The sequence below is a fragment of the Bradyrhizobium sp. USDA 4486 genome, assembly GCF_054057995.1.
The window spans coordinates 6,387,652-6,443,552 of the sequence record NZ_JBSRZV010000001.1 but is presented as its reverse complement, the minus strand read 5'-3'; the positions used below and the strand labels follow the sequence as shown (position 1 = coordinate 6,443,552).

Annotated in this window: 53 protein-coding genes and 1 pseudogene (1 of these 54 running past the window's edge); 27 read left to right on the top strand and 27 right to left on the bottom strand. The window is 64.8% G+C overall.

Annotation, left to right across the window (positions count from 1 at the left end):
• Positions 1-50 precede the first annotated feature (50 nt).
• The 5 genes from ACVWY3_RS30370 (at position 51) to xth (ending at position 6,416) form a co-directional block, all read left to right on the top strand.
• The gene (locus ACVWY3_RS30370) at positions 51-455 is read left to right on the top strand and encodes a GFA family protein (RefSeq protein WP_456841750.1); all 405 of its coding nucleotides are present in this window, start codon (positions 51-53) and stop codon (positions 453-455) included.
• A gap of 305 nt (positions 456-760) precedes the next feature.
• Positions 761-1,975, top strand: coding sequence for an aminotransferase class I/II-fold pyridoxal phosphate-dependent enzyme (locus tag ACVWY3_RS30365; RefSeq protein ID WP_456841749.1), 1,215 nt, complete (start codon positions 761-763; stop codon positions 1,973-1,975).
• Between the two features lie 9 nt (positions 1,976-1,984).
• A complete protein-coding gene (locus ACVWY3_RS30360) occupies positions 1,985-4,474 on the top strand; it encodes a DNA translocase FtsK (RefSeq protein ID WP_456841748.1) in 2,490 nt (829 codons plus the stop codon).
• A 149-nt stretch (positions 4,475-4,623) separates the two neighbouring features.
• Positions 4,624-5,379 carry an outer membrane lipoprotein carrier protein LolA gene (locus ACVWY3_RS30355; RefSeq protein ID WP_456841747.1) on the top strand — a complete coding sequence of 252 codons (756 nt, stop codon included), beginning with the start codon at positions 4,624-4,626 and terminating at the stop codon, positions 5,377-5,379.
• A 221-nt stretch (positions 5,380-5,600) separates the two neighbouring features.
• Positions 5,601-6,416 (top strand): exodeoxyribonuclease III, encoded by an 816-nt coding sequence (gene xth, locus ACVWY3_RS30350; protein ID WP_456841746.1) that lies wholly within the window; start codon positions 5,601-5,603, stop codon positions 6,414-6,416.
• A gap of 63 nt (positions 6,417-6,479) precedes the next feature.
• Here the strand turns inward: xth and ACVWY3_RS30345 are convergent, their stop codons facing one another.
• Both ACVWY3_RS30345 and ACVWY3_RS30340 read right to left on the bottom strand, forming a co-directional pair.
• Complete coding sequence (locus ACVWY3_RS30345) at positions 6,480-6,923, bottom strand: cyclic nucleotide-binding domain-containing protein (protein WP_092211606.1); 444 nt, start codon at positions 6,921-6,923, stop codon at positions 6,480-6,482.
• Positions 6,924-6,981: 58 nt separating this feature from the next.
• Positions 6,982-7,668: a response regulator transcription factor gene (locus ACVWY3_RS30340; protein WP_008142830.1), complete on the bottom strand. Its 687-nt coding sequence runs from the start codon at positions 7,666-7,668 to the stop codon at positions 6,982-6,984.
• Positions 7,669-7,871: 203 nt separating this feature from the next.
• On the opposite strand from ACVWY3_RS30340, the pseudogene ACVWY3_RS30335 reads away from it, so the two are divergent.
• A pseudogene (locus tag ACVWY3_RS30335) lies at positions 7,872-8,442 on the top strand (L,D-transpeptidase family protein).
• Positions 8,443-8,683: 241 nt separating this feature from the next.
• On the opposite strand, the gene ACVWY3_RS30330 reads toward ACVWY3_RS30335, so the two are convergent.
• A complete protein-coding gene (locus ACVWY3_RS30330; RefSeq protein ID WP_456841745.1) occupies positions 8,684-9,373 on the bottom strand; it encodes a YggS family pyridoxal phosphate-dependent enzyme in 690 nt (229 codons plus the stop codon).
• Positions 9,374-9,480: 107 nt separating this feature from the next.
• Between ACVWY3_RS30330 and ACVWY3_RS30325 the strand changes: the two genes are divergently transcribed.
• Complete coding sequence (locus tag ACVWY3_RS30325) at positions 9,481-11,184, top strand: sensor domain-containing diguanylate cyclase (RefSeq protein ID WP_456841744.1); 1,704 nt, start codon at positions 9,481-9,483, stop codon at positions 11,182-11,184.
• Positions 11,185-11,281: 97 nt separating this feature from the next.
• On the opposite strand, the gene ACVWY3_RS30320 is transcribed toward ACVWY3_RS30325, so the two are convergent.
• On the bottom strand, positions 11,282-12,328 hold the full coding sequence (locus ACVWY3_RS30320; protein ID WP_456841743.1) for a GGDEF domain-containing protein: 1,047 nt from the start codon (positions 12,326-12,328) through the stop codon (positions 11,282-11,284).
• A 189-nt stretch (positions 12,329-12,517) separates the two neighbouring features.
• Here ACVWY3_RS30320 and leuS point away from each other — a divergent pair, with 189 nt between their 5' ends.
• The 3 genes from leuS to holA all read left to right on the top strand — a co-directional run bounded on the left by leuS (position 12,518) and on the right by holA (position 16,818).
• Positions 12,518-15,142 carry a leucine--tRNA ligase gene (leuS, locus tag ACVWY3_RS30315; RefSeq protein WP_456841742.1) on the top strand — a complete coding sequence of 875 codons (2,625 nt, stop codon included), beginning with the start codon at positions 12,518-12,520 and terminating at the stop codon, positions 15,140-15,142.
• Entirely contained in the window at positions 15,129-15,680 is a 552-nt protein-coding gene (locus ACVWY3_RS30310) for an LPS assembly lipoprotein LptE (protein ID WP_456841741.1), read from the top strand. The genes leuS and ACVWY3_RS30310 overlap by 14 nt, the downstream gene beginning before the upstream one ends.
• Before the next feature lie 109 nt (positions 15,681-15,789).
• Positions 15,790-16,818: a DNA polymerase III subunit delta gene (holA, locus tag ACVWY3_RS30305; RefSeq protein ID WP_456841740.1), complete on the top strand. Its 1,029-nt coding sequence runs from the start codon at positions 15,790-15,792 to the stop codon at positions 16,816-16,818.
• A 92-nt stretch (positions 16,819-16,910) separates the two neighbouring features.
• On the opposite strand, the gene ACVWY3_RS30300 is transcribed toward holA, so the two are convergent.
• The 7 genes from ACVWY3_RS30300 to hemJ all read right to left on the bottom strand — a co-directional run bounded on the left by ACVWY3_RS30300 (position 16,911) and on the right by hemJ (position 25,565).
• On the bottom strand, positions 16,911-17,798 hold the full coding sequence (locus tag ACVWY3_RS30300; RefSeq protein ID WP_456841739.1) for a ParB/RepB/Spo0J family partition protein: 888 nt from the start codon (positions 17,796-17,798) through the stop codon (positions 16,911-16,913).
• Between the two features lie 164 nt (positions 17,799-17,962).
• Positions 17,963-18,829 carry a ParA family protein gene (locus ACVWY3_RS30295; protein WP_456841738.1) on the bottom strand — a complete coding sequence of 289 codons (867 nt, stop codon included), beginning with the start codon at positions 18,827-18,829 and terminating at the stop codon, positions 17,963-17,965.
• A 28-nt stretch (positions 18,830-18,857) separates the two neighbouring features.
• A complete protein-coding gene (rsmG, locus tag ACVWY3_RS30290) occupies positions 18,858-19,499 on the bottom strand; it encodes a 16S rRNA (guanine(527)-N(7))-methyltransferase RsmG (RefSeq protein WP_456843494.1) in 642 nt (213 codons plus the stop codon).
• Positions 19,500-19,640: 141 nt separating this feature from the next.
• Positions 19,641-21,521 (bottom strand): tRNA uridine-5-carboxymethylaminomethyl(34) synthesis enzyme MnmG, encoded by a 1,881-nt coding sequence (mnmG, locus tag ACVWY3_RS30285; RefSeq protein ID WP_456841737.1) that lies wholly within the window; start codon positions 21,519-21,521, stop codon positions 19,641-19,643.
• Positions 21,522-21,953: 432 nt separating this feature from the next.
• Positions 21,954-23,303, bottom strand: a complete 1,350-nt coding sequence (gene mnmE, locus ACVWY3_RS30280) for a tRNA uridine-5-carboxymethylaminomethyl(34) synthesis GTPase MnmE (protein WP_456841736.1) — start codon at positions 23,301-23,303, stop codon at positions 21,954-21,956.
• 312 nt (positions 23,304-23,615) lie between these two features.
• Entirely contained in the window at positions 23,616-24,881 is a 1,266-nt protein-coding gene (gene rho / locus ACVWY3_RS30275) for a transcription termination factor Rho (protein ID WP_011083462.1), read from the bottom strand.
• 249 nt (positions 24,882-25,130) lie between these two features.
• Positions 25,131-25,565: a protoporphyrinogen oxidase HemJ gene (hemJ, locus tag ACVWY3_RS30270; RefSeq protein ID WP_456841735.1), complete on the bottom strand. Its 435-nt coding sequence runs from the start codon at positions 25,563-25,565 to the stop codon at positions 25,131-25,133.
• 460 nt (positions 25,566-26,025) lie between these two features.
• On the opposite strand from hemJ, the gene ACVWY3_RS30265 reads away from it, so the two are divergent.
• Genes ACVWY3_RS30265 through dnaQ form a run of 4 tightly spaced genes read left to right on the top strand, consistent with a single transcriptional unit; the run spans position 26,026 to position 28,842 of the window.
• Positions 26,026-26,865 carry a pyruvate, water dikinase regulatory protein gene (locus tag ACVWY3_RS30265; protein ID WP_456841734.1) on the top strand — a complete coding sequence of 280 codons (840 nt, stop codon included), beginning with the start codon at positions 26,026-26,028 and terminating at the stop codon, positions 26,863-26,865.
• Positions 26,865-27,473: a Maf family protein gene (locus tag ACVWY3_RS30260; protein ID WP_456841733.1), complete on the top strand. Its 609-nt coding sequence runs from the start codon at positions 26,865-26,867 to the stop codon at positions 27,471-27,473. The genes ACVWY3_RS30265 and ACVWY3_RS30260 overlap by 1 nt, the downstream gene beginning before the upstream one ends.
• 23 nt (positions 27,474-27,496) lie before the next feature.
• On the top strand, positions 27,497-28,096 hold the full coding sequence (coaE, locus tag ACVWY3_RS30255) for a dephospho-CoA kinase (protein ID WP_456841732.1): 600 nt from the start codon (positions 27,497-27,499) through the stop codon (positions 28,094-28,096).
• Positions 28,097-28,122: 26 nt separating this feature from the next.
• Positions 28,123-28,842, top strand: coding sequence for a DNA polymerase III subunit epsilon (gene dnaQ / locus ACVWY3_RS30250; RefSeq protein WP_456843493.1), 720 nt, complete (start codon positions 28,123-28,125; stop codon positions 28,840-28,842).
• 9 nt (positions 28,843-28,851) lie between these two features.
• Here dnaQ and secB read toward each other — a convergent pair whose 3' ends face one another.
• Entirely contained in the window at positions 28,852-29,340 is a 489-nt protein-coding gene (secB, locus tag ACVWY3_RS30245; protein ID WP_456841731.1) for a protein-export chaperone SecB, read from the bottom strand.
• Positions 29,341-29,749: 409 nt separating this feature from the next.
• On the opposite strand from secB, the gene ACVWY3_RS30240 reads away from it, so the two are divergent.
• From ACVWY3_RS30240 to ACVWY3_RS30230, 3 genes are read left to right on the top strand one after another with little or no spacing between them, the layout of a single operon-like run.
• A complete protein-coding gene (locus tag ACVWY3_RS30240) occupies positions 29,750-30,445 on the top strand; it encodes a Tim44/TimA family putative adaptor protein (protein ID WP_456841730.1) in 696 nt (231 codons plus the stop codon).
• Positions 30,423-31,961 carry a murein transglycosylase A gene (gene mltA, locus ACVWY3_RS30235; RefSeq protein WP_456841729.1) on the top strand — a complete coding sequence of 513 codons (1,539 nt, stop codon included), beginning with the start codon at positions 30,423-30,425 and terminating at the stop codon, positions 31,959-31,961. The genes ACVWY3_RS30240 and mltA overlap by 23 nt, the downstream gene beginning before the upstream one ends.
• Positions 31,958-32,545, top strand: a complete 588-nt coding sequence (locus ACVWY3_RS30230; RefSeq protein ID WP_456841728.1) for a Smr/MutS family protein — start codon at positions 31,958-31,960, stop codon at positions 32,543-32,545. Before mltA ends, ACVWY3_RS30230 begins: the two co-directional genes overlap by 4 nt.
• On the opposite strand, the gene ACVWY3_RS30225 is transcribed toward ACVWY3_RS30230, so the two are convergent.
• The 5 genes from ACVWY3_RS30225 to hslV all read right to left on the bottom strand — a co-directional run bounded on the left by ACVWY3_RS30225 (position 32,542) and on the right by hslV (position 36,950).
• On the bottom strand, positions 32,542-33,666 hold the full coding sequence (locus ACVWY3_RS30225) for a hypothetical protein (RefSeq protein ID WP_456841727.1): 1,125 nt from the start codon (positions 33,664-33,666) through the stop codon (positions 32,542-32,544). The two genes, ACVWY3_RS30230 and ACVWY3_RS30225, sit on opposite strands and share 4 nt — an antisense overlap.
• A gap of 188 nt (positions 33,667-33,854) precedes the next feature.
• Entirely contained in the window at positions 33,855-35,159 is a 1,305-nt protein-coding gene (hslU, locus tag ACVWY3_RS30220) for an ATP-dependent protease ATPase subunit HslU (RefSeq protein WP_456841726.1), read from the bottom strand.
• A gap of 49 nt (positions 35,160-35,208) precedes the next feature.
• Entirely contained in the window at positions 35,209-35,826 is a 618-nt protein-coding gene (locus ACVWY3_RS30215; RefSeq protein WP_456841725.1) for a DUF2585 domain-containing protein, read from the bottom strand.
• Positions 35,823-36,308 (bottom strand): GNAT family N-acetyltransferase, encoded by a 486-nt coding sequence (locus ACVWY3_RS30210; RefSeq protein WP_456841724.1) that lies wholly within the window; start codon positions 36,306-36,308, stop codon positions 35,823-35,825. The genes ACVWY3_RS30215 and ACVWY3_RS30210 overlap by 4 nt, the downstream gene beginning before the upstream one ends.
• Positions 36,309-36,389: 81 nt before the next feature.
• A complete protein-coding gene (gene hslV, locus ACVWY3_RS30205) occupies positions 36,390-36,950 on the bottom strand; it encodes an ATP-dependent protease subunit HslV (RefSeq protein WP_456841723.1) in 561 nt (186 codons plus the stop codon).
• A 238-nt stretch (positions 36,951-37,188) separates the two neighbouring features.
• Here hslV and hisB point away from each other — a divergent pair, with 238 nt between their 5' ends.
• The 7 genes from hisB (at position 37,189) to coaA (ending at position 41,915) form a co-directional block, all read left to right on the top strand.
• Positions 37,189-37,782: an imidazoleglycerol-phosphate dehydratase HisB gene (gene hisB, locus ACVWY3_RS30200; RefSeq protein WP_271587898.1), complete on the top strand. Its 594-nt coding sequence runs from the start codon at positions 37,189-37,191 to the stop codon at positions 37,780-37,782.
• Between the two features lie 63 nt (positions 37,783-37,845).
• Positions 37,846-38,376, top strand: coding sequence for a DUF2628 domain-containing protein (locus ACVWY3_RS30195; protein ID WP_456841722.1), 531 nt, complete (start codon positions 37,846-37,848; stop codon positions 38,374-38,376).
• Positions 38,373-39,023 carry an imidazole glycerol phosphate synthase subunit HisH gene (gene hisH / locus ACVWY3_RS30190; protein WP_456841721.1) on the top strand — a complete coding sequence of 217 codons (651 nt, stop codon included), beginning with the start codon at positions 38,373-38,375 and terminating at the stop codon, positions 39,021-39,023. Before ACVWY3_RS30195 ends, hisH begins: the two co-directional genes overlap by 4 nt.
• Positions 39,020-39,757, top strand: coding sequence for a 1-(5-phosphoribosyl)-5-[(5-phosphoribosylamino)methylideneamino]imidazole-4-carboxamide isomerase (hisA, locus tag ACVWY3_RS30185; protein ID WP_456843492.1), 738 nt, complete (start codon positions 39,020-39,022; stop codon positions 39,755-39,757). Before hisH ends, hisA begins: the two co-directional genes overlap by 4 nt.
• A gap of 3 nt (positions 39,758-39,760) precedes the next feature.
• On the top strand, positions 39,761-40,534 hold the full coding sequence (gene hisF / locus ACVWY3_RS30180; protein ID WP_456841720.1) for an imidazole glycerol phosphate synthase subunit HisF: 774 nt from the start codon (positions 39,761-39,763) through the stop codon (positions 40,532-40,534).
• Between the two features lie 76 nt (positions 40,535-40,610).
• Positions 40,611-40,937, top strand: coding sequence for a phosphoribosyl-ATP diphosphatase (locus tag ACVWY3_RS30175; protein WP_456841719.1), 327 nt, complete (start codon positions 40,611-40,613; stop codon positions 40,935-40,937).
• A gap of 21 nt (positions 40,938-40,958) precedes the next feature.
• A complete protein-coding gene (coaA, locus tag ACVWY3_RS30170) occupies positions 40,959-41,915 on the top strand; it encodes a type I pantothenate kinase (RefSeq protein ID WP_456841718.1) in 957 nt (318 codons plus the stop codon).
• 223 nt (positions 41,916-42,138) lie between these two features.
• Here the strand turns inward: coaA and ACVWY3_RS30165 are convergent, their stop codons facing one another.
• From ACVWY3_RS30165 to ACVWY3_RS30155, 3 genes are all read right to left on the bottom strand, one after another.
• Positions 42,139-44,364, bottom strand: a complete 2,226-nt coding sequence (locus ACVWY3_RS30165) for an ATP-binding protein (protein WP_456841717.1) — start codon at positions 44,362-44,364, stop codon at positions 42,139-42,141.
• Positions 44,365-44,482: 118 nt separating this feature from the next.
• Positions 44,483-44,950 carry a hypothetical protein gene (locus ACVWY3_RS30160; protein WP_456841716.1) on the bottom strand — a complete coding sequence of 156 codons (468 nt, stop codon included), beginning with the start codon at positions 44,948-44,950 and terminating at the stop codon, positions 44,483-44,485.
• A gap of 109 nt (positions 44,951-45,059) precedes the next feature.
• Positions 45,060-46,598 carry a YifB family Mg chelatase-like AAA ATPase gene (locus ACVWY3_RS30155; protein WP_456841715.1) on the bottom strand — a complete coding sequence of 513 codons (1,539 nt, stop codon included), beginning with the start codon at positions 46,596-46,598 and terminating at the stop codon, positions 45,060-45,062.
• Between the two features lie 224 nt (positions 46,599-46,822).
• Here ACVWY3_RS30155 and ACVWY3_RS30150 point away from each other — a divergent pair, with 224 nt between their 5' ends.
• Both ACVWY3_RS30150 and ACVWY3_RS30145 read left to right on the top strand, forming a co-directional pair.
• Positions 46,823-47,068, top strand: a complete 246-nt coding sequence (locus ACVWY3_RS30150) for a PilZ domain-containing protein (protein ID WP_130364001.1) — start codon at positions 46,823-46,825, stop codon at positions 47,066-47,068.
• Positions 47,069-47,148: 80 nt separating this feature from the next.
• Complete coding sequence (locus ACVWY3_RS30145) at positions 47,149-47,922, top strand: tetratricopeptide repeat protein (protein ID WP_456841714.1); 774 nt, start codon at positions 47,149-47,151, stop codon at positions 47,920-47,922.
• A gap of 31 nt (positions 47,923-47,953) precedes the next feature.
• On the opposite strand, the gene ACVWY3_RS30140 is transcribed toward ACVWY3_RS30145, so the two are convergent.
• The 7 genes from ACVWY3_RS30140 to rsmI form a co-directional block, all read right to left on the bottom strand.
• Complete coding sequence (locus ACVWY3_RS30140) at positions 47,954-49,243, bottom strand: AAA family ATPase (RefSeq protein WP_456841713.1); 1,290 nt, start codon at positions 49,241-49,243, stop codon at positions 47,954-47,956.
• Positions 49,240-49,974, bottom strand: coding sequence for a CpaD family pilus assembly protein (locus ACVWY3_RS30135; RefSeq protein WP_456841712.1), 735 nt, complete (start codon positions 49,972-49,974; stop codon positions 49,240-49,242). Before ACVWY3_RS30135 ends, ACVWY3_RS30140 begins: the two co-directional genes overlap by 4 nt.
• 50 nt (positions 49,975-50,024) lie before the next feature.
• Positions 50,025-51,548 (bottom strand): type II and III secretion system protein family protein, encoded by a 1,524-nt coding sequence (locus tag ACVWY3_RS30130; RefSeq protein WP_456841711.1) that lies wholly within the window; start codon positions 51,546-51,548, stop codon positions 50,025-50,027.
• A 13-nt stretch (positions 51,549-51,561) separates the two neighbouring features.
• Complete coding sequence (gene cpaB, locus ACVWY3_RS30125) at positions 51,562-52,377, bottom strand: Flp pilus assembly protein CpaB (RefSeq protein ID WP_456841710.1); 816 nt, start codon at positions 52,375-52,377, stop codon at positions 51,562-51,564.
• Positions 52,378-52,859: 482 nt separating this feature from the next.
• Positions 52,860-53,804 carry a glutathione synthase gene (gshB, locus tag ACVWY3_RS30120; protein ID WP_456841709.1) on the bottom strand — a complete coding sequence of 315 codons (945 nt, stop codon included), beginning with the start codon at positions 53,802-53,804 and terminating at the stop codon, positions 52,860-52,862.
• A gap of 10 nt (positions 53,805-53,814) precedes the next feature.
• Positions 53,815-54,216 carry a YraN family protein gene (locus tag ACVWY3_RS30115; RefSeq protein ID WP_456841708.1) on the bottom strand — a complete coding sequence of 134 codons (402 nt, stop codon included), beginning with the start codon at positions 54,214-54,216 and terminating at the stop codon, positions 53,815-53,817.
• Positions 54,203-55,153 (bottom strand): 16S rRNA (cytidine(1402)-2'-O)-methyltransferase, encoded by a 951-nt coding sequence (gene rsmI, locus ACVWY3_RS30110; protein ID WP_456841707.1) that lies wholly within the window; start codon positions 55,151-55,153, stop codon positions 54,203-54,205. The genes ACVWY3_RS30115 and rsmI overlap by 14 nt, the downstream gene beginning before the upstream one ends.
• 344 nt (positions 55,154-55,497) lie before the next feature.
• On the opposite strand from rsmI, the gene ACVWY3_RS30105 reads away from it, so the two are divergent.
• Positions 55,498-55,901 carry the start of a penicillin-binding protein activator gene (locus tag ACVWY3_RS30105; RefSeq protein WP_456841706.1) on the top strand. 832 nt of this gene lie beyond the right edge of the window, so only the first 404 of its 1,236 coding nucleotides appear in the window; the start codon lies at positions 55,498-55,500; its stop codon lies off the right edge, out of view.

Genomic DNA, 55,901 nt, shown 5'->3' with positions numbered 1-55,901 from the left:
TGCCGGCGCAGAAATACCGACCACAACGAACAACAAACCGGGAGGTCGTCATGCGTTTGGAAGGCGGATGCTATTGCGGCGAAGTGCGCTACGTGGCCGAGGGCGACCCCATGATGCAGGCCCAGTGTCATTGCCGCGAGTGCCAGTACATCTCGGGCGGCGCGCCCAACACCTTCATCGCGATGCCGGCGGCCGGCTTCAGCTACATCACCGGACAGCCCAAGCAGTTCACGCGCAAGGACCTCGAGCGCGCCGTGACGCGCGAATTCTGCCCGGAATGCGGCACCCATCTGGTGACCAAGGTGCCGGGCCTGCCTGCGGCTATCCTGAAAGTCGGCACGCTGGACGACCCGTCCCAGTTCCAGCCGCAGCTGGCGATCTACACCTGCGACAAGCAGGAGTTCCACACCATCCCCGCGGGCATGAAGACATTCGAGAAGCTGCCGGGGCACTGAGGCCGCGATGACGGTGCCTCTCTCTCCCGCCTGCGGGAGGGCAGGGGAGAGGGTGTCTTCGCTGGCGAGAACTCCCGAGAGGAGAAGCCTCACCCGACGCTTCGCGTCGACCTCTCCCGCAAGCAAACGGGAGAGGCGACGCGCCATGCATCCCGTTGTTATCGACTTCATTATTCCAGCTCTGGACGGAGGCGGCGACCGATGGTTAATCGCGTCTTAACCTCGCCCTATCTATGGTGAACTGAACCGCTTCCCGCCGGCGCCTCGCTGCGACCGGCCGTTCCAAGAGTACTGGCGCCCAACGAATGGCTCTGACCGCTTCATCCCGTGCGCCGCAGGGCGGTGGTAGCTCCGATTCCGCACGCTCGCCCTTCGTCCGGCTCAACGAGCTGCTGGCCCCGCATCAGCCGGGCAAGCCCTTGATTTCGCTTGCAGTCGGCGAGCCCCAGCACCCGGTGCCCGACTTCGTCGGCCCGGTGCTGGCCAAGCACATCGCCGATTTCGGCCGTTACCCGATGAACCAGGGCACCGAGCCGTTCCGCAACGCTGCAGGCGCCTGGCTGTCCTCGCGTTTCAAGCTGCCGCGCGCACTCGACCCCAAGACCGAAATTCTGGTCCTCAATGGCAGCCGCGAGGGGCTGTTCCTCACTGCGATCGCGGCCGCGCGCTATGTCGGCCCACGTCCCGGCAAGCCCGCCATCCTGATGCCGAACCCGTTCTATCCGGTCTATGGCGCCGGCGCCCTTGCGGCCGCATGCGAGCCGGTCCATCTGCCGACCACCATCGAGAACGGCTTCCTGCCCGATCTCGACGCCATCGACGAGGCGACGCTGGCGCGCACCGTGGCGTTCTATCTGGCCTCGCCCGCCAATCCGCAGGGCTCGGTCGCCAAACCCGACTATTTCAAGCGGTTGAAGCAGCTCGCCGACCGCTACGGTTTCGTCATCCTCAGCGACGAATGCTATTCGGAGATCTACACCCGCGAAGCACCGGGCAGCGCGCTCGAATGTGCGGGTGCCGACTTCACCCGCGTGGTTGCGTTTCAATCGCTGTCGAAACGCTCCAACTTGCCTGGCCTGCGCGTCGGCTTCGCCGCCGGCGACAAGAAGCTGATCGGCATGTTCCTGGAGCTGCGCAACATCGCAGCGCCCCAGGTGCCGGTGCCGCTGCAGCATGTCGCGACCGTCGCCTATGGCGACGAGGCGCATGTCGAGGAGAACCGCAGGCTCTACCGGATCAAGTTCGATCTCGCCGACCAGATCATCGGCAATCGTTACGGCTATCGCCGGCCCGACGGCGGCTTCTGCGTCTGGCTCAACACGTCCGAGATCGGTGACGACGTCTCCGTGACTCTCAAGCTTTTCAAGGAAGCCGGCGTCCGCGTGGTGCCCGGCTCCTATCTGGCGAGGCTTCAGCCTGACGGCTTCAATCCCGGCGCCGGCTACATTCGCCTGGCGCTGGTGCAGGATAGTGAGACCACGGCGCAGGCGCTGCACCGGCTGGTCGAAACTCTGGGTTAGGCGGGGCCCATGAGCATGTCGGCAATCGAACGTGTCATTCCACTGGTCGGCCATCTACCGCCCTCGATTCGCGAGGGTCTGGCGCGGCGGATGCGCGAGCTTACCGGTCTCGGCATGGTCGGGCTGGCGGGCGTGGCCTCGGCCGCGCTGATGACGTGGTCGGTGCAGGATCCCAGCCTCAGCCACGCGACCTCACGGCCGATCCGCAACATTCTCGGCTATGCCGGCGCGATCGGCGCCGACCTTGCAATGCAGATTCTCGGGCTCGGCGCCATCATGCTGGTCCTGACCGTCGCGGTCTGGGGCTGGCGCATGATGACGCATCGCCCATTCGACCGCGAGGCGCTGCGGCTCGGCTCGTGGATTCTCTGCACCGTCATCGCGGCGGGCTTCGTCAGCTGCTGGCCGCATGGCGGCGCCTGGCCGCTGCCGACTGGCCTCGGCGGCGTGGTCGGCGACGCCCTGGTGCGCGCGCCTGCTGTGATTTTCGGACCCGCGGGCACGATCTACCGCATGGTGCTCGGCACGATCCTGTTCGCAGCGATGACCGCGACGTTCCTGATCGCCTGCGGTCTCGGCGCACGCGAGCATGACGACGAACTCGCCGAGATCGAGGATGACGACAAGCCGCTCGACGAGGACGAGGAGAGCGACCGCGGCTCGGTGTCGCTGGGCTGGCTGTTCCACGCGCTGATGAGCACCAAGGCACGCCTGATCTGGCTCTGTGGTGTCGCTTACCGCGCGCTCGTCTCGAGCGGACCGAAGACCAAGGCCGCTGCGTTCAGCCGCCAGGAGCCGAATCTCGGCGGCGGACGCGCTGCGCCCTCGATCTCGCCGCAGTTCCAAGACGAGGACGACGAGGACGAGCATGAGGAGGACGACGAGGAAGGCGAGGCGGAAGAGGACGAAGAGGAGGAGCCCGCCGCGCGCGCTCCGCGCAAGAAGGCTGCGCCGAAGGCGGCGGCCAAGAAGGGCTCCGACAAATTCGAGCTTCCCTCGGTCTCCATGCTGGCCGCCCCGAAGGCGGCCGATCGCCAGCCGCTCAGCAAGGCCGAGCTGGAAGCCAATTCCCGCTCGCTCGAAGGCGTGCTGCAGGATTTCGGCGTGCGCGGCGAGATCGTGAAGGCCAATCCGGGTCCGGTCGTCACGCTATACGAGCTCGAGCCGGCGCCCGGCATCAAGTCCTCGCGCGTGATCGGTCTCTCCGACGACATCGCCCGCTCCATGAGCGCGCTGTCGGCGCGCGTCGCCGTCGTGCCCGGCCGCAATGCGATCGGCATCGAGCTGCCGAACGCGCATCGCGAAAAGGTTTACCTGCGCGAACTGCTGGTCGCGAAGGAAGCGACCGAGACGGTGGCGAAGCTGCCGCTCTGCCTCGGCAAGACCATCGGCGGCGATCCCGTGATCATCGATCTCGCGCGCACCCCGCACATGCTGATCGCCGGCACCACCGGCTCGGGCAAGTCGGTCGCCATCAACACCATGATCCTCAGCCTGGTTTACCGACTGCGCCCCGACCAGTGCCGGCTGATCATGGTCGATCCGAAGATGCTCGAACTGTCCGTCTATGACGGCATTCCCCATCTGCTCACGCCCGTCGTAACCGATCCGAAGAAGGCCGTGGTCGCGCTGAAATGGGCGGTGCGCGAGATGGAGGAGCGCTACAAGAACATGGCCAAGCTCGGTGTGCGCAACATCGACGGCTACAACACGCGCCTTGGCGAGTTGAAAGCCAAGGGCGAGGAGCCGACGCGCACGGTGCATACCGGCTTCGACAAGGAGACCGGCAAGGCGATCTACGAGGAAGAGAAGCTCTCGCTCGACCCGCTGCCCTACATCGTCATCATCGTCGACGAAATGGCCGACCTGATGATGGTCGCCGGCAAGGACATCGAAGGCGCGGTGCAGCGCCTCGCGCAGATGGCGCGCGCCGCCGGCCTGCACGTGATCCTGGCGACGCAGCGTCCGTCCGTCGACGTCATCACCGGCACCATCAAGGCCAACTTCCCGACCCGCATCGCCTTCCAGGTGACGTCGAAGATCGACAGCCGCACCATCCTCGGCGAGATGGGCGCCGAGCAGCTGCTCGGCCAGGGCGACATGCTCTACATGGCGGGCGGCGGCCGCATCAGCCGCGTGCACGGGCCATTCGCCTCCGACGAGGAAGTCGAGAAGGTGGTGCGTCACCTCAAGACGCAGGGCCAGCCCGAATACCTCGAGGCCGTTACCGCCGAAGAGCCGACCGAGGACGAGGACGGCGCGGTGTTCGACGCCACCGGCATGGGCGCGGACGGCGGCGGCGACCTGTTCACGCAGGCTGTTGCGATCGTCAAACGCGACCGCAAGGCCTCGACCAGCTACATCCAGCGCCGCCTGCAAATCGGTTATAACCGTGCCGCGTCGCTGATGGAGCGCATGGAACTGGAAGGCATCGTCGGACCCGCCAACCACGCCGGAAAGCGTGAGATTCTGGTCGAGGAAGAAGACAGCCACATGTGAGGCAGCCGCCCTGAACGAAATTTCACGTAGAATCGATATCTCCTTTTGCCCGAAATCACGCTAAAAGACGCCCAGCCACACAGGACGACGCGTTGATCAGACATCCGGACACTCGATTCGCTGCCACCATCGCCGCGCGAAGCGTGCGCATGGCCGGCGTGCTTCTCGTCACCGCCGCGATGGTGACCACTGCGTCGCTCGCGCAGAACGTTCCCGTGCCAAAGCCCGCGCCGAAGGGCCGCGATGGCGCGGCATCCGCCGGCGGCCCCGCGATCACCGGTGCGACCCAGCAGCCGCCGAATCCGATCATCCCGGATCCGCGCCGCAACGTGCCGAGCAGCATCTTCCAGACCTTCGACGAGAAGCAGAAGGCACAGGCGGCCAAGGTCAGCGCGTATCTGTCCTCGCTCCAGACGCTGGTCGGGAATTTCGTCCAGGTCGGACCCGACGGCAGCAAGACGCAGGGCGATTTCTACATCCAGAAGCCCGGCAAGGTGCGCTTCGAATATGACGCGCCGAGCCCGATCGACATCGTCGCCGACGGCTCCTCGCTGGTGGTGCGCGACCGCAAGCTGGCGACCCAGGACGTCTATCCGCTGTCGCAGACCCCGCTGCGCTTCCTCTTGTCCGACCGTATCGACCTGATGAAGGACACCAATGTCGTCAACGTCACGGCCGATGACGTCTTCGTCAGTGTCACCATCGAGGAGAAGCAGGCGCTGGTCGGCACCAGCCGACTGCTGCTGATGTTCGGCGCGAAGGACGGCCAGCTCAAGCAGTGGACCGTCACCGACCCGCAGGGCTACGACACCACGATCGCGGTCTACAATCTGGACTCGAGCAAGAAGCTCGATCCCAGCATGTTCAAGATCGATTTCACCAATTACGGCCCGGCTCCGGGATAGGTCTGCCTCGTGTCCCGGACGCGACGCAGCGCGTAGGGGTGCGGCGCAGAGCCGCGACTCGGACCCCCTCACAGATGGGCCCCGGCTCTGCAGCGCCACTTCGTGCCGCGCAGCGTCCGGGGCACGAGAGAGTTCGTTCCGCCGTTCACAGCCAAAAGACGGTGGGCACAGCGCTTTGCGCCTTTGCCCACCTTACGGGAGCTTGCTAAGACGCATTTCCCATGCGTCTTTCCCTGACAACGTGGAACATCAACTCGGTGCGACTGCGCATCGACCTGGTCGCGAAATTCCTCAAGAGCGCGCGGCCGGACGTGTTGTGCCTGCAGGAGACCAAGTGCATCGACGACGCCTTTCCGCTGAAGCGCTTCAAGCGGCTCGGCTATGAGCACGTGGCTCTGAACGGGCAGAAGGGCTATCACGGCGTCGCCATCGTCTCGAAGATTCCATTCGACTCGAAAGACATCCGCACTTTTTGCGACAAGGTGGATTCGCGCCATATCTCGGTATCGTTCGGCGAGAACGCCAACATCGCAAAGCCGCTGGTGCTGCATAATTTCTACGTGCCCGCCGGCGGCGATATTCCCGATCCCGCGCTGAACGAGAAGTTCGACCACAAGCTTCGCTTCCTCGACGAGATGACGGCGTGCGAGCCGTTGCATCCGCGCGGCGAGGACCGCCACATCCTGGTCGGCGATCTCAACGTCGCCCCGCACGAGAACGATGTTTGGTCGCACAAGCAGCTCTTGAAAGTGGTCTCGCACACGCCTGTCGAAACCGAGAAGCTCAAGGCTGCGCTTGCAGCCGGCGAATGGATCGACGTCGCGCGCGACCGCATCCCGATGTCGGAAAAAGTCTATACGTGGTGGAGCTATCGCTCCGCCGACTGGACCGTCGGCGATCGCGGCCGCCGGCTCGACCACATCTGGGTGTCGCGCGCGCTGAAGGATGCGGTCAGTGATTTCAGCATCCTGCGCGATGCGCGCAGCTGGGAGCGTCCGTCGGACCATGTGCCTGTGACGGTGACGCTGGAGGTGTAGCCTGCGTCATTCCGGGACGCGACGAAGTCGCGGGCCCCGAAATGACGGGCGGAGAAACCGACATCACGACGTCAGCTTCGCGCCCGCCATCAAGATATCGCTGGCAATCTGGCTCGAGCGCACCGCGAATTCATCGCGCAGGCGGACGGCCGCAGCCGGATCGCTTTCGAGCACGCGCTGGAACAGGCTGCGCGCGACGCGGATGACGGAGGCGTGCTCCAGCGCGATCGCGCTCGACGGTCGCTTCATCGGGACCACCAGCGCAAGCTCGCCGATGAGCGCGCCGGGGCCTGCGATCATCTCGGCGCCGGCACCGTCATCGACCCGGAAGGCCCCGCGCTGGACCACGAAGCCGGCATCGGCCTCGTCGCCGAGATTGAACAGGACGTCACCGCGGACGAAGTTGCGTTGTTCGGAGCCAATCGCCAGCATGCGCAACGAGGCGTCCCCCAACAGGCGCAGGGTCGGGACACGCTCGAGAAGCGCTACGTCGTCGTCGATTGACATTCAGGTCCGAGGCTCAAGGGCACGATATCTAAAACGATTCGGGCGCCCCTGAAGCGTATCACGGCACCAGCTTGTAGCCACCGGCTTCCGTTACCAGGATCTCCGGGTTGGCGGCGTCCTTCTCGATCTTCTGGCGCAGGCGGTAGATATGGGTTTCCAGCGTGTGGGTGGTCACCCCGGAATTATAGCCCCAGACTTCCTGGAGCAGGGTCTCGCGCGAGACCGGCATCTGGCCGGCCCGGTAGAGGAAGCGGAGGATGGCGGTTTCCTTTTCCGTCAGCCGCACCTTGCGGGCATTGGCCGCGGTCAGCATTTTCGAGCCCGGACGGAAGGAGTAGGGGCCGACCGAGAACACCGCATCCTCGCTGGCCTCATGCTGGCGAAGCTGGGCGCGGATGCGGGCCAGCAGCACGGCGAAACGGAAGGGCTTTGCGACATAGTCGTTGGCGCCGGATTCCAGCCCCAAAATCGTGTCGGAATCGGTGTCATGTCCGGTCAGCATGATGATGGGAGCCTTGAAGCCGCCCTTGCGCAAGGAGCGGACCACCTCGCGGCCGTCGGTGTCGGGCAGGCCGACATCCATCAGCACCAGATCGGGGGAATTGGCCTTTGCGGCGCTCGCACCCTTGGCGCCGGTATCGACGGCGGAGGCTTCGAATTCTTCGTGCAGCGATAATTGCTCCACCAACGTATCGCGCAGATCGGTATCGTCATCCACGATCAGGATCTTGCGGGCATTGGCCATAGGGGGTCATCCTTTTGGAGTCCGACTCGGCGCGCATGCATGCTGCACCCAGCCGCGATGGAAAGTTAGGGGGTCGCCGTTATTATTGTTGTTCGTGTTGAAGTAGTGGGCTGTTACCGATTCTCAAGCCAGAACCACTCTAACGCAGAATAGCAGGGCGATTTGATGAATGTCCTGTAATGAATTCGACATTGCAGGTTCACATGAAAAACAAAGCTAGGTCAGCTAGTTACGCCAGAATCCGGCGCGCCGGGCCGTTGTCCGCGATCCGCGTTAAGCGCTGCCGCCGGGAATCCGCGCCGGGGTTGGCTGACCGCCGGCGCGCTGACGATTCCGGTGGCGCTGGGGCGGGGCGGCATTCTCGCCAACAAGCGCGAGGGCGACGGCGGCACCCCCAGGGGCAGTTTTCGTCCCAGGCAATTGTGGTGGCGGGCCGACCGGCACAGCCGTCCCAAGACCTTCCTGCCGGCTCGGACCATCAGCGGCGCGGACGCCTGGTGCGAAGATCCTGCCGATCGCCATTACAACCAGTGGATCCGGCGCGGGCAGGGCGAGGGCGGCGACCGACTCAAGCGGGACGACCATCTCTACGACTTCATCATCGAGATCGACCACAATACAAGGCCGCGCATCGCCGGCCGCGGCAGCGCCGTCTTCCTGCATCTCGCGCGCGACAATTTCGGGCCGACGGCAGGCTGCGTCTCCATGACCAAGGCGGCGATGCTGCAACTGCTGCGAAGGCTCGGACCCAAAACAAGAATCATCATCGGGTGAGGGCACATGCTGTGCTGGGGAAGGTGTCGGTGGGATTCGCGTAAGCAGCCTCACACCCGCTGTCGTCCCTGCGAAAGCAGGGACCCATAACCCCAGGGGGGGTTATGGTGCGAAGTGGTAGCTACGAGTCTTCGTCAGATCACGTCCTGTGGTTATGGATCCCGGATCTGCGCTCCGCTCAAGACAACGCTGCGCGTTGTCGGGAGCTGCGCTTTGTCCGGGACGACGGCAACTACAGCAACTACCTGTGCCCAAAAATCGCGCTGCCCACGCGCACATGGGTGGCGCCCAGCATGATGGCTGTGGCGAAATCGGCGCTCATGCCCATCGAGAGATTCTTCAATCCATTGCGCGCGGCGATCTTGGCAGTCAGCGCGAAATGCGCCGCCGGCGGCTCGTCCACCGGCGGGATGCACATCAAACCGGAGATCGTCAGCCCATAGGTGTCGCGGCAGCTCGCAAGGAAAGCGTCCGCCTCGCCCGGGGCGACGCCGGCCTTCTGCGGCTCCTCGCCGGTGTTGATCTGGACGAACAGCTGCGGGTGCTTCTTCTGAGATTCGATTTCCTTGGCTAACGCTTGGCAAATGCTCGGGCGGTCGACCGAATGGATGGCATCGAACAGCGCAACGGCCTCTTTCGCCTTGTTGGATTGCAGCGGCCCGATCAGGTGCAGCGCGATATCGGGGTAAACAGACGTTAACGCCGGCCACTTGCCTTTGGCCTCCTGCACGCGATTCTCGCCAAATACGCGCTGTCCGGCGGCGATAACCGGCGTAATTGCATCGGCAGTGAACGTCTTCGACACCGCGATCAGCGTCACGGAGGCGCGATCGCGCTGCGCATCCTTGCAGGCGCGTGCAATCTCGGCTTCGACCGCGGCGAGCGCGCTTGGTGAATGGCCGGTTACCGGCGCGTCGTGGTGTTCTGTCATGACGTCGATTGACCGTGAGCGTAACGGAGGTAAGTCCAATTTTACCGAGTTCAAGAAAGAGTTTTTGAACCCTTCGCTTTACCTTGCCCGCGGGGTGGGCAGCGAAGATGGCAAACGTCAGTTTCAACCGCAAACGAGCGAAACTCAAGCAGGTTCTCGGGATCCGGGCGCGGCTCGCCTTGCTCGCGGTGATTTTGGTGACACCCTTGATGTTCGAGCGCATCCGTTCGCTCGAGGACACGCGCGCCAAGCAGATCGCGCAGGCTGCGGCCGAATTCACCACCATCGCAAGGCACAGCGCCGATGCGCAGCGCGAGGTGATCTCGTCGGTCGAGACCATCCTGAAATCGGAAGCCTTCATTCGCGCCTCCGCTGGTGGCATCAGCAAGAGCTGTGACGTGCTGCGCGCGAGCCTGCCGTCGAACCTTCCCTGGATCCGCACGCTGCTGATCGCCGGCCAGGACGGCCGCATCCAGTGCGCGACCAACAACATGTATGTCGGGCTCGACCTCAGTGACCGGCCCTACTTCCAGCAGGCGCAGGAAACCGGCCGCTTCGTGCTGAGCGACTTCATCATGTCACGGCCCGTGCCATCGCCGACCGTGATGGCAGTCTATCCGGTATCCGCCTTCAGCGGCGTCGCCGATGCCGTCGTGCTCGCCACCGTGAACCTCGATTGGATGTCGAAGGTCATGAGCAATCTCGGCGGCCGCGATGGCATCACCGCGGTTCTGGTCGACAGCGCCGGCACCGTGCTGGCCGCGCCCGCCGATCAGCACAGCGCGGTCGGCCGTCCCCTCGACAACATGCCGCTGATGTCGGCGATCGCCGACAAGGCATTGCGGTCGGACCAGGACGAAGGCTCGCTGTCGTTTCTCGCCGCCGACGGCTCGCGCCGCGCCGTCAGCTACATCCGCATCGCCGGCACCAATGCCCGCCTGATTGCCAGCATCGACGAGGACAAGGTGTCGGCGGCCGTCAGCCGCGAAATCCGCACCGCCTATCTCCAGCTCGCTTTCGTCGTCGTGTTCGTCCTGCTCGGCGCACTGATCGCCGCCGAGAAGCTGGTGATCAAGCCGATTGAGATGCTGGCCGACATGGCCAAACGCCTCGGCGAAGGTGACCTCTGGGCGCGCGCCGCGCGCAATCGCCTGCCGGCCGAATTCGTGCCGCTCGCCCGTGCCTTCAACGCGATGGCGGCGCAGCTCAGCCAGCGCGAGCGCGAGCTGATCGCGAGCAACGACCGCCTTACCGTGATGGCGTCGATCGACATGCTGTCGGGCCTTGCCAACCGCCGCGGCTTCCAGAGCCGGCTCGATTTCGAATGGATGCGCGCGCAGCAATATGGCAGCGAGCTCGCGCTGCTGATGATCGACGTCGACCATTTCAAGCTCTTCAACGACACCTACGGCCATCTCGAAGGCGATTCCTGCCTGACCAGGCTCGGCGAATCGCTGTCCGGCATCGCCGCCGACACGATGGGCTTTGCCGCGCGCTATGGCGGCGAGGAATTCTGCCTGCTATTGCCGAACACCGACGTGAACCGCGCCGTCGAGATCGGCGAGCAGGTGCGCGCGGCCGTGCTGAAGCTGTGCCTGCCGCACATCACCTCCAGCCACATGATCGTCACCGTCTCGATCGGCGTCGCGGCGACGAGGCCGAACGAGGCCTTGCGTCCCGGCGATCTCATCGAAGCCGCCGACGCCGCGCTCTACGCCGCAAAGCATCGCGGCCGCAACAACGTCGTCGAGCACGGCGTGCAGACGATCGAGAACGGTGCCGCCGAGATGATGATGGCAGCGAGCGCCTAAAGCGCGATGAGATTGGGATGAATCGTCATCGCGCTTTAGGTCGTTGTTTGTGCATGATCTTTTCGGAAAACCGCTTCGCACTTTTCCGGATCATGCCTTAGCCCGCGGCCCCGGCGCGATCGAGCTCGATCTCCGTCACTACGCGATTGCGGCCGCCGCCTTTGGCGAGATAGAGCGCGCGGTCGCAGCGCTCGATCAAATCGGTGATCGCTTCGCCGGCCCGGTACTGCGCAACGCCGATGGACACGCTGATGCTGGGCAGCGTCTCACCGGTGGAACGGCGCGTGATGCTGCATTCGGCGATCGTGCGCCTGATGCGCTCGGCGATCCCGGCACAGGTGGCGAGGTCGGCATCCGGCAGCACCGCGATCAGCTCCTCGCCGCCATAGCGCGCGGGCAGATCCTGCCGGCGAACCTTTTCGCGCAACACCTTTGCCATCAGCCGCAGCACCTGATCGCCGACGCCGTGACCGAAACTATCGTTGAAGGTCTTGAAGTGGTCGACGTCGAGCAGGAGCACGCTGAGCGGCTCGCCCCATTCCGCCGTCGCCTGCGCCTTGCGCAGGAATTCGTCCAGCGCCCGGCGGTTGGCAAGGCCCGTCAGCGTGTCGGTCCGGGCGCGCTCCTCGGACCGCGAGAGCGAATCGCGGATCACGTCGAGCTCGCGGGTTTTCTCAGCAAAGCCCGCCTCGAGCCGCGTCGCCCTGGTGGCGGCCCGCGCCAGCTCGTTCATGAGCTGGGCGACCAGCACCTTCGGATCGACGCCGGCCTTGCCCCGTTCGGTAACCTCGCTGATCGCCTGCATCTGGGAATGATTGTCGGCGATCGCGCTCGTCAGAAATTCCTTCGCCGTACCCATCAGCGTATGCAGCCGCTCGGAGGTGACGGCGACGACGGCGCTCACCTGGGGCGCGACATAAGTCTCGAACAGATCCAGATTGGTCCTGTTATCGAAGGGCCGGCTGTGGTCGATCAGGAGATCGATGGCATTGCGCAGATCGTCATGGCTACCGGCGAAATATTGGAACCAGACGGAAAAATTGATCGGTGTCGGCGGAATCCGCTGTTCGGCCATAGCTCGCATCGCCCGCCCGGCAAGGGACGCGGCATAGTCATGATCGGGATCGTCGAAGCTGGAATCCATCGCGGCAGCGGGGTCTTAGCGGGCCGCAACCTCGCACCGACCCCTTAATCACCCCCCAACGAGGGCTCAGTACTTATGCGGATACGCCCAGCCCAAGTTCCAAATCGCGGCAACCCATTGACCCCCCGAGGACTTCTATGGCCTAGTCCGCCGTCTTTGACGGCCGAATCCAAGAAAACCAACGATTCCATGACCTCCGAACGCTACAACGCCCGCGACGCCGAACCGCGCTGGCAACGCCAATGGGACGAACAGGCGATCTTCGTCTCGAAGAACGACGATTCGCGGCCGAAATACTACGTCCTCGAGATGTTTCCCTACCCGTCCGGGCGCATTCATATCGGCCATGTCCGCAATTATACGCTTGGCGACGTGCTGGCCCGCTTCATGCGCGCCAAGGGCTACAACGTGCTTCACCCGATGGGCTGGGACGCATTTGGCCTGCCGGCCGAGAACGCCGCCATCGAGCGCAAGGTCGCGCCGAAGGCCTGGACCTACGACAACATCGCCGCGATGAAGAAGCAGCTCCGCTCGATCGGGCTGTCGCTGGACTGGTCGCGGGAGATCGCGACCTGCGATCCCTCCTATTACAAGCACCAGCAAAAGATGTTTCTGGACTTCCTGCGCGCTGGCCTTGCCGAGCGCGAGAAGCGCAAGGTGAACTGGGACCCCGTCGACATGACCGTGCTCGCCAACGAGCAGGTGATCGATGGTCGCGGCTGGCGTTCGGGCGCTGTGGTCGAGCAGCGCGAGATGAACCAGTGGGTCTTCAAGATCACGAAGTACTCGCAGGAACTGCTGACGGCGTTGGATACGCTGGATCGCTGGCCCGACAAGGTGCGGCTGATGCAGCGCAACTGGATCGGCCGCTCGGAAGGCCTGTTGATTCGCTTCGCGCTGGACGCGGCGACGACGCCCGCCGGCGAAAATGAGCTAAAGATCTTCACGACGCGCCCGGACACGCTGTTCGGTGCGAAGTTCATGGCGATCTCGGCGGATCATCCGCTGGCGCAGGCCGCCGCGCCCAAGAATCCGAAGCTCGCGGAGTTCATCGCCGAGATCAAGAAGATCGGCACCGCGCAGGAGATCATCGATACCGCGGAGAAGCAGGGTTTTGACACCGGCATCCGTGCGGTGCATCCGTTCGATCCCTCCTGGAAGCTGCCGGTCTATGTCGCGAATTTCGTGCTGATGGAGTACGGCACCGGCGCGATCTTCGGCTGCCCGGCGCATGACCAGCGCGACCTCGACTTCGTCAACAAGTACAATCTCGGCAATACGCCGGTGGTGTGCCCGGAAGGGCAGGATCCGAAGACGTTCGTCATCACCGACACCGCTTATGACGGTGACGGCCGCATGATCAATTCGCGCTTCCTCGACGGCATGACCATCGATCAGGCCAAGGAAGAGGTCGCCAAGCGTCTCGAGAGCGAGCTGCGCGGCAATGCACCCGTTGGAGAACGCCAGGTCAATTTCCGCCTGCGCGACTGGGGCATTTCGCGCCAGCGCTATTGGGGCTGCCCGATCCCGGTCATCCATTGTCCGAAATGCGACGTTGTGCCGGTGCCGGATGCCGACCTGCCGGTGAAGCTGCCTGACGATGCGACCTTCGACCGCCCGGGCAACGCGCTCGATCATCATCCGACCTGGAAGCACGTCACCTGCCCGCAATGCGGGGCCAAGGCCCAGCGCGAAACCGACACCATGGACACCTTCGTGGATTCGTCCTGGTACTTTGCGCGCTTCACCGATCCTTGGAACGAGAACGCGCCGACGACGCCCGCAGTCGCCAACCGGATGCTGCCGGTCGATCAGTATATCGGCGGCGTCGAGCACGCGATCCTGCATCTGCTCTACAGCCGCTTCTTCACCCGCGCCATGAAGGCGACCGGGCACATCGCGCTGGACGAGCCGTTCGCCGGCATGTTCACCCAAGGCATGGTGGTGCACGAGACCTACCAGAAGGCCGACGGCACCTATGTGCAGCCGGCCGAAGTGAAGATCGAGGTCGGCGGCAATGGCCGGCGCGCGACGTTGCTGACATCAGGCGAAGACGTCACGATCGGCCCGATTGAGAAGATGTCGAAGTCGAAGAAGAACACGGTCGACCCCGACGATATCATCGAGACCTACGGCGCCGACGTCGCCCGCTGGTTCATGTTGTCGGACTCGCCGCCCGACCGCGACGTGATCTGGAGTGACGAGCGCGTCCAGGGCGCCTCGCGCTTCGTGCAGCGGCTGTGGCGGCTGGTGAACGACTCCGTAAACATCGGCAGGGCCGCGCCGGCGGACCGGCCGGCCAGCTTCGGAGCGGATGCGACCGCCTTGCGCAAGGCGGCCCATGGTGCGCTGGACAAGGTCACCACCGGCATCGAGCGATTGCACTTCAATGTCTGCCTCGCCCATATCCGCGAATTCACCAACGTGTTTTCGGAGGTGCTCCAGCGTCCCGGGCAGCCGGCCCCAGATTTGGCTTGGGCGATCCGGGAGGCGAGCCAGATCCTGGTCCAACTGTTCTCCCCGATGATGCCACACCTGGCCGAGGAGTGCTGGCACGTCCTGGGGCACTCCGGGCTGGTTTCGGAGGCCAATTGGCCGCAAATCGAACGCGATTTGCTGGTTGAAGACAGCGTGACCCTGGTGGTCCAGGTCAACGGCAAGAAGCGGGGTGAAGTCACAGTTGCAACAGCGGCCCAGAATCCGGAAATCGAGGCTGCCGTTTTGGCCCTCGATGCGGTAAAACTGGCCCTGGATGGCAAGCCCGTCCGCAAAGTGATCATCGTCCCCAAGAGGATCGTGAATGTTGTCGGCTAGGATCCGTATCGCAGCCCGCTTGCTGGCGGTCGCCGCTCTGGCGGCGCTGACAGCCGGCTGCTTCCAGCCGATGTACGCCGAGCGCACCGACGGCACCCCCGGCCTGCGCGAGAAGCTGATGGGGGTCGACCTCCCGCCGATCAGCAAACCGAACGCCTCCCGCGAGGCTCGCGTCGGCGTCGAGGTCCGCAATGCCCTGGCCTTCAAGCTCTACGGCAGCGCCACGGGCATGCCGCCGACCCACCGGCTCGACATCCGCTTCAACAGCAGTAAGTCGTCGCTGCTGGTCGATGCCAATACCGGCCTGCCGACCAGCGAAAACTACGGCATCGACTGCCAGTACAACCTGATCGAAGTCGCCACCGGTAAGTCGGTGATGACCGGCACCACGTTCTCGCGCGTGTCCTATGACATGCCCGGCTCCTATCAGCGCTTCGCCCGCAACCGTGCCGTGCGCGACGCCGAGGATCGTGCCGCCAACGAGATCGCCGAGAACATCACGACCCGGTTGGCCGCGTTCTTCACCGCGGGTACGTAGTCTTCTTGTCATTCCGGGGCGCCCGCAGGGCGAACCCGGAATCTCGATCCCCAACCTCTGGATCCGGGTTCGCGCCAGGCACGCCCCGGAATGACGTCTTCGAGGCGAAATGGTCGCGCTGCGCGGAAAAGAGATCGACGCTTTCCTTGCCCGCCCCGATGCGGGCCGCCCGATCATCCTGCTCTATGGTCCTGACGCCGGCCTCGTGCGCGAGCGCGCCGATGCGCTGATCGCCTCCGCGATCGACGATCCCAACGATCCCTTCTCGCTGGTCAAGCTGGACGGCGACGAGCTCTCGGCCGAGCCGTCGCGCCTCGTCGATGAAGCCATGACCGTGCCACTGTTCGGCGGCCGCCGCGCCATCCGCATTCGCGCCGGCTCGCGCAGCTTCGCCAGCGGCGTCGACACGCTCGCGGACATGAGCGTGAAGGATTGCCGCATCGTGATCGAGGCCGGCGAGCTGCGCCCCGAATCGCCGCTGCGCAAGGCTTGCGAGAAGGCCAAGACGGCGGTGGCGATCGGCTGCTATCCCGACACCGAGCGCGATCTCGCAAAACTGATGGAAGACGAGCTGCGCATTGCGAATTTGCGCATCGCGCAGGATGCCCGCGCCGCGCTGGTGTCCTTCCTCGGCGGCGATCGCCAGGCCTCGCGCAACGAGCTGCGCAAGCTCACGCTTTATGCCCATGGCAAAGGCGAGATCACACTGGATGACGTGATGTCCGTGGTCGCCGACGCCTCCGAGCTGAAGCTCGATCCGATCGTCGACGGCGCCTTCGCCGGCCGGCCCGATATCGTCGAGACCGAGTTCGCAAAAGCCATGATCGCCGGCACCCATCCCGGCGTGATCATCTCGGCCGCGCAGCGCCAGGCGGCGTGGCTGCACAAATCCGCGCTCGCGATCGCCGACGGCCAGCCCGCCTCCGCCGTGCTCGACGGCGGCTTTCCGCGGCTGCATTTTTCGCGCAAGCCCATGGTCGAAACGGCGCTGCGCAATTTCAGCGTAGCCCGGCTCGCGGCAGTGATCGAACAGCTCGCGACCGCCGCGCTCGACACCCGCAAGCAATCCACCCTCGCCGCCGCCATCGCCCAGCGCACGCTGATGGCCATCGCCGCCAACGCGAAGCGGCGGGGCTGAGCCTCACTCTATCCTCATTGCGAGCGAAGCGAAGCAATGGCGATCACGCGGTATGGGTCCTGGCGTTCGCCAGGACGACACCGAGGGTCAGTCTACAGCACGCCCTTCGCCAGCCGCTTCATCACCTCGTCGAGCTGATCGAGGTTGCGGTAGTTGATCTGGACCGAGCCGCCGGGGTCGCGGTGGTTGACGGTGACCTTGAGGCCGAGCGCGTCGCTGACGCGCTTTTCCAGATCGATCGTGTCGGGGTCCTTGTCCTTGCCTCCGCTGGCGCGCGCCTTCTGCGGCTTGCGCTCAGGCACGCCCTCTTCATGCGCGAGCGCCTCGGCCTGGCGGACGTTGAGGCCTTCCTCCACGATGCGCTTGGCGGCCGCAAGCGGATCGGGCACGCCGATCAGCGCGCGGGCGTGTCCGGCGGTCAGATCACCGCTGGTGATCAAGGCCTGCACCTCGGCCGGCAGCTTGGTCAGCCGCATCATGTTGGCGATGTGGCTGCGGCTCTTGCCGACCACCTTTGCGATGTCGTCCTGGCTGCGTTTGAACTCGTTGGCGAGCGCGTGATAGCCGAGCGCCTCTTCCATCGGGTTGAGGTCTTCGCGCTGCACGTTCTCCACGATCGCGAATTCCAGCGCATCGCTGTCGCTGATGTCGACCGGGACGATCGGCACCTCGTGCAGGCCGGCCATCTGCGAAGCGCGCCAGCGCCGCTCGCCGGCGATGATCTCGTAACGATCCTGCGCGCCCTTGACCGGGCGCACGACGATCGGCTGGATCACGCCATGCTGCTTGATGGACTCGCTGAGCTCCTTCAGCTCGGTGTCCGAAAAGGCGCGGCGCGGGTTGCGCGGATTGGCCTTGAGGAATTCGATCGGCACCTTGCGCTGCGCGCGTGGACGATCGACGTGCTGAGCCTCGCCGCCGACATCGCCGATCAGACTCGCAAGACCCCGGCCCAGTCGCGAACGCGCTTCGTCGGCCATCGCCAGCTCCCTTGGATTCAACTCGAACGCTCCTGCTACTCTGTTGCCGTCATTCCGGGGCGCGCCAAGCGCGAACCCGGAATCTCGATGTTGTTCAAATTCCAATCTCGGGATTCCGGATCAATTCGCGTCCCGCGAATTGTCCGGAATGAGATCGCCTGGCGTCAATGCGTCGTGCGCAGCTCGCGCTCGCGCTGGATCACTTCGGTGGCGAGCCGCAAGTACGCTTCGCTGCCGACGCATTTGAGATCGTAGACCAGCACCGGCTTGCCGTAGGACGGCGCTTCGGAGATGCGCACGTTGCGCGGGATCATGGTCTTGTAGACCTTCTCGCCCATGAACTGGCGGACGTCGGCGACGACCTGGTTCGAGAGGTTGTTGCGCGAGTCGAACATGGTCAGCACGATGCCGTGGATCGACAGGTTCGGGTTGAGCGTCGAGCGCACCTGCTCCACCGTCTGAAGCAATTGCGACAGACCTTCGAGCGCGAAGAACTCGCACTGCAGCGGCACCAGGATCGCGTCCGACGCCGCCATCGCATTGACCGTGAGCAGATTGAGCGAGGGCGGGCAGTCGATCAGCACATAGGTGTAGTCGGCGTCCGGCGAGACATTGTTGTTGAGCGCACTAATGGCGTCGCGCAGCTTGAAGGCGCGGCCGGGAGTGGTGCCGAGCTCGAGCTCGAGGCCGGAGAGGTCCATGGTCGAGGGCGCGATGTGCAGCCGCGGCACCGCGGTCGAGACCACCGCTTCGCGCAAGCTCGCTTCGCCGATCAGCACGTCATAGGTCGAGCAGCTTCGGTTGCGGCGGTCGATGCCGAGGCCGGTCGAGGCGTTGCCCTGCGGGTCGAGATCGACGATCAGGACGCGCTCGCCAATCGCGGCGAGCGCCGTGCCGAGATTGATCGCTGTGGTTGTTTTCCCCACCCCGCCCTTCTGATTCGCCAGCGCCAGGATGCGCGGGTGACCTTGCGGAACCACCCCAGCTTCATCTTGGGTTTGTTCTTGCGGCGGCTCGTCAATCACGGTCATCGAAATCCCCACTCAACCCCTGAAGGCCTCACCCGCGCCGTTCAACTGAAGTCAGCTCGACGATCCAGCCATCCCCCGTCCGGCTGTGATGGAGCTGCGGCTGAATGTTCCAATATTTAGCGGATTCGGTCAATTCAGCATCTACATCTTGACCCTTGAGAAATAGCGCCTTTGCGCCTTGGCGCAGCAGCGGCTCCGCAAAGCCGATGAGTTGATGTAGCGGAGCCAGTGCACGCGCGGTGACGCAATCGACGGGGCCGGTGATTCTATCCACATTATCCCCGATCTCAGCGAGATGTACGACCCCCGGAGACGTGGTGACGCGAATCGCTTCGCGCAAAAACGCGGCCTTCTTGGCGATTCGCTCGACCAGGTGGACGCTCGCGCCTGGCGTGTTCGCCATGGCGCAGGCGAGGACCACGCCAGGAAAGCCGCCGCCGCTGCCAAGGTCGGCCCAGCGTTTTGCCGATGGCGCGAGATCGACGAGCTGAAGCGAGTCGGCGATGTGCCGGGTCCAGAGGTTTGGCAGGGTCGAAGGCGCGACCAGATTGGTCTTGGCCTGCCACTCGCGGAGTAGCGCGATGTAGCGGTCGAGCCGGTCCTCGGTTTCAGGTGAAACCGGAACCAGCTTCAGCGCTGCGATCTTGTCGGCGGCGATGGTCGCGTCCAGCGACTGATCGTTGGCGCTGGCCTTGTCGATCTTCGGTCTGGCCGGCAGAGGCTCGCCCCGGCGAGCGGCGCCCTCACCCGCTCCGGGTCGTCGGCATAGCGGTCTGTCCCCGCCCGGTCCGCGCTGTTTCACGTGAAACGCCTATGCGATTGCCTTGGAGCTCTTTCGCGCCTCACGGCGGAGATAGCCCGCCAAGATGCCCAGCGCCGCCGGCGTCATGCCGTCGATCCGGCCGGCCTGGCCGACCGTGAACGGGCGGGCCTTCTCCAGCTTGGCGCGGACCTCGTTGGAGAGACCTGGGACCAGCTTGTAATCGACCTCCGACAGCACCATTCCTTCGTCCCGCCGGAACGCCTCCACGTCGGCGCTCTGGCGCTCCAGGTACACATCGTATTTGGCATCGATCTCAAGATGGGTGGCGATCACGGGATCAATCGCGGACAGCTCCGGCCAGATCGCACGGACTTGGCTCCAGCCAATCTCCGGATAGGCCATCAGCTCGAAGGCTGAGCGGCGCTGGCCGTCCCGGTTCAGGGACAGCCCGTGCTTGATCGCCTCGTTCGGAGTGATCGTCAGCGACTTCGACAAGATCCGAGCCGCGTTCAGAGCGTCCATCTTGGCGCGGTGATGCTGGGTCCGGGCACTCCCGACACAGCCCAGAGCGATCCCCTTTTCGGTCAGACGCTGGTCGGCGTTATCCGCCCGCAACGTCAACCGGTACTCGGCGCGCGAGGTGAACATCCGATAGGGCTCCGTGATCCCGCGGGTGACGAGGTCGTCGATCATCACGCCGAGATAGCCGTCAGCACGATCGAACACGGTCGGCGCCGCGCCACTGGCGGCGAGCGCGGCGTTCAGGCCGGCCACGATGCCCTGCCCGGCGGCTTCCTCGTATCCGGTGGTCCCGTTGATCTGCCCGGCCAGGAACAGGCCACGCAAGCGCTTGGTCTGGAGGGTCGGATCGAGCTCGCGGGGATCGATGTGGTCGTACTCGATGGCGTAGCCCGGCCGGACCATCTTCACCCGCTCGAGGCCGGGGATACTGGCGAGAATTGCGAGCTGGACCTCCTCCGGCAGCGAGGTGGAGATGCCATTGGGATAGACGGTCGTGTCGTCGAGCCCTTCCGGCTCCAGGAAGATCTGATGGCCGTCGCGATCGCCGAAGCGGACGATCTTGTCTTCGATCGACGGGCAATAACGCGGTCCCGAGCTCTTGATCTGGCCGGAGTACATCGGAGAGCGATGGACGTTGGCCCGGATCACCTCATGGGTTGCGGCCGTGGTCCGGGTAATCCCGCACTGGATCTGCGGGGTCGTGATCCGCTCGGTCATGACCGAGAACGGCTCCGGCGGCTCGTCCCCGGGCTGCATTTCGACTGCTGACCAGTCGATCGTGGTGCCGTCCAGACGCGGCGGCGTGCCAGTCTTGAGCCGTCCCAGGGTGAAGCCCGCGCGCTCAAAGGACGCCGAAAGACCCATCGCGGGGGCTTCGCCAACCCGTCCGGCGGGCCAATTCTTCTCACCGAGATGGATCAGACCACGGAGAAAGGTGCCGGTGGTCACGACAACGGCCCCTGCCCGAACCTCCCGGCCGTCTGCCAGGCGCAGCCCGATCACCCGTCCCTCGACCACGATCAGCTCGTCGGCCTCGCCTTCGATGACCGAAAGACCCTCGGTCTCCCGGATCGCGGTCTGCATCGCCGCCGCATAGAGCTTCCGGTCGGCCTGGGCCCGGGGACCACGGACAGCGGGACCCTTGCGACGATTGAGGACACGAAACTGGATACCGCCGGCATCGCTCACCCGGCCCATCAGGCCGTCGAGAGCATCGACCTCGCGAACCAGATGGCCTTTGCCAAGACCGCCAATGGCGGGATTGCAGGACATCGCGCCGACGGTGGCGAAACGGTGCGTCACCAGAGCGGTCGTCGCGCCCATCCGGGCAGACGCAGCCGCGGCCTCACAGCCGGCGTGGCCGCCGCCAATCACGATGACGTCGAAGCGCTCTCGCTCTGTTCGCATAAGCGGACTTCTAGCTCAGAGGTGTGAAAGCCGGAAGTAGAAACTCAGGAGCTGGTGTTTCACGTGAAACAGCGGAAGTCGTGGGGGCCAGAGCGTTTTCTTGAAAACAACCCCATGCACAGTAGGCGGGGCGCTGAACGGATGGCTGTTTCACGTGAAACAACCCGGGTTCCGTTCAAGGGCAGGCAAAACCAGCTAGCGCCGCAACACCAGGTATCGACACCGCCACCGTCATCGCGAGCGTCGCTAAGCAAATTCAGTGTGGCTCGGGGAAGGCAGCCTCGATTGCGTCGTCGCAAGAGCTCCTCGCCAATGTCGGCGATCGGGCGAGATTGGGCAGAGACTCGCTCGCATGAGACGTCCATGGATGGGCGCGCCGTGTTTCACGTGAAACACAAGCAATGGAACAAGGACTAGTTCTAGAATGAAGCACTACTTTCCGATACAGAACTTCTGGAAAATGGCCCCGAGGACGTCCTCGACGTCCACCCGGCCCAAGAGCCGGCCGAGGGCGTAGGCGGCGGAACGAAGCTCTTCGGCGGCGAGCTCCTCGCCCTCTTCTACAAGCTCCAGACTCCGGCGCAAGCCGTCTCGCGCCTGGATCAGCAGCTCGCGCTGACGCGCCCGGGTCACCAGGGCGCCCTCGCTGGTTCCGAAGAACTCGGCAGCGAATTTGACGAGCGCATCGACCAGGGCCGGGATGCCATCCCCGCGACTGGCCGAGATGGCGAACTCGCCCGGCGGCGCAACTCCGAACCCGAGGTCGATCTTGTTGCGCACGATCCAAACGGAGCTGTCTGGCTGATGGTCGTCTCCGGATGTCCGAAGTGCCCGCAGCGACTTCGGATCGGCGGCCTGCTCAGCCTCCACCAGCCATAGCACGAGGTCGGCATCTTCCGCCCGCGCCCGCGCCCGGCGCACGCCCTCCTGCTCGACCGGGTCATCCGTCTCGCGAATGCCGGCTGTGTCAATGACCGTGACCGGATAGCCCTCGAGATCCAGCTGCACCTCGATCACGTCACGCGTGGTGCCTGCATGCGGCGAGACGATCGCGACCTCGCGGCGCGCGAGCTGGTTCATCAGCGTCGACTTGCCGACATTCGGCTCGCCGGCGATCGCAACCACAAGGCCGTCGCGCAGGCGTTCAGCATGGCCCTGTGCCGCAAGAGCGTTTGCAATTTCATCGTGCAGCGCCCTGATCGCCTGCACCGCCGGTGCCATCAGCTCCGCCGGCACATCGCCCTCGTCAGAAAAATCGATGCCGGCCTCGATCAGCGCCGACGCCTCGATGATGCGCTCGCGCCAGTCGCGCGCGCGATGGCCGAGCAGGCCCTCAAGCTGACGTAGCGCCTGGCGCCGCTGACGGTCGGTGTCGGCGTGGATGAGATCGTCAAGGCCTTCGGCTTCGGTGAGATCGAGCTTGCCGTTCTCGAACGCGCGCCGCGTGAACTCCCCCGGCTCGGCCGCGCGTGTATTCGGAATTAGCGAAATAGCGGCGAAGAGCGCGGCCAGTACCGCGCGGCCGCCGTGGACGTGGAATTCGGCGATGTCCTCGCCCGTCGCGCTGCCCGGCCCTGGAAACCAGAGCACGACCGCGTCGTCGATCGGCTCGCCCGCGTGATCCCGCAGCAGCCGTCGGCTGGCCTGTCTCGGCGCCGGCAGCCTGCCCGCGAGCGCCGTCACAACTGCGCCGGCTTGCGGGCCCGAGACGCGCACCAGCGCGATCGCACTCGGCGCACGGCCGGACGACAGCGCAAAGATGGTCTGGTCTCGCGGATGCATAGCCTATTTGTCCGGCTGGCAGGGAAAAGGCAAACGGCCCGTTTCGCGGTGTCGACCGCCACAATTTGCTGCGCTTTCGACCGCAGCAATGGCCCTATTGCAGCGCAATCCAAACGCAGCACTTTGCTGCAAAACTGTTCCGCCTCGGAGCAGCTCTGTTGGCTAGACTCAACGATTACGTAAATGCATCAACAGCTTCTGGCAAAGCCGGATTTGTACCGCGGCTACCCGCCATGCTGCACTTTTCCCGCAGCATGACCGCACAAACAAAAGGCGCCCGAAGGCGCCCCCTGATCTCTTGTTGCACCGCACTCAGGTGTTCATGGAGTCGAAGAACTCCGAATTGCTCTTGGTTGAGCGCAGCTTGTCGAGCAGGAAGTCGATCGCGTCCATCGTGCCCATCGGATTGAGGATGCGGCGGAGGACGTACATCTTCTTAAGCACCTGCGGATCGGTGATGAGCTCCTCCTTGCGGGTGCCGGAGCGCGAGATGTCGATCGCCGGGAAGGTGCGCTTGTCCGAGACCTTGCGGTCCAGGATCAGTTCCGAGTTACCGGTACCCTTGAACTCTTCGAAAATGACTTCGTCCATGCGGCTGCCGGTATCGACGAGCGCGGTCGCGATGATGGTGAGCGAGCCGCCCTCCTCGATGTTGCGGGCGGCACCGAAGAAGCGCTTCGGGCGCTGCAGCGCGTTGGCGTCGACACCGCCGGTCAGCACCTTGCCGGATGATGGCACCACGGTGTTGTAAGCGCGGCCGAGGCGCGTGATCGAATCGAGCAGGATCACGACGTCGCGGCCATGCTCGACCAGGCGCTTTGCCTTCTCGATCACCATCTCGGCGACCTGGACGTGACGCACCGCCGGCTCGTCGAAGGTCGACGACACGACCTCGCCCTTCACCGAACGCTGCATGTCCGTGACTTCTTCCGGACGCTCGTCGATCAAGAGTACGATCAGATAGCATTCGGGATGATTGTGCGTGATCGAGTGCGCGATGTTCTGCATCAGCACGGTTTTACCGGTGCGCGGCGGCGCGACGATCAGCGCGCGCTGGCCCTTGCCGATCGGGGCGACGATGTCGATCACGCGCGCAGACAGGTCTTTCCGCGTCGGATCGTCGATTTCCATGCGGAAACGCTGATTCGGAAACAGCGGCGTGAGGTTGTCGAAATTGACCTTGTGCTTGGCCTTTTCCGGGTCCTCGAAATTGAGCGTGTTGACCTTCAGCAGCGCGAAATAGCGCTCGCCCTCTTTCGGGCTGCGGATGTGGCCTTCGATGGTGTCACCGGTGCGCAGGCCGAAACGGCGGATCTGCGAGGGCGAAACGTAGATGTCGTCAGGGCCCGGCAGATAATTCGCGTCGGGCGAGCGGAGGAAGCCGAAGCCGTCGGACAGAACCTCGACGACGCCTTCGCCGACGATATCGGTCTCAGCCAGCGAGAGCTGCTTGAGGATGGCGAACAGCAGCTCCTGCTTGCGCATGGTGCTGGCGTTCTCGACCCCATTCTCTTCCGCGAACGAGACGAGCTCGGCCGGCGTCTTCGACTTGAGGTCCTGGAGTTTGATTTCCCGCATTGGGGTGGTCCTGTGGGGTAACCTTAGGGAGAGGGGGTGCGAGGAGGCTCTGAAATGCGGACGTGAGAAGGTAAGGTCCGCAGGTCTGGCAAGGAGAGTGCCGGTGAGGCTTCAAACCTGATGCGGTGTCCGGCTTCTGGAAAGCTCAGACACAACCACATCCGCCTGCGTTGGGTGGGATGTCGATAATATAGAAAATCGCTTCCGGCTCCGCAAGACGAACCGCTGAGCGAAACGTCGCGCGGCTGCCTAGAACGGCTTCACGATCACCATGATGACGATGATAATCATGAGGGCGGTCGGCACCTCATTGATAATCCGATAGAATTTCTGGCTGCGCGGGCGCCGGTCGGCGGCGAAATCCTTCACCCAGCGGGAAAAAAAGCCGTGGACCGCGGACATCGCCAGCACCAGTGCCAGTTTTACGTGCAGCCAGCCGAAGGTGAACCAATGGCCGGACCAGGCGAGATAGAGCCCGGCGAGCCAGGTGACCATCATGGCAGGGTTGATGATCGCCTTGAGCAGCCGGCGTTCCATGATCTTGAACGTCTCGGACTGTTTGGAGCCGATCTCGGCCTCGCAGTGATAGACGAACAGCCGCGGCAGATAGAGCATGCCCGCCATCCAGGAGATGACGGCGATCACATGCAGCGCCTTGATCCAGAGATAGACGTCTTCGAACATGCTCTGCGCCCGGATTGCTGCCCAGCCGAGGGAAGGCTGGGGATAGTAAGAACTCGTTAAGGTCTTACCCTGCACACATATCCGTCCGTAGCGCCTTCCTCAAATCTAGAATCTTAGATTCTTAAAGGTTTGAGTCTGAGTGACCGTGGATTGGACTCACGCAATACCGTCCGCCGGTTCGCGCGCGCTTGTTCACATCCATCAACATGTCCCGGCGAGCTCTGGTGACTTTCGATAAGTCGGCCAGCTTCAAAGGCTTGCACGTTTCCGTCGGCAGCTTATCAAGGGGGTTGTCCGCGCAATCCCGCTTCCGTGCGGCCTGGGCACCTGACTTGTTCTGACCGGCGGCGGTGTGAAGAAAATTGGCACTTGTCCCGCCCCCGGTGTCGCGCATCCCTTTCCGAGCGGTTAAGCTCCACAGAAATCCACAAACCGCCCCAACGCAATTCAAAGGGTTTTTGTGCCGACCTCGAACAACTATTTCCATCTGCACCTCGTTTCCGACTCGACCGGTGAGACGCTGATCACCGTGGCGCGCGCCGTCGCTGCCCAATACGCCAACGTGACCCCGGTCGAGCATGTCTACCCGCTGGTGCGCAGCCAGAAGCAGCTCGACCGTGTGCTCGACGAGATCGAGGAAGCGCCCGGGATCGTGCTGTTCACCCTGCTGGAGAAGGATCTGGTCGCGAGGCTCGAGGACAAGTGCAAGGCAATCAATGTTCCGAGCCTGTCGATCATCGGCCCGGTGATGCAGCTGTTCGAAGCCTATCTTGGCGCTGCGACCACGGGCCGCGTCGGCGCCCAGCACGTCCTCAACGCGGAATACTTCAAGCGCATCGACGCGCTGAACTACACGATGATCCATGACGACGGTCAGCATGTCGAAGGTCTCGACGATGCCGACGTGGTTCTGGTCGGCGTGTCCCGCACCTCCAAGACGCCGACGTCGATCTATCTCGCCAATCGCGGCATCCGCACCGCCAACGTGCCGCTGGTTCCCGGCATTCCCGTGCCTGAGCAACTTGAGAAACTGACACGGCCGCTGGTCGTCAGCCTGCACGCGACGCCGGAACGCCTGATCCAGATCCGTCAGAACCGCCTGCTCTCCCTGGGCGCCGATTCCGGCAGCGACACCTATACCGACAGACAATCGGTCACCGAGGAGGTCGCGTTTGCGCGCAAGCTCAGCGCCAAACATGATTGGCCCTTGCTGGATGTGACGCGCCGCTCGATCGAGGAAACCGCGGCAGCGATCATGAAGCTCTACAGCGATCGCCAGCGCAACCGGCCGTCGGAATAATGGCTCTCTGGCGCGGCACATCTCCATTGATCTTGGCCACGCAAAGCAGCGCGCGAAAGATGCTGCTGGCGAATGCCGGGCTCGCATTCGAGGCCGTCACTGCCGATATCGACGAGCGCGGCATTCAGGCGGCGTCCAACCTTTCGAATCCGCGCGAGATCGGCCTGCTGCTGGCGCGCGAAAAGGCGAAGGCGGTCTCGGCCCATCGTCCGGGAAGCTATGTGATCGGCGCCGATCAGACGCTGGCGCTTGGCCATCGCCTCTTCAACAAGCCTGCCGGCCGCGCCGAGGCGCTGGCGCAACTGCGCGATCTCGCCGGCAACAGCCATGAGCTGAATTCGGCCGTGGCCGTGGCGCATGACGGCAAGATCGTCTTCGAGCATGTCTCGGTGGCCTGCATGACCATGCGGAAAATGACCGATGCTGAACTGTCCGCCTACCTCGACGCCGCCGGCGACGCCGTCACCACCAGCGTCGGTGCCTATCAGCTCGAAGGCCTCGGCATCCACCTGTTCGAACGCATCGAGGGCGACCATTTCACCATTCTCGGCCTGCCGCTGCTGCCGCTGCTTGCGTTCCTGCGCCGCGAACGGTTAGTTGCGGTCTAAATTTCAAGAATGGTTCGGCGCTGATGCGGATCCTCGGACTGACCGGCTCGATCGGAATGGGCAAATCCACCACCGCAAAATTGTTTGCGGAGGCCGGTGTGCCCGTCTACGACGCCGATGCCGCCGTCCACCAGCTCTATGAAGGTGAGGCGGCGCCTGCCATCGAAGCAGCCTTCCCCGGCACCACCGTGAACGGCAAGGTCGACCGGACAAAGCTGTCCGCGCGCGTGGTGCATGATCCCGCCGCGATCAAGCAGCTCGAGCAAATCGTCCATCCGATGCTTGGCGCGTCCCGGCAAAAATTCTTTGCCGATGCGGAGGCGGCCAAGGCGCCGGTGGTGGTTTTGGATATCCCGCTGCTGTTTGAGACCGGCGGCGAGAAGCGCGTCGATGCCGTGGTCGTGGTCTCGACCTCGCCGGAACTTCAGCGCGAGCGGGTGCTGGCGCGCGGCACGATGGACGAGGCCAAGCTCGACGCGATTATTGCCAAGCAGACGCCCGATGCCGAAAAGCGCAGGCGCGCCGATTTCGTGGTGGATACGTCACACGGACTTGAACCCGTGCGGGCGCAAATCGCGCACATCCTGGCCGAGGTCGTTAAGATGCCGCAGCGGCGAACCTGATTCGCCGTCCCACCAGGCACCTCAAGATCATGCGCGAAATCGTTCTCGACACCGAGACCACCGGCCTTGATCCGCTCCGTGGCGATCGCCTGGTCGAAATCGGCTGCGTCGAGATTTTCAACCGCATGCCGACGGGACAGACCTATCACGTCTATATCAACCCTGAGAGGGACATGCCGGCGGAAGCCTTTGCGGTGCACGGGCTGTCGGCCGAATTCCTGTCGACCAAGCCGCTGTTCCACGAGGTGGTCGATGCGTTTCTGGAGTTCATCGGCGATGCGCCGCTGGTGATCCACAACGCCTCGTTCGACATCAGCTTCATCAATGCCGAGCTCGACCGCATCAAGCGCGCGGCGATCCCGCGCGAACGGCTGGTCGATACGCTACTGCTGGCGCGTCGCAAGCATCCCGGCGTGTCGAACCGGCTCGACGATCTCTGCTCGCGCTATTCGATCGACAATTCACACCGCACCAAGCATGGCGCGCTGCTCGACGCCGAGCTTCTGGCCGAAGTCTATGTCGATCTGGTCGGGGCGCGGCAGTCGCAGCTGCTGCTGGCGTCGGAAGCCGAGGAGATTCGCATCAGCACTTCTGGCGACGCCCCGCGACGGCAGCGGCCGGTGCCGCTTGCGCCGCGGATCTCGGACGCCGAGCGCGAGGCCCACAAGGCCTTCATCGCGACGCTCGGCGAGAAGGCGATCTGGAACGAGTACCTCGCCGCTCCGGCCGCTGTTGCGGCCGGTTAGGCTCGCTCATCAGGCCTGACCGGTCTGTCCGCCCTGGGCGGCCATCTGCCGTTCCATGTTCTGGCGATAGAGACCGACGAAGTCGACCGGATCCAGCATCAGGGGCGGGAAGCCGCCGTCGCGCACGGCGGTCGCGATGATCTCGCGAGCAAACGGGAACAGCAGGCGCGGGCACTCGATCATGACCAGCGGATGCAAATTCTCCTTCGGCACGTTGGTGACGCGGAACACGCCGGCATAGGCGAGCTCGAACGAGAACATGATCTTGCCCGCCGACTCGGCCTTGCCTTCGACCGACAGCGTTACCTCGAATTCGGTTTCGCTGAGATTGTTGGCGCTGACATTGATCTGGATGTTGATCTGGGGCGGTTGGCTCTGCTGCTGGAGCGAGCTGGGGGCGTTCGGATTTTCGAACGACAGGTCCTTGGTATACTGTGCCAGAACGTTGAGCTGGGGAGCCTGGGCCGCCTCGGGAGGGGTGCCGTTACCGTTGGTCATGAAAGTCTCTCCTTACCCGATTGGGGCTGAATTTCGCGGCGGTTGGCTAACATAGGCCCGCCTCGTTCCACAAGGACGAACGGCGCCGGATGGCGTATCCGGGGCCGCGCCCACAACTGTGACGCTCGGCCCGGCCTTTTGGCGAAATTGCGCCTTAAATGATTGAAGATGCGCGATTTCCGGGCACGATCGGGTTTCCCCTTAAGCATAAAACGCGCTACACTCGCCGCTGTGCCAAAAGGCGCCATTGGCCGGGCAAGATTCCGTGCCTACATCCCACGGACCGACGCGGACCCAAAATGGTGATGTAGACTTGCCGTTCCCGTATGGAACGGTCTACTGGCCGGATCGATTTTCCCGGCGACGATCCTGAAGACCCTTCTAGAGAAGACCAGAAAGCGAATACGACGTGGACATCTACACCATCATCTTCCTGGCGCTGGCGGTCTTTATCTTCCTGAGGCTGCGCAGCGTGCTGGGGCAGCGCACGGGCAACGAGCGGCCGCCGTTCGACCGCAACGCGCTCCAGGGCGCCCAGGACAAGAACGTCGTGACCATGCCGGGCAAGGTGATCGACCAGGCCCCGCTGGCGCCGGCGGCCGAGCCGGCCCCGCCCTCCGATCGCTGGAAGGGCCTGACTGAACCGGGCACCGCACTGGCCCAGGGTCTCGACGCGATCGTCGAGAAGGATTCCACCTTCGACCCGCGCCATTTCATCTCGGGGGCCCGCGGCGCCTACGAGATGATCGTGCTGGCTTTTGCCAATGGCGACCGCCGCGCGCTGCGCGACCTGTTGTCGTCGGAGGTCTATGAGAGCTTCGACGCCGCGATCAAGGAGCGCGAGAAGAACGAGCAGAAGACCGAGACGCGGTTCGTCTCGATCGACAAGGCTGAGCTCGTCGGCGCGGAGCTGCGCGACCGTACCGCCCAGCTGACCGTGCGCTTCGTCTCGCAGATGATCTCGGTCACGCGCGACAAGACCGGCAACATCGTTGACGGCAGCGCCGACACGGTGGCCGACATCACCGACATCTGGACTTTCGCCCGCGACACCACCTCTCGCGATCCGAACTGGAAGCTGGTTGGCACCGGAAGCGCGAACTAGGACCGTTCTGAAGACTAGCGCGACGGCGCTTTGCGCAGCTGCCGTCGCGCTATCGTCGTTTTCGCTCGGCGCCGAGGCGGCGCGGCGCCACTATCGCAGCCATCACCATCATCTCCTGCAACTGCCCGCCGCCCCGCCGCGGGCTCTGCCCTATCCGCAGCTTCCCCTGCCGTTCGAGATATCAGGCGCGCAATATCTGCCGGTGGCCTGGGCCGATGTGAAGGGCTGGAGCGAGGACGATCATCTCGCCGCCTACAAGACCTTTCGCACCAGCTGCAAGTCGATCAATGCGCAGACTGGGGCGCCTGAACCGAAGGCACTGGGGGCCTCGCTGAACGAACCTTGTCGCGCCGCCAAATCGCTCGACCTCAGCGACGACGCGAAAGCGAAAGCCTTCTTCGAGCAGAATTTCGTAGCCCTGCGCATCTCCCGCTTGGGCGAGCCCGACGGTTTCGTCACCGGTTATTACGAGCCGGTGCTGGAGGGATCGCGCACGCAGACCGACGTCTTCAACGTGCCGGTCTATCGCCGCCCGTCGAACCTGTTCGTGCGCGGCTACAAGCAGGATTCGATCAGCCTGCCCAACAAGGGGCCGGTGTACCGCAAGATCGGCCGCCGCAAGCTCGTGCCCTATTACGACCGCGGTGAGATCGAGGACGGCAAGATCGCCGGCCGCGGGCTCGAGATCGCCTGGCTGAAGGATCCGACTGATCTGCTGTTCGCCCAGATCCAGGGCTCGGCGCGGATCAAGTTCGATGACGGCGGCACCATCCGGCTCAACTATGACGCCTACAACGGCTATCCTTACACGGCCGTCGGTCGCATTTTGATCGAGCGCGGCATCATTCCGAAGGAAGAGATGTCGATGCAGAAAATCAGGGAGTGGATGGCGCAGAACCCCGACGGCGCCAAGGAGCTGCGCCGCCAGAACCGCTCCTACATCTTCTTCCGCGAGGTCAACCTTTCCGACAAGGACGAGGCGGTCGGCGCGCAAGGCATTCCGCTGACCGCGGGGCGCTCGATTGCGGTCGACAAGTCGCTGCACGTCTACGGCACGCCGTTCTTCATCGAGGGCGAGCTGCCGATCGATTCCGAACGCTCGAAGACGCCGTTCCATCGTTTGATGATCGCGCAGGACACCGGCTCGGCGATCATCGGCCCGGCGCGCGCCGATCTCTACTTTGGTGCCGGCCAGGAGGCTGGTCGGGTGTCGGGCCGGCTGCGCCATCCCATGCACTTCGTCATGTTGGTGCCGAAGAGCATCGATCCTGCGGTGCGTGCGGCGCGGCTGCCGGTGCCGGATCCCAGGCCGTCGGAGAAGATCGCAAAGCTGTTTCCGCAAACCGGGCCCGCGAAGGATTCTGCCAAGGGCGCGCCTGCCGCTGCCGCAACGCCGGCGAGAAGCGAGACGGTAGCCGTTGCTAACCCCGTCCCGCTGCCGGTGCCGCGTCCCGTGATCGAGCCCGTGCAGGAGCCGCGGCGGCCGATGAAGAATCGGCTCCACCGGCAGCAATGAAGCGATCGTCCCGTCCGCCCGTGCTGGAGCCTCGTCCCTCGCCGCGCCGCCGCGCGCTGAGCGAGGAAGAGCGCGAGCTGTGGGATCTCGTCGCCAAGCACGTCAAGCCACTGCGCAAGCATCGCGCGCCAAAGGCGCCGATCGCGCCGCGCGCGGAGCCTTCGCCTGCGCCGGTGGCGCGACCTGCGCCATCACCGCGGCCGATCGCGGCTGCGCCGGCGCCGCGCGTGGCAAAACCGGCGATGCCGCCGCTGGCACCGCTCGGCAAGCGCGAGCGCGCAAAACTGTCGCGGGGCCGCAGCGAGATCGAGGCGCGGCTCGATCTGCACGGCATGACCCAGATGCGCGCCCATCGCGCCCTCACCGGCTTCCTGCACCGCGCGCATCAGGACGGCCTGACGTTCGTGCTCGTCATCACCGGCAAGGGCCGCAGCGGCGGCGAAAGCGGCGTGCTGCGGCGGCAAGTGCCGGAATGGCTGAGCCTGCCGGAATTCCGCGCCTTGGTGGTCGGTTTCGAGGAGGCCGCGATCGGCCACGGCGGCGAGGGGGCGCTGTATGTGCGGATCAGGCGGGCGAGGTCTTAGAACGGCCGGACGATTCCGACGCGCGGGATCAGGGTGAGGACCAGGCCGAAGATGTTGGTCTTCCTGTCGTCCGACGGGATCAGGGCGGTGTCGCGCGCGGCGGGCAGCGTCTTGACCGCGTGCAGGATCAGGAACATGCAGACCGCCCAGTTCGACATCCAGCGCGAATAATCGAACACCATCGCGAACATGACGAGATAGGCGAGGCAGATTGCGGTCAGCGCCGCGATGACGAGACGCCGGTGCAGCTCGTTTGCGAGCGCGGCGATCAGGCTCGCAAAATAACGCCACAGCGGCGTGTGCAGCCAGAGCAGCAGCGCGAACACGGGCAGGCCGAGGCTGTTGTGCGGCAGCCATGCCCAGGTGTCGGACACTTCCTTCGACAGCGGCTGGTACCAGATATAGCTGAACTGGAGCAGGCTGGTGCGGGATGGATCGGCCATCCGGCTCTTCAGATAGGCCAGGAAGTCCGCCTCGGGGACCGGCATCGTTCCCAGAAACTGCGCCGCGAAGAACAGCGCGCTCACACACAGCAGCGCCGCAAAACCGAATGCGAGATTCGTTCTGGTGATGCCGTGCGCGAGATAGTGCCTGATCCCGACGATGGTGATGATCGTCGGCACATACATCAACAAATGGATGTGGTGGATCAGCACCAGGATGATCGCGAACAGCGTGGCTGCTGCGACGAACAGCAGCGAACCGGCCGGCATCAGCAGCAGGATGAGTGCGAACACGCAGCCATAGATGTCGAAATGGCCGAGCGTGTGCATGAAGTTCTTCAGGAAATACGGCGAGCCCGCGATCAGCACGAACAGCGGCAGCGTCTTGTTCGAGAAGCCGAACGTTCTCTGGAACAGCCTGAGGAACAGGCCGAGCGTCACCAGCCACGCCGCGCCTGAGATCGCGAACACCAGCCACACCGGCACCTTGTCCGTGAACAGCGCGACAATCGCACCGATCAGCGCGCGCTTGATGAAGCCGAAATGGTAGTCGACGAGGAGGTGGATATAGGGAACGTAAGGCGGCAGCAGGATCTTGTGAATGAAGACGCCGACAAACACCGCCGCGTTGATCGCGAGCAGCACGCGCCAGGGGTTTTTCTGGAGGTCAGCGAGCACGCGGCACCTGCGGCGCGTCAAACTCCGCCGTCGTCCCGGGCAAGCGAAGCGCGACCCGGGACCCGTAACCACAGGGCATTATTTGAGCCAAAGCTGGAGCCGCTATCTTTTCCAATAAGGAATGCCGGTGGTTATGGATCCCTGCTGTCGCAGGGACGACAGCGGATAGATAGCGGACTGAGCCGGAATTACAAAATAAACCGGCTCAAATCCGCGTTCTTGGCGAGGTCGCCGACGTGCTTCTGCACGAAATCGGCATCGACCTTGACGGTCTCGCCGCTGCGGTCGGGGGCGGTGAAGGAGATCTCGTCGAGCACCCGCTCCATCACGGTCTGCAGCCGCCGCGCGCCGATGTTCTCGACGGTGGAATTGACGGCGACCGCGACGTCGGCGAGCGCGTCGACGGCGCTGTCGGTGATGTCGAGCGTGACGCCCTCGGTCTGCATCAGGGCGACATATTGCTTGATCAGCGAGGCCTCGGGCTCGGTCAGGATGCGGCGCATGTCGTCGCGGGTCAGCGCCTGCAATTCGACGCGGATCGGCAGGCGGCCCTGCAATTCCGGCAACAGGTCCGACGGTTTGGCGACGTGGAAGGCGCCCGAGGCAATGAACAGGATGTGGTCGGTCTTCACCGCGCCGTGCTTGGTCGAGACCGTGGTGCCTTCGATCAGCGGCAAGAGGTCGCGCTGCACGCCCTCGCGCGAGACGTCGCCGGCGGCGCGGCCTTCGCGCGCGCAGATCTTGTCGATCTCGTCCAGGAACACGATACCGTTGTTCTCGACGGCGCTGATCGCCTCCAGCGTCAGCTGATCGGAATCGAGCAGCTTGTCGGATTCCTCGTTGACGAGGATCTCGTGCGAGCCTTCGACCGTCAGCCGCCGCGTCTTGGGACGGCCGCCGAGCTTGCCGAAAATGTCCCCGATCGAGATCGCGCCCATCTGCGCGCCCGGCAGGCCCGGGATCTCGAACATCGGCATGCCGCCGCCGGACGATTGCGTCTCGATCTCGATTTCCTTGTCGTTGAGCTCGCCGGCCCGCAGCTTCTTGCGGAAGGATTCCCGCGTCGCGGAGCTGGAGTTGGCGCCGACCAGCGCGTCGAGCACGCGCTCCTCGGCGGCGAGCTGCGCGCGTGCGTGCACATCCTTGCGCTTGCGCTCGCGGACCTGGGCGATCGCGACCTCGACGAGATCGCGGATGATCTGCTCGACATCGCGGCCGACATAGCCGACCTCGGTGAACTTCGTGGCTTCCACCTTCAGGAACGGCGCGTTCGCAAGCTTGGCGAGCCGCCGCGCGATCTCCGTCTTGCCGACGCCGGTGGGCCCGATCATCAAGATGTTCTTCGGCAGCACCTCTTCACGCAGCGAGCCTTCAAGCTGCTGCCGGCGCCAGCGGTTGCGCAGCGCGATCGAGACGGCGCGCTTGGCGTCCGCCTGGCCGACGATGAAACGGTCGAGTTCGGATACGATTTCGCGGGGAGAGAAGTCTGTCATGTCTGCTTAGCTAGGGCGGGAGGCGGCCAAGGACAAGCCGCATTTTAGGTCAGATGATGGGCGGGCCCGATTGCCATTGTTTCACGGCCTCGAGCGGATGGATCAGCATCAATATATTGAGCGTCAGATTGTCGCGAATGTGGAGCGCCAGCATGGTTTCGAAGGCGAGCCCGGTGAGGACCGTCAACGTGACAGGCAGCATGCGCGCGGCGAGGAACCCGATTGTCATGAACAGCGTGTCGGAGACCGAATTCACGATGCTGTCGCCGTAATAATCCAGCGAGATCGTACCGGCGCGGTAGCGCTCGATGATGAAGGGCGAATTCTCGACAATCTCCCAGGCGCCTTCGATCAGCATTGCGATGATCAACCGGACGGGCCATGAGAGGCGCAGCAGCGGCAGCTGCGCGAACAGCAGCCAGGTCAAGCCATAGAACAGGAAGCCGTGCAGCACGTGCGAGAAACTGTACCAGTCGGCGATGTGCTGCGAGTTCTCCGCGCTGTTCACGACGCCGTGCCAGAGCTTGACATAGCCGCAGGTGCAGATCGGCACGCGCCCCATCGCTGATAGGATCGAGGCTTGCAGCGCGAGCAGCAGCAGCGCGGTGCCGACCCAGGCGAGCGGCGACACTGCGGCCCTGCTGTCGTGCGTGCTTGTCAGCGTCACGGCTCGCGCACCATCAGCAGCGCCGTCCCGTCGGGCGTCTCGACCATGCGGTCGCGGATGAAGCCGGCTTTCTCATATGCGCGCAGAGCTCGCGCATTGAGCGGATCCGGATCGGTCACCATGCGCGGCAGGCCTCGCCGGAAGCACTCATCGACAAATTGTCGGATGAACGCCGAGCCGTGGCCGCGCCCGACCATGTCGCTTTCGCCGATGAACTGGTCGATCCCACGCGTGCCCTCCGGTTGCGGCCCGAAGCCCGTATTCCAGGCGGTCAGGCGGTAGCACTGAAGATAGCCGAACGGCCTGTCAGCGGCCAACACGATGAACTGGTCCATGGCGGGCTCAACGAGATCGCCACTGACGAGCGAAAACTGCTCGTCCGGATCGCCCCACCATTCTCGCACATGGACCTCACCCAGCCACCGCCGGATCAGCGGCAGATCGGCTGTGGTCATGGGGCAGAAGGTGTAGGTAGGGTTCATCTAGCGCCGTCGATGATGCTGCGCCCCCTCTCCCGCGAACCCGAGAGGTGCCAGCCCGGAGCTCCGCTGTCGGACACAGCCCTAGCCCGTCGCCAGGCTCTCGATCGTCAAATTGCGGTTGGTGTAGACGCAGATGTCGGCGGCGATGTCGAGGGAGCGGCGGACGATGGTCTCGGCGTCCTTGTCGGTGTCGATCAGGGCCCGCGCGGCCGCCAGCGCATAATTGCCGCCGGAGCCGATCGCCATCACGCCGGCCTCGGGCTCGAGCACGTCGCCGGTGCCGGTCAGTACCAGGGAGACGTCCTTGTCGGCCACGATCATCATGGCCTCCAGCCGCCTGAGGTAACGATCGGTACGCCAATCCTTGGCGAGCTCCACGGCGGCCCTCGTCAGCTGCCCCGGATATTGCTCGAGCTTGCTCTCCAGCCGCTCAAACAGGGTGAAGGCGTCGGCGGTCGCCCCGGCGAAGCCGCCGATGACGTCGCCCTTGCCGAGCTTGCGGACCTTCTTGGCGTTTGACTTGATCACGGTTTGGCCGATCGAGACCTGGCCGTCGCCGCCGACCACCACCTTGCCGCCCTTGCGGACCGTCAAGATCGTGGTGCCGTGCCAGCCCGGCGAGCTGTTGTGGGAATCCTGCATGAATGACCCTCGTTGTCCGGGCTGATTTAGGGGGTCGAGGGCGGGGGCACAACGGGGCCGTTCCGGGCCGAATTTCACTCACCATAGGCAGAAGTAGAGGCCCGGCCAGCCGTTCCCGCAGTAGCGAATGCGTCATTTGGCTGTTAAGAGACTGGCGTTTTCGGCCAAACGGGCATGATCCGGAAAGTGGGCACCGGTTTTCCGAAGGGTCATGCCCAACTAACTGCGAAAGCTTTCAATGCGCACTGCGACGATCAAGCGCAAGACCAAGGAAACCGACATCGAGGTCACCGTGAACCTCGATGGCACCGGCGTGGCCAACATCGCGACCGGCATCGGCTTTTTCGACCATATGCTCGATCTCCTCGCCCGCCATTCCCGCATCGACCTCACGGTCAAGGCGGTCGGCGACCTGCACATTGATTATCACCATACCACCGAAGACACCGGCATCGCGCTCGGCCAGGCGGTCAAGCAGGCGCTCGGCAATATGGCGGGCATCACCCGCTATGCCGGCGTGCACATGCCCATGGACGAGACGCTGTCGCGCGTGGTCATCGACATCTCGGGCCGCCCGTTCCTGGTGTTCAAGGCCGACTTCCCCCGCGACAAGATCGGTGAGTTCGACACCGAGCTGGTGCGCGAGTGGTTTCAGGCCTTCGCCATCAATGCCGGCGTGACTCTCCACGTCGAGACCCTATATGGCGATAACAGCCATCATATCGCCGAGTCCTGCTTCAAGGGTCTGGCGCGGGCGCTGCGGACTGCGGTCGCGATCGACCCCAAAGCGGCGGGCGAGATCCCGTCCACCAAGGGCTCGCTCGGCGGCTGACGTCTGCCTCGGGCGGCACGCGCCGCCAGCGGTATCACTGAATTTCGAGAACGGGGCATCGCCATGCCTGTCTACACAGTTCATGCTCCCTCTCCCGCCGCAGCCGATCTGCGCGCGACCGACCAGTTCGTGTTCGTGCGCGACGGTTTTCACTTCTGGGCAATGATCTTCGGGCCGTTCTGGCTATTGTGGAACCGGCTTTGGCTGGCGCTGATCGGTTGGATCGTGTTCCTGGCTGCATTCGATGCCGGGTTGCACAGCCTCGGCGTCGGCCGCCGCGCCGTTTTCTTCGCGAACATCATCATCGCGCTCCTGATGGGTCTCGAGGCCTCGAGCCTGCGCCGCTGGACCCTGTCGCGGGGCAAATGGCGGCAGCTCGACGTCGTCATTGCCGACGACGAGGACACTGCCGAGCGGCGCTTCTTCGAGCGCTGGAGCCAGAAGCAGCACGGCATCGTCAACGATCAATGGGCCGTCGATCGCGGCGGTCCGCCGCCGACCCGCAGCGTGCCCGGCCAGCCATTCTCGAACCCGCCGCCAATTCCGGCCGGCGGCATCATTGGTTTGTTTCCAGAACCGGGAGGGTCAAGATGAGCGTCGCCATCATCGATTACGGTTCCGGGAATCTTCATTCCGCCGCGAAAGCCTTCGAGCGCGCTGCGCGCAGCCTGGAAAATCCGCAAAAGGTTTTCGTCACCAGCGATCCCGATCAGGCCTATGAGGCTGACCGTCTGGTGCTGCCTGGTGTCGGCGCCTTCGCCGATTGCCGGCGTGGCCTCGATGCGGTCAACGGCATGGTCGAGGCGATCACGGAAGCCGTGCGCGTCAAGGCGCGGCCGTTCTTCGGCATTTGCGTCGGCATGCAGCTGATGGCAAGCCGCGGCAAGGAGCATGTCATCACCGAAGGCTTGAACTGGATCGGCGGCGACGTCGAGAAGATCACGCCGGGCGACGAGAACCTGAAGATCCCGCACATGGGCTGGAATACGCTCGAGGTGCTCAGGGATCATCCGGTGCTGAACAAGCTGCCGCTCGGCCCCAACGGCCAGCACGCTTATTTCGTGCACTCCTACCACCTCAACCCCGCCAGTGAAGCGGACGTGCTCGCGCGCGCCGATTACGGCGGGCCAGTCACCGCGATCGTCGCCAAGGATACCGCGGTCGGCACGCAGTTTCACCCCGAGAAGAGCCAGCGTTTCGGCCTGGCGCTGATCTCGAACTTCTTGCGATGGAAACCGTGATTCTCTTTCCCGCGATCGACCTTAAGAACGGCCAATGCGTGCGCCTCGAGCAGGGCGACATGGCGCGCGCGACCGTGTTCAACCTCGATCCGGCCGCGCAGGCGCAGAGCTTTGCCGGGCAGGGTTTTGAATATCTCCATGTCGTCGATCTCGACGGCGCCTTTGCCGGCAAGCCGGTGAATGCCGAGGCCGTCGAGGCGATGCTGAAGACGATCAATATCCCGGTGCAGCTTGGCGGCGGCATTCGCGATCTCAAGACGGTCGAAGCCTGGCTCGATAAGGGTATTACCCGCGTCATCATCGGCACCGCCGCCGTGCGCGATCCCCAGCTGGTGAAAGAAGCCGCGAAGAAATTCCCCGGCCGCGTCGCGGTCGGGCTGGACGCCCGCGACGGCAAGGTCGCGGTCGAGGGCTGGGCCGAGACCTCTGAGGTGACGGTGCTGGAGATTGCCAAGCGCTTCGAGGATGCCGGCGTTGCCGCCATCATCTTCACCGATATCTCGCGCGACGGCCTGCTCAAGGGTCTGAACCTCGATGCGACCATTGCACTGGCCGACGCCATTTCTGTCCCCGTGATCGCCTCTGGCGGTCTCGCCTCGATCGAGGACGTCAAGGCGATGCTGACGCCGCGCGCCAAGAAGCTCGCCGGCGCGATCGCCGGCCGCGCACTTTACGACGGCCGGCTCGATCCCGCCGCCGCCCTCACCTTGATCCGCGACGCGCGCAGGAGCTGACATATGTTCAAGGTGCGCGTGATCCCCTGCCTCGACGTCAAGGACGGCCGCGTCGTCAAGGGCGTCAACTTCGTCGATCTGCGCGATGCAGGCGATCCCGTCGAAGCCGCAATCGCCTATGACGCCGCCGGCGCCGATGAGCTCACCTTCCTCGACATCACCGCGACCCATGAGAATCGCGGCATCATGCTGGACGTGGTCCGGCGTACGGCCGAGGCCTGCTTCATGCCCGTGACCGTCGGCGGCGGCGTCCGTGAGGTCAACGACATCAAGACGCTGCTGCGCGCCGGCGCGGACAAGGTCTCGATCAACAGCGCCGCGGTGTCGCGGCGCGAGTTCGTCAAGGAAGCTGCCGAGAAATTCGGCGAGCAGTGTGTCGTGGTCGCGATCGACGCCAAGCGGGTCAAGCGCCCGGGCGGCGACCGCTGGGAGATTTTCACCCATGGCGGCCGCAACTCCACGGGCATCGACGCGATCGAATATGCCCAGGAAGTGGTCTCGCTCGGCGCCGGCGAAATCCTGCTCACCTCGATGGACCGCGACGGCACCAGGCAGGGCTTTGACATTCCGCTGACCCGGGCGATCGCCGACAGCGTCCCCGTCCCCGTGATCGCCTCGGGCGGCGTCGGCAATCTCGACCATCTCGTCGACGGTATCCGCGACGGGCATGCCACCGCAGTGCTCGCCGCCTCGATCTTCCACTTCGGGGAATTCACCATCCGCCAAGCCAAGGAGCATATGGCCCGGCGCGGGCTACCCATGCGCCTCGATGCCTGACGACTCCGCTTCATAAAAATGCTACATAGGCCGGCGGTACCGGCTCGTTCGGCCGGACGTGTTTTGAGTGTTCTGTATGGCGCGTTTCACGATCCATCATCTCGCCGAGACCATCGACGCCCGCGCGGCGTCCGGTGGCGAGGCCTCCTATACCCGCAAGCTCCTCGACAAGGGCGCCGAGCATTGCGCCAAGAAGTTCGGCGAGGAAGCAGTCGAAACCGTAATCGCAGCAGTCGAAAACGATCGCGCGCATCTGATCGCTGAAAGTGCCGACCTGCTCTATCACTTCCTTGTGCTGCTCAAGTCCCGCGGCGTAAAGTTGGAAGAGGTGGAAGCGGCGCTGGACAAGCGCACGAATATGTCGGGCTTGGAAGAGAAGGCGTCGCGCAAGGGCGGCAACTAGCCGAGGTGGAGAGGTCGCGTCATGGATATCCGCGCACCCGAGCAGCAGTATAACCCCTACCGCGTCTATACGCGCGAAGAGTGGGCGCGACTGCGTGACGACACGCCGATGACGCTGGAGCCGGGTGAGTTCGACCGGCTGCGCTCGCTGCACGACCGCCTCGACCTGCAGGAGGTCGAGGACATCTACCTCCCGCTGTCGCGCCTGCTGTCGATCTATGTCGATGCAACGCAGCGGCTGTATTACGCCGAACGCCAGTTCCTCAACATCCGCGATCGCAAGGTGCCCTATATCATCGGCGTCGCCGGCTCGGTCGCGGTCGGAAAGTCGACCACGGCCCGCGTGCTCCAGGCGCTGCTGGCGCGCTGGTCGCCGCGGCCGAAGGTCGAGCTGATCACCACCGATGGATTCCTCTATCCCAACGCGGTGCTCGACCGGCAGGGCATCATGCAGAAGAAGGGTTTTCCGGAGAGCTATGACCTGCCGCTGCTCTTGAGCTTCCTCTCCGACATCAAGTCCGGCCGCCGCCATGTGCGTGCGCCGGTTTATTCGCATCTGACCTACGACATCGTTCCGGGCCAGTGGGCCGAGGTCGACCAGCCCGACATCCTGATCGTCGAGGGCGTCAACGTGCTGCAGACCGGCAAGCTGCCGCGCGACGGCAAGGCGGTGCCCGTGGTCTCCGACTTCTTCGATTTCTCGGTCTATATCGACGCCGACGAGGCGGCGCTGCGGCAATGGTACATCAAGCGCTTCCTGGCGCTGCGCGACACCGCGTTCACCAATCCAAAGTCCTACTTCAACCGCTATGCGCTGCTGTCGGACGAGGAAGCCACCGCGACCGCGATCGCGATCTGGGAGCGCACCAACCTCGCCAATCTCGAGGACAACATCCTGCCGACCCGCCCCCGCGCGACGCTGATCCTGAAGAAGGGCGCGGATCATACGGTGGAAAGCGTGGCGCTGCGCAGGCTATAAGCCGCGGCGCCCCGGTGCCGTAGGGTGGGCAAAGGCGCGCTCTCTTCGCGCGCCGTGCCCACCATCGCTCGATATGGTGGGCACGCTACGCTTTGCCCACTCTAAAGCGCGATGAGATGGGGATGAATCGTCATCGCGCTTTAGTTTGTTGTTTGCGCATGATCTTTCCGGAAAACCGCTTCGCACTTTTCCGGATCATGCTTTAGGGCAGCATCAATTGCCGCTACACCGCCGGCTGCCGTGCCGCGGCCAGCCCGGCCAGTGCCTGCTCCAGCTTCTCGCGATCGAGCGGCTTGATCAGAAACCCGTTCATGCCCGCTTCGAAACAGGCGTAGCGGTCTTCCACCAGCGTGTTCGCGGTGAGCGCGAGGATCGGCGTGTGCTGACCGCCGGTGGCGGCCTCCTGGGCGCGGATGCGCTTGGTTGCTTCGATGCCGTCGAGCAGCGGCATCTGGATGTCCATCAGCACGAGATCGTAGGGCGTGCCGGCCGATGCCGCCGCGAGCCAGGATTCCAGCGCGGCCTCGCCATGGACGGCGATGACGACGCGGTGGCCGAGTTTTGTCAGCAGCGAGCGCATTAGCAGCGCGTTGATCTCGTTGTCCTCGGCGACGAGGATCGACAAGCCCTTTGCCGGGGCTGCGCCGGTGGAGTCGGCCGGCGGCTCCGGCGCGAGGTCAGGCGAGGTGACCTCCGGCGTCAGCGCGAGGCGTGCGGCGAGCGAGGCGGCACGTAAGGGTTTGACCAGGAAGCCGGTAAAGTCAGCCGAAAACTTCTCGTGGCGCGAGCTCGACGTCAGCAGCACCAGCCGCTGCGCCGCATGCGCGCGCGCCAAGCCGCCAAGCCGGTCGGCGGCGGCTGCGCCGATTGCGCGATCGACCAGCACTGCGTGCCAGGATCGCTCCGGCAGCAGGGCTTCCGCGACCGAGACGTCGGACGTTATGCAGGTCTGGCCGCCCCAGCGCTCCAGGCGCCGCGCGATCAACGTGGCCTCGATACCGTCGGCAATCAGAAGAATCGATTTGCCTGTGAGGTCGGGGCTCGGGAATGCCGTCTGCCCCGCGCTGCCCGGTGATGCCGGCAGCGGCACCGCGACCTCGAAAGTTGCGCCCTTGCCCGGCTCACTGGTCAGCGTGATGCGGCCGCCCATGCGCTTGACGATGCGCTCGCTGATGGCGAGGCCAAGCCCGGTGCCGCCATAGGTGCGGGCGACGCGCTCGTCGGCCTGCTCGAATTCGCGGAAGATGCGCTGCTGCGCGTCGGTTGCGATGCCGATGCCGGTGTCGCGCACCAGAATGCTGATCTCGTTCGGCCAGGTGCCGGGCTCGACGATCAACGCGACGCCGCCGTTCGCGGTGAACTTGATGGCGTTGCCGGCGAGGTTGAGCAGCACCTGGCGCAGCCGTGCGGCGTCACCGACCACTTCCAGCGGCATGCGCTCGTCGACATAGGCGGCGATCTCGAGCTGCTTGGCCTGCGCGCGCGGCGCCAGCAGCTCGGTGATCTCCTCGATCAGGGTCGAGAGCGCGAACGGGCGCTGCTCGAGATCGAGCTTGCCGGCCTCGATCTTGGAATAGTCGAGCAGCTCTTCGATCAGCGCCATCAGCGCTTCACCCGACGTCTTCACCGCCCTGGCATAGGTCACCTGCTCCGGCGTCAGACTGGTGTCGAGCAACAGCCCACCCATGCCGATGATGCCGTTCAGCGGCGTGCGGATCTCGTGCGAGGCCATCGCCAGGAAGCGCGATTTGGCGCGGTTGGCGGCATCGGCCTGGTCGCGCGCGTCGGACAGCGCGCGTTCACTCTCGGTGCGGTCGGTGACGTCGCGCCCGACGCTCTGTAGTTCGGCGGGCTGGCCGGCATCGAGCCGGACATAGCCTTCACGCCAGGCGATCCAGCGCGCGCCGAGCGGAGTTGCGATCTTCTGGTCGTGGACGCGCGTGCCGCTGCTGTCGCGGGCGCTGTCGCCCTGCTCCAGCACGTCAAAGTCAAACCGCGTGCCGACCAGCGCGCCGCGCGGCTGCCCTGCGAGCGCGCAATAGGCGTCATTGGCGAAGGTGATGCGGCCCTGGGTGTCGCGCAGCACGATCAGATCGCCCTGCTGTTCGAACAGGCTGCGCGCGCGCTCCTCGGCTTCCTTCAGCTCCCAATTGCGGTCGATCAGCGCCTCGTTGTGCGCGGCGAGCCTGCGCATCCGCTTGTTGACGAAGCGCAGGCGCATGCTCAGCGTGGCAAGGCCGAGGCAGGCGAGGGCGAACAGGAAGCTCGCGCCGATCGCAAACGCGTGGGGATCGTAGCCGGAGTTTTCGGCGCGGCTGCCGGTGACGAAACCATAGGCGCCGCCGAAGGTCGCCGAGAAGATCATGAAGGAGCGGATGGCGAAGGCGATGCGGGGATGCCGCCGCCTGAAGCGGCGCATGCGCACCTTGATCCGGAACATCCGACCCATTGCCACAGACCTTTAGCCAAACCCCGCTGCCGCCGCGTGCGACGATGTCGTGCCGACCTTGCGAACAGTTTGAGGCCTTGGGGTTGCCTCCAAACAGGGTTGACGAGGTGTTAATGGCTCAAAGCGAGGCAGCCTGGAAATGGCGATGGCCGCCGCGGGCACCGACGATCAGCGCCGCCGCCTCACGCTGCGAGAACGTTCGCGAGCGCACATAGATGCGGTAATCCGCCGGTTCCTCGGTGGAAAGGTAGATCACCGGGCCGCCGTCGACCGGCTGTGCGGCAATCGAGACGAGGCGGTTCGGCGAGGTAGCCTGGCAGGAGTCCGGCTCGGATCCGAGGCCGTCGTCGACGAGGGCGAAGTCCGCGGCGTCCGCATCGTCGGTGATCTGAACCCGGACCGTCGCCTTCTTGGGATCGTCGGTGAAGGCGACGTGGACGCCGGCGGTCCAGAACAGCGATGTCAGCTCGACCGAGGTTTCGCCAAGGGCGATGCAAGGATGCGAGACCGATCCGATCTCGCCGCGGGCGAACACCGCAGCCGCCAACAAGGGAACAACCGAGGCCAGGATCTTGAAACGCAACATGACACTCTACTCACCAAGGCCGCTCGGGAACTGTCCCCTGGAACGCGTGGCCTTATGGTTTGCAGAGCGTAAAGGAAACTCGTTACCGCCGGGTTGATGCGCGGAAGGATCAGGCCAACTGTCGCACATCCTCCGCGAGTGCGCGGTAGGACAAGGCTTCGGCGAGATGCAGCCGGCCGATCTTGTCGGCGTTGTCTAGGTCGGCGAGCGTGCGGGCCACACGCAGCACGCGGTGATAGCCGCGCGCCGACAGCCGCATGGTCTCGGCGGCGTCTCGCAAGAGTTTCTGGCCCTGCGCGTCGGGCTTGGCCACGTCCTCCAACACGGAGGCGGGCGCCTCGGCATTCGTGCGGACATTGGGCAGGCCGGCATCGGCATAGCGTGCAAGCTGGATGTCGCGTGCCGCCGCGACTCGCGCGGCGACTTCGGCGGATCCCTCCGCTGGCGGCGGCAGGATCAGGTCGGCTGCGGTCACCGCGGGCACCTCGATGCGCAGATCGATGCGGTCCATCAGCGGGCCGGAAATGCGCGCCTGGTAGTCGCCGGTGCAGCGGTCGATGCGGCCGCGTTTGCAGGCATAGCCCGGCTCGAACGCATTGCCGCAGCGGCACGGATTCATCGCGGCGACCAGCATGAAGCGCGCCGGATAAGTCACGCGATGATTGGCGCGGGACACCGCGACCTCGCCATTTTCCAGCGGTTGACGCAGCGAATCCAGCACGCGCGGATCGAACTCCGGCAGCTCGTCGAGGAACAGCACGCCCTGATGCGCCAGCGAGATCTCACCGGGCTTTGCGCGCATGCCGCCGCCGGTGAGCGCAGCCATGCTGGCGGAATGATGCGGCGAGCGGAACGGCCGTCGCGCGGTCAGCGCACCGCCTTCGATCTCGCCGGCGACGGAGGCGATCATCGAGACCTCGAGCAATTCGCCCGGCGACAGCGGCGGCAGGATCGAGGGCAGGCGCGCCGCCAGCATCGACTTGCCGGCGCCGGGCGCGCCGATCATCAGGAGATGATGTCCGCCGGCGGCCGCGATCTCCAGCGCGCGCTTGGCGCTCTCCTGGCCCTTGATGTCGCGCAGGTCGAGCGTGGAGGCGGCGGCCTCATGCACCTTCGGCGAGGGGCGCGACAGCACCTGCGTGCCCTTGAAGTGGTTCGCGATCTGGATCAGCGAGTGAGCTGCGATGATCTGGATGTCCGGGCTCGCCCAGGCCGCTTCGGAGCCGCACGATGCCGGGCAGATCAAGCCTTCCTCGCGCATATTGGCGCCGATCGCGGCGGGGAGGACGCCGGCCACCGGCGCGATCGAGCCGTCGAGGCCGAGCTCGCCGAGCACGGTAAAACCCGCCAGCGCGTCCGGCGGGATCGCGCCGATCGCCGCCATCAGCCCGAGCGCGATCGGCAGGTCGTAATGGCTGCCTTCCTTGGGCAGGTCCGCCGGCGCCAGATTGACGATGATCCGCCGCGCCGGCAGCGCCAGCCCCGAGGCGATCAGCGCCGAGCGCACCCGTTCGCGCGCCTCCGAGACCGCCTTGTCCGGCAGGCCGACGATGGCAAAGGCCGGCAGGCCCGGCGCGACCTGCACCTGCACATCGACCGCACGAGCCTCGATCCCCTCAAAAGCGACGGTAGAAACCCGCTGAACCATGCCGAACCAGCCTGCCCTCTCGCACAATCGAGGGTAGCAGAGCCGGGGGCGCTGCGCAAGAACAATACAGGAACATTTCCGGAGCGCGGCAAGCCCTAACAAACCGTAAACGGGGCCCAGACACTAAGCCTCGAATGCGAGCGGCTGCGCTCAGCACATTCCAACGAATGTCCGCTACTCCTAGGGCTGCGGGATGGGCCGTGGTCTAACAAGTGAACAAGCAAATGCTGGTAAATCGCCGGAGAAGCGAACGTCGGGTGTGCAGCCGGCTCGCCAAGATTCATTTTGGCGCGGGCTCGCTGCCGCGGGATTGCACGATCACGGATATCTCGGATGGCGGCGTGAAGGTCGTGGCGGAATTCCTGGAAGTGCCGCCGCAATTCACCATCATCTTCGCGCCGGACTATTCCCGCCAATGCCGTCTGCGCTGGCGGATCGGTTGCGAATTCGGCGCCGAATTCACCGACTAAGGTCCAAAGCATCGCGACCTTAACGGGACTTTAGCGTTAATCGGCAAAGCATCTCTGATCAGTCGCCGAGTGATCAGAGTATGTCCAAGCGTTTGTCCGTTGCCTGTCCCCCGGCGAGATTTCTGCTTCCTGCGCTCCTGGTGCTCGTGCTCGGCGGTTGCCAGACCACCAGCCTTGAGGATGTGACCGGTGCGCTCGGCGGCAAATCGGAGACGGCGGGCAAGGCCGATCCGAAATCGGACATTGACATCTTGCGCGAGCGCTATCGCGCCAAGCCCGGTGACGCCAATATCGCGCTCGAATACGGCAAGGCGCTGCGCGAGACCGGGCAGCGCGCGCAGGCGGTCGCGGTGCTGGAGCAGGCCGTGCTCGGCCATCCCAGCAACAAGGCGCTGCTCGCTGGCTACGGCCGAGCGCTCGCCGACAACGGCAATTTCCAGCAGGCCTTCGACGTGCTCGGCCGCGCGCATTCGCCCGAGGATCCCGACTGGCGCATCCTCTCGGCGCAGGGCGCCGCGCTCGATCAGCTGGGCCGCAACGAGGAAGCGCAGCAATATTACGCCGCAGCGCTGAAGGTCGTGCCCGACGAGCCGACCGTGCTGTCCAATCTCGGCCTGTCCTATATGCTGCAAAACAATCTGCCGAAGGCCGAGCAGGTGCTCGGCCGCGCCTATCAGCGCGACCAGAACGATGCGCGGGTCCGTGCCAATCTTGCGCTCGTGCTGGGATTGCAGGGCCGCGAGGCCGAGGCTGAAATTCTCGTGAAGGCCGATCTGCCGCCGGATCAGGCCGCGGCCAAGGTCACCGCGCTGCGGCAGCTCCTGGCCAAGAAGCAGCAGCGGGCGGACAAATAGTCCGCCCTCTCCATCGTCCAGTTCCTGGTCTCTACGACGCCTTGCGATGCGGCGCGGAGCTGCGGCCGGATCTGCCCTTCAATTTCTTCAGCAGCGGTCCGAGCAGCGAGCGCGTCGGCTTCTTCACGTCGCCGCGGCCGGCGAGGCGGTTCGCCATGATCTGGAAAAGCTCGGTGGTGCGGTGGCTCCTGGAGACCTCCGCGATCATCTGGCCATTATTGGCGGCGGTCGAGAACAGCTTGGAGTCGAACGGGATCACCGCGAGCGGCTGGCTCTCCATGGTCTTGGCGAATGCCTTGACCTCGATCTCCGCACGCTTGTGCATGCCGACCTGGTTGAGGCAGTACAGCGGCGGCCGGTCGTTCGGCCGCGCCGCCTTGAGCACGCCGAGCATGTTCTTGGTGTTGCGCAGGTTGGCGAGATCAGGCTCGGCCACGATCACGATGTCGTCGGCATTGACCAGCGCACGCCGCGTCCAGCCCGACCATTGATGAGGCACGTCGAGCACGATGCAGGGCGTGGTCATGCGCAACGTATCGAACACCGCATCAAATGCTTCCGCGCCGAAATCGTAGACGCGCTCAAGGGTGGCTGGTGCAGCAAGGAGGCTGAGGCGATCGGTGCATTTGGCGAGCAGGCGCTCCATCAACGCGGTGTCGGGCCGGTCCTGCGACAGCACCGCATTGGCAATGCCCTGCACCGGGTCCTGGTTGTAGTCGAGGCCCGCGGTGCCGAAGGCGAGGTCGAGATCGATCACAACGGAATCGAGCGCGAGATCGCGGGCAATGGTCCAGGCCACGTTGTGCGCGACCGTGGATGCGCCGACGCCGCCCTTGGCGCCGACCACCGCGATGACGCGGCCGGTGATGATGGCTTCGGACGCCGAGAACAGGCTGCAGATGGAGCGGACGACGTCGAGCGTCTCGACCGGTCCCACCACATAATCGTTGACGCCGCGGCGGACCAGCTCGCGATAGGGCGCGGTGTCGTTGGGATTGCCGATCACCACCACACGGGTGCCGGGATCGCAGACGCCGGCGAGATCGTCGAGGCCCTCGAGGATGTCGCGCGTGCCGTCGGACTCGATCACGATGACGTTCGGCGTCGGCATCGAGTCGTAGACCTCGATCGCGGCAGCGAGGCCGCCGCTCTTGGCGGTGAGATGCGCCTTGGCGAGCCGGCGGTCCTGCCCGGCGGCGGTCACCGCGGCGAGCGTCTGCTCCGTCTCGCAGAAGGCCTGCACGGAGATGCGAGGAACCGGCGCAATATGTTCCTCGGGGTGCTGCGGATCGTCCGCCTCTTCGTCGTGGACGCTGGTCATTTGCCTGTGTCGCTCAGTTTGGCCCTGTCGGCCTCCGGATAGGTGGTCGTGGTCGTCGAGCCCTTGCGGTAACGGTCGAAGGCGATCTCGCGCCGTGCGGTATAGGCCGGCGTCTCCGCGCGCGGCTGCTCGAGGTCGGCAGGATTGTCGATCATGGCCGCAAGGTTGCGCTGGCTGGCGCAGCCGAGATTGAAGTAGGGCTGGTTCTCATTGTAGCCGGGGTCGAGGATGGACGGACCGACGTCCTCCGGCCACAGCCCACAGGGACCCGCGACAGCCGTGATCTTGGAATAGCTCAGGCGGATGGTCGGCAGCAGTCCGGGATCCTCAGGGCGATAACGATGCTGGACGATGGCGCGCGACGGCACGCCGCCGGAGGCGAGCACCGATTGGATCTCCTGATAGGTCGCCGCTGCGGCGCGCGAATTCGCGGTGTCGACCGGCACGTCGACCACGACGGAGCCGGTGCCTTCGCGCACCCAGTCCCGGGCGATGCCCGCGACGTCGGCGTGCTGCGCAGCCGAGAGGCCGCCCCTGGCTTTGCCGACAAAGATCACGATCGACTTCTTGCCTTCCTGCACCGCGATCGGGTGACGTTGGCGATAGTCGGTCGGCACCGTCTGGGTCACGATCTCGCCGGTGGTGTTGCAGGCGCCGAGCAGCACGGAGAGCCCCGTCAGCGCCAGCGCGATCCGTAAGCTGCGACGTCGATCGGCTGTCGTTTTCGTCATCGCTTGTCCCCTCTTGCCCCGTGTCTCGCCCGGCCCCCAAGCCGTCCGTCTCAGTCGATGATGAAGCCGAAATCGCCCTGGACGCCGTCGATCGGATCGACGCGGCGGGCCGCGATGCCATAGAGGCGGTTGATGCGGCCGAGCAGCGCGGTCTGTGCATCCGAGGCCGGCGCAAAGCCGTCGTCGGGCCGCGACAGTTCCTTCTGGGCGACCGCGCGCACCACATAGGGCGTCACGATCACCATCAGCTCGGTCTCGTTGTTGACGAAATCCTGGCTGCGGAACAGCGCGCCGATGATCGGCACCTGGTCGATTCCGGGCAGGCCGTTGATGGCTTGCTTGGTCTGCTGCTGGATCAGGCCGGCCATTGCCATCGAGCCGCCCGAAGGAATTTCCAGCGTGGTTTCGGCGCGGCGGGTCTGGATCGACGGGATGGTGATCGAGCTGGCCTGGCCCGCGGACACCGCCTGCGTCACGGAGATGGCGTTCTGATTCGACAGCTCCGAGACCTCGGTCATCACGCGCAGGCTGATACGTCCCTCGCTGAGCACGACTGGCGTGAAGTTCAGAGAGATGCCGAACTTCTTGTAGGTGATCTGGGTGGTACAGACGTGGGTGACCGGATCGCACGAATAGCCCGCAGGGATCGGGAATTCACCGCCGGCAATGAAAGTGGCGGACTCGCCGGAGATCGCGGTCAGGCTCGGCTCGGCCAGCGTCCGCATCACGCCGGCGCTTTCCATTGCGCGCATCGTGGCGTTGACCGTGGCCACGCCTTTTGCGAGCCCGGTGACACCGAGCCCGTTGCTGCTGACGAGCGGGCCACCGGAGACCGAGAACGGGTTGGAGTTGTTGAAATTCACGACCGCGGTGCCGGCGTTCAGGCTGGCGCTGAGGTCGACGCCGAGCTGCTTGACGATGTCGCGCCGGACTTCACCGACGACGACCTTGAGCATGACCTGGTCGCGGCCGCGTACGACGATGTTGTTGACGACCTTGTCCGAGCCGCCGACGAGCTTGGCGGCGACGTCGCCGGCCTGCTGGGCCTCGACCGGGCTCGACACCGAACCGGTCAGCATCACGCTGTCGCCGACGCCTTCGATCTGCACGCCCGGCAGCGATTGGCGCAGCGCCGCGCGCATGCCGTTGAGATCGCGCTTCACGGCGATGTCGTAGGAGGCGACCTGCTGGCCGTCGGCGGTGAAGAACACGACATTTGTCTGGCCGACCTGGCCGCCGATGATGTAGGCGCGCTGGGCCGAGCGGATCACTGCGTTGGCGATCTTGGGATCGGCGACCAGCACGTCCTTGACCTCGCGCGGCAGGTCGATGACGACGGATTTGCCGACGCCAAGCGAGAGGAAACGCGTCCGCGCCGGCGCGATGGTCGAAACCGGCGATACGCTGAGATCCGCCGGCGCCTGCATCGGCGCCTGGTCGCCGACCGGCGCATCCGCGGCAGCGACGAAACCGGGGGCCGCGACCAGCCCCAGCGCCAGCATCACCCCTGCTAAGCATGAGCGCCCGCGCTTCCCCCGAAGGCGCAGGCCCATCCGATCTTCCCCGTAGTTCATGCTATCCCCATCATCACTTCTGTGACGTCAGCTGCCGCGCCTGCACCCCGTAGCGGATCACGTTGACGCCGCCCGGACGCTTGACCGCCTCCTCAGGCGTGCCGTCGATGGCGTTGGCATCCACGATGCTGCGCAGCGCGAGTGTCAGGGTGCCGCCCTGGCGCGCGGCCGAGAGCGTGGCGACCTGGTCGGGCCTGAGCTCGAGCGTGACGGTCTTGCCGATCACGGCGTTCTGGCCGTCCTTCTCTTTCGGCGCCTGGTCGATCGCGAGCACGCGGATATTGGTCATGATGACCTCGGACAGGATGAGGTCGTTGCCGCCGGTCGGGCCGTTGTTGGCGCCGTCAGGATTCTTCAGGCGGCGGGTCAGCACGATGTCGACGCGGTCGTTCGGCAGGATGAAGCCGCCGGCGCCGGTCTCGGCGGAAATCTCGGTGGAGACGGCGCGCATGCCCGACGGCAGGATCGCGGCCATGAAGCCGGAGCCCTCGGCCTTGACCAGCTTCTGCTCGCGGATCGGCTCGCCCTGCATCAGCGGCACGCGCGCGATCGAGCCGGCGAGCTGCGTCTGCGCCTCGGGCCTGCTGTCGCGGCGGATGAAGGCGCTGCTCGCGGTCGCCGCAGGCCAGGCCTGCCATAGCAGGTCGTCGGGCTTCACGGCCTGACCGAGCTGGATGTCGTTCTTGGCGACCAGAACCTCGATCGTCGGCAGCTTCTCGACGACGGGAAGGACGGGCGCGGGCGCATTCTGATAGCCGCTCGCCAGATACGCAGCGACGCCGCCGGCGCCCAGTGCGATGACGAGAACGACAATGCGTGCGGTGTTCATACGCTTCTACTCTTACGCGGGGCACTCGAACCGCACCTGGCGGGTTCCCCTGCGTCGATGAGTAGGGAGTAAAAGTATAAGGGGTGTTGCGAGGTCGAATGTGATCGCCGGTCACGCTGCTGGTTTTGGGCGAATGGTGAACGCCGCGTTATCCGGTCGGCCAGCGGCCCCGTAGTTTCACGCGGTGCGCTCCTGCGTTCGCACGAGGCGCAAGGCGTCTTGGTGAACGGGTGGTTAGTGATGGATGCGTGATGGCATCCCGTGATGACAGCGAGATCGCAGCAGCGCGCCACAACATCGGTGTCGTCCCTGCGAACGCAGGGACCCATACCGCGTGATCTCTCTGCTGTAGAACATAGAAGTACCCACGACTAGTCTTCGCCAAAGCACGCCCTGTGTACGGGCCCCGGACCGGCGCTTCGCTTGTCCGGGACGCCGATGGCGAGAGATCGCGGGCTCCCCAGCGCAGTCATGGCAGAGCCTTATTTCGTTCGCTTCTGCTCGATCGCGTCCCAGATCTTCGCCGCGACGTCAGGGCCGCCGAGCCGCGCGATGGCGCGGATGCCGGTGGGCGAGGTCACGTTGATCTCGGTGAGATTGCCGTTGATGACGTCGATGCCGACGAACAACAGGCCGCGCTCGCGCAGCGCCGGACCGATCGTCGCGCAAATCTCGCGCTCGCGCGGCGTGAGTTCGGTCTCCTTGGCCGCGCCGCCGCGCACCATGTTGGAGCGGAGATCGTCGGTAGCCGGCACGCGATTCACCGCGCCGGCGAACTCGCCGTTGACCAGGATGATGCGCTTGTCGCCGTGCTTCACCTCGGGGATGAATTGCTGGATCACCCAGGGCTCCTTGAACGTCACCGAGAACATGTCGAACAGCGAACCGAAATTCATGTCCTGCGGCATCACGCGGAACACCGCCGCGCCGCCATGGCCGTGCAGCGGCTTCATCACGACGGCGCCATGCTTGTCGCGGAATGCGTTGATCTCGTCGAGATCGCGCGAGATCAGGGTCGGCGGCATCAGCTGCGGAAAGTTCATCACGAACAGCTTTTCCGGCGCATTGCGCACCGAGGCGGGATCGTTGACCACCAGCGTCTTCGGATGGATGCGCTCCAGGAAGTGCGTCGAGGTGATGTAAGCGAGGTCGAACGGGGGGTCTTGGCGCAGCAGCACCACATCAAAGCCGTTGAGCGCCTCGCGCTTGGGCTCGCCGAGGGTGAAATGGTCGCCGGGCTCGTCGCGCACCGTGAGCAGCTGGACCGGCGCCGCGATCTCGTCGCCGACCATCGAAAGCTTGTCGGGAGTGTAATAGGACAGGCCGTGACCGCGCTTCTGCGCCTCCAGGAGCAGCGCGAAGGTGGAATCGCCCTTGATGTTGATGCGGGCGATGGGGTCCATCTGGACGGCGACGTTGAGTTTCATGGTCTGCCTTTCAGGTCGAGGCGTCGAATGCCGCCAACACATGGCGCGGAAGTGAGCGCGGCGCAATCAGCATGGCGTCGAATCGCAATTCGAATTCGGCATGCTCGGGATGCGCCACGAGCCAGCCTTGCGCGGCGTCGATGATGCGCTGCTGTTGGCGCGGGGTGACCGCATAGGCGGCATCATCGAGGCTAGCGCGCGCTTTGACCTCGACGAAGGCGATCAAATTGCAGCGGCGGGCGACGAGATCGATCTCGCCATGCGCCGTGCGGTATCGCTTGGCCAGGATGCGGTAACCCTTGGCCATGAGATAGGCGGCGGCGCGGCTCTCGGCGGAGATGCCGGTGCGGAACGCCGCGACGCGCTCGGGCGAGGCGACTTTCGGTTCCGCATCGCCCCTAGTCTTGGCCATCACCGCCCCGCAGGTTTTTCGCAAGCTCGAGCGCGCGGGCATAGACCTCGCGCTTCGGCCGGCCCGAGAGCGCGACCGCATGCGCAACCGCATCCTTGACGCTGTGCGCGGCCAGCTGCTCGCGGAGGAGATCGTCCAGCGCATCCGGCGTCAGCACCTCGGCGCCGGCCGCTGGCGGCGCGATCACCAGCACGAACTCGCCGCGCGTCTCCAGCCCGTCGGCGTCACGCGCCAGCTCGTCGAGCTTCGCGCGCGAAATCTCCTCGTGCAGCTTGGTCAGCTCGCGGCAGATCGCGGCCTCGCGGCTGCCCATGATCTCGGCGAGATCTGCCAGCGTATCCTGCACGCGGTTGCCGGATTCAAACATCACGAGCGTTGCATCGATGCGGGCGAGCTCGGCAAGACGCGATTTTCGCGCGGCTGTTTTGGCCGGCAAGAAACCTTCGAAGAAGAAGCGATCGGTCGGCAGCGCGGCGACCGATAGCGCAGCCAGCACCGAGGACGGACCCGGCAGCGCATAGACAGCGTGGCCGGCGGCGCAGACGTCGCGCACCAGCTTGTAGCCGGGATCGGAGATCAGCGGCGTGCCGGCGTCCGACACCAGCGCGACCGAGCCGCCCCCCGCAAGCGCCTCCAGGATTTTTGGGCGCGCGGCCTCGGCGTTGTGCTCGTGATATTGCTTGAGCTGCGCGGAGATATCGTAGCGCTCGGTGAGCCGTCGCGTGATCCTTGTGTCCTCGCAGGCGATGACGTCGACGCCTGCGAGCGTCTGGAGCGCCCGTAGCGTGATATCGCCGAGATTGCCGATGGGGGTTGCGACCAGATACAGACCCGGCGCCGCCTTCGCGGCCGGAAGCCGATGGGCGTCGATGGAGAAACCGCGCGGAGCGGCGTCTGGGCCTTCAGGCGGATTTATCGGGGCCGGCTTTGCGCGCATAATGAATCGAACTTAGGCATGATCCTCGGGGCTGGGAACCGGTTCTCCGAAAAAGATCGCGGCCAAGCCCAAGATTTGACTTGGTGGGGCGGAGAAGGACAGGAATGTGATTCACCAGGGCACGCGTGAGAGGATATGAAGCTTCAACATCGTATTCGCGGCGGAAACGCTGTCGAGACGGTCGGCGGACAGCCAGCCAGGACTTAAGGTGCGGCCGTGTTAAGAGGTCATTATCCTTTTGTTTTGGTTAACTATTTTCCGACAATATGCCTGAATCCGCGGCTTCCGTCGCGGCCGTGAATGTTGTGACCGGCTGGCGACCGCTGGTCAGAAGAGAAGTTGCGATGCTGGGCCCGCGTGATCCGAAGTCTCCCGTTGAGGAGCCCCGAACGTCCGGGGCGACCCGGCGGAGTGCGCTCGGCCTGTTGCTCGGCGCCCCCCTGCTCTCGGCCTGCGCCGGCGTGCAGCAGAGCCTCAGCCAGTTCTCCAATCCCTTCAGCAGCTCCTCCCCGCCGCCGGCCCAGCCGGCCGGTCCGCCTCAACAGGCGACCACCGCCGGCACCGGTGGGGTCAAGGTTGCCGTGATCCTGCCGCTCTCGGCCGCCGGCAATGCCGGCCTCGCCGCGCAATCCATGCGCAATGCCGCGGAAATGGCGCTGGCCGAGTTCCAGAATCCGAACATCCAGCTGCTGATCAAGGACGACAATGGCAGCCCGCAAGGCGCGCAGGCCGGCGCGCAGCAGGCGGT

Excerpts from the sequence above, each read along its gene's own strand:
- hslU (WP_456841726.1), bottom strand. The coding sequence starts at position 35,159 with ATGACAGACTTCTCTCCCCGCGAAATCGTATCCGAACTCGACCGTTTC.
- hslV (WP_456841723.1), bottom strand. The coding sequence starts at position 36,950 with ATGCAGGATTCCCACAACAGCTCGCCGGGCTGGCACGGCACCACGATC.
- cpaB (WP_456841710.1), bottom strand. The coding sequence starts at position 52,377 with ATGAACACCGCACGCATTGTCGTTCTCGTCATCGCACTGGGCGCCGGC.
- ACVWY3_RS30310 (WP_456841741.1), top strand. The coding sequence starts at position 15,129 with ATGTTGTCGGCTAGGATCCGTATCGCAGCCCGCTTGCTGGCGGTCGCC.
- ACVWY3_RS30140 (WP_456841713.1), bottom strand. The coding sequence starts at position 49,243 with ATGACCAGCGTCCACGACGAAGAGGCGGACGATCCGCAGCACCCCGAG.
- secB (WP_456841731.1), bottom strand. The coding sequence starts at position 29,340 with ATGACCAACGGTAACGGCACCCCTCCCGAGGCGGCCCAGGCTCCCCAG.
- ACVWY3_RS30165 (WP_456841717.1), bottom strand. The coding sequence starts at position 44,364 with ATGGGTCGGATGTTCCGGATCAAGGTGCGCATGCGCCGCTTCAGGCGG.
- leuS (WP_456841742.1), top strand. The coding sequence starts at position 12,518 with ATGACCTCCGAACGCTACAACGCCCGCGACGCCGAACCGCGCTGGCAA.
- ACVWY3_RS30135 (WP_456841712.1), bottom strand. The coding sequence starts at position 49,974 with ATGACGAAAACGACAGCCGATCGACGTCGCAGCTTACGGATCGCGCTG.
- hemJ (WP_456841735.1), bottom strand. The coding sequence starts at position 25,565 with ATGTTCGAAGACGTCTATCTCTGGATCAAGGCGCTGCATGTGATCGCC.
- ACVWY3_RS30340 (WP_008142830.1), bottom strand. The coding sequence starts at position 7,668 with ATGGCCAATGCCCGCAAGATCCTGATCGTGGATGACGATACCGATCTG.
- ACVWY3_RS30130 (WP_456841711.1), bottom strand. The coding sequence starts at position 51,548 with ATGAACTACGGGGAAGATCGGATGGGCCTGCGCCTTCGGGGGAAGCGC.
- ACVWY3_RS30155 (WP_456841715.1), bottom strand. The coding sequence starts at position 46,598 with ATGGTTCAGCGGGTTTCTACCGTCGCTTTTGAGGGGATCGAGGCTCGT.
- ACVWY3_RS30195 (WP_456841722.1), top strand. The coding sequence starts at position 37,846 with ATGCCTGTCTACACAGTTCATGCTCCCTCTCCCGCCGCAGCCGATCTG.
- ACVWY3_RS30260 (WP_456841733.1), top strand. The coding sequence starts at position 26,865 with ATGGCTCTCTGGCGCGGCACATCTCCATTGATCTTGGCCACGCAAAGC.
- rsmI (WP_456841707.1), bottom strand. The coding sequence starts at position 55,153 with ATGCGCGCAAAGCCGGCCCCGATAAATCCGCCTGAAGGCCCAGACGCC.
- ACVWY3_RS30360 (WP_456841748.1), top strand. The coding sequence starts at position 1,985 with ATGAGCATGTCGGCAATCGAACGTGTCATTCCACTGGTCGGCCATCTA.
- coaE (WP_456841732.1), top strand. The coding sequence starts at position 27,497 with ATGCGGATCCTCGGACTGACCGGCTCGATCGGAATGGGCAAATCCACC.
- ACVWY3_RS30300 (WP_456841739.1), bottom strand. The coding sequence starts at position 17,798 with ATGGCCGACGAAGCGCGTTCGCGACTGGGCCGGGGTCTTGCGAGTCTG.
- mnmG (WP_456841737.1), bottom strand. The coding sequence starts at position 21,521 with ATGCGAACAGAGCGAGAGCGCTTCGACGTCATCGTGATTGGCGGCGGC.
- ACVWY3_RS30145 (WP_456841714.1), top strand. The coding sequence starts at position 47,149 with ATGTCCAAGCGTTTGTCCGTTGCCTGTCCCCCGGCGAGATTTCTGCTT.
- ACVWY3_RS30175 (WP_456841719.1), top strand. The coding sequence starts at position 40,611 with ATGGCGCGTTTCACGATCCATCATCTCGCCGAGACCATCGACGCCCGC.
- ACVWY3_RS30210 (WP_456841724.1), bottom strand. The coding sequence starts at position 36,308 with ATGAACCCTACCTACACCTTCTGCCCCATGACCACAGCCGATCTGCCG.
- ACVWY3_RS30345 (WP_092211606.1), bottom strand. The coding sequence starts at position 6,923 with ATGTCAATCGACGACGACGTAGCGCTTCTCGAGCGTGTCCCGACCCTG.
- ACVWY3_RS30355 (WP_456841747.1), top strand. The coding sequence starts at position 4,624 with ATGGCCGGCGTGCTTCTCGTCACCGCCGCGATGGTGACCACTGCGTCG.
- ACVWY3_RS30295 (WP_456841738.1), bottom strand. The coding sequence starts at position 18,829 with ATGACCGTGATTGACGAGCCGCCGCAAGAACAAACCCAAGATGAAGCT.
- ACVWY3_RS30320 (WP_456841743.1), bottom strand. The coding sequence starts at position 12,328 with ATGGATTCCAGCTTCGACGATCCCGATCATGACTATGCCGCGTCCCTT.
- ACVWY3_RS30150 (WP_130364001.1), top strand. The coding sequence starts at position 46,823 with ATGCTGGTAAATCGCCGGAGAAGCGAACGTCGGGTGTGCAGCCGGCTC.
- hisB (WP_271587898.1), top strand. The coding sequence starts at position 37,189 with ATGCGCACTGCGACGATCAAGCGCAAGACCAAGGAAACCGACATCGAG.
- holA (WP_456841740.1), top strand. The coding sequence starts at position 15,790 with ATGGTCGCGCTGCGCGGAAAAGAGATCGACGCTTTCCTTGCCCGCCCC.
- ACVWY3_RS30115 (WP_456841708.1), bottom strand. The coding sequence starts at position 54,216 with ATGGCCAAGACTAGGGGCGATGCGGAACCGAAAGTCGCCTCGCCCGAG.
- ACVWY3_RS30330 (WP_456841745.1), bottom strand. The coding sequence starts at position 9,373 with ATGACAGAACACCACGACGCGCCGGTAACCGGCCATTCACCAAGCGCG.
- ACVWY3_RS30160 (WP_456841716.1), bottom strand. The coding sequence starts at position 44,950 with ATGTTGCGTTTCAAGATCCTGGCCTCGGTTGTTCCCTTGTTGGCGGCT.
- rho (WP_011083462.1), bottom strand. The coding sequence starts at position 24,881 with ATGCGGGAAATCAAACTCCAGGACCTCAAGTCGAAGACGCCGGCCGAG.
- ACVWY3_RS30365 (WP_456841749.1), top strand. The coding sequence starts at position 761 with ATGGCTCTGACCGCTTCATCCCGTGCGCCGCAGGGCGGTGGTAGCTCC.
- ACVWY3_RS30370 (WP_456841750.1), top strand. The coding sequence starts at position 51 with ATGCGTTTGGAAGGCGGATGCTATTGCGGCGAAGTGCGCTACGTGGCC.
- ACVWY3_RS30230 (WP_456841728.1), top strand. The coding sequence starts at position 31,958 with ATGAAGCGATCGTCCCGTCCGCCCGTGCTGGAGCCTCGTCCCTCGCCG.
- gshB (WP_456841709.1), bottom strand. The coding sequence starts at position 53,804 with ATGAAACTCAACGTCGCCGTCCAGATGGACCCCATCGCCCGCATCAAC.
- hisH (WP_456841721.1), top strand. The coding sequence starts at position 38,373 with ATGAGCGTCGCCATCATCGATTACGGTTCCGGGAATCTTCATTCCGCC.
- hisF (WP_456841720.1), top strand. The coding sequence starts at position 39,761 with ATGTTCAAGGTGCGCGTGATCCCCTGCCTCGACGTCAAGGACGGCCGC.
- mnmE (WP_456841736.1), bottom strand. The coding sequence starts at position 23,303 with ATGCATCCGCGAGACCAGACCATCTTTGCGCTGTCGTCCGGCCGTGCG.
- coaA (WP_456841718.1), top strand. The coding sequence starts at position 40,959 with ATGGATATCCGCGCACCCGAGCAGCAGTATAACCCCTACCGCGTCTAT.
- ACVWY3_RS30325 (WP_456841744.1), top strand. The coding sequence starts at position 9,481 with ATGGCAAACGTCAGTTTCAACCGCAAACGAGCGAAACTCAAGCAGGTT.
- xth (WP_456841746.1), top strand. The coding sequence starts at position 5,601 with ATGCGTCTTTCCCTGACAACGTGGAACATCAACTCGGTGCGACTGCGC.